Origin of the sequence: Amycolatopsis sp. CFH S0740 (assembly GCF_004522315.1) — a bacterium.
GTDB classification, from domain to species: domain Bacteria; phylum Actinomycetota; class Actinomycetes; order Mycobacteriales; family Pseudonocardiaceae; genus Amycolatopsis; species Amycolatopsis nivea.
In genome coordinates, this window is sequence record NZ_SDLS01000014.1 from 167,659 (window position 1) to 223,539 (window position 55,881).

General features: G+C 69.0%; 51 protein-coding genes (2 of these 51 cut by a window edge). 32 read left to right on the top strand and 19 right to left on the bottom strand.

Going from position 1 to position 55,881, the window contains the following annotated elements; translation table 11 throughout:
- Positions 1 to 179 carry the 3' portion of a pyridoxamine 5'-phosphate oxidase family protein gene (locus EIZ45_RS24000; protein ID WP_043828981.1) on the top strand. The gene continues 250 nt to the left of window position 1, outside the view, so 179 of the gene's 429 nt are visible here — the last part of the coding sequence; the start codon falls outside the window, past its left edge; the stop codon is at positions 177 to 179.
- On the opposite strand, the gene EIZ45_RS24005 is transcribed toward EIZ45_RS24000, so the two are convergent.
- The 4 genes from EIZ45_RS24005 to merB all read right to left on the bottom strand — a co-directional run bounded on the left by EIZ45_RS24005 (position 151) and on the right by merB (position 4,356).
- On the bottom strand, positions 151 to 1,077 hold the full coding sequence (locus EIZ45_RS24005; protein WP_043828984.1) for a phytoene/squalene synthase family protein: 927 nt from the start codon (positions 1,075 to 1,077) through the stop codon (positions 151 to 153). The genes EIZ45_RS24000 and EIZ45_RS24005 overlap by 29 nt on opposite strands.
- Positions 1,074 to 2,549 carry a phytoene desaturase family protein gene (crtI, locus tag EIZ45_RS24010; protein WP_134665861.1) on the bottom strand — a complete coding sequence of 492 codons (1,476 nt, stop codon included), beginning with the start codon at positions 2,547 to 2,549 and terminating at the stop codon, positions 1,074 to 1,076. The genes EIZ45_RS24005 and crtI overlap by 4 nt, the downstream gene beginning before the upstream one ends.
- On the bottom strand, positions 2,549 to 3,640 hold the full coding sequence (locus EIZ45_RS24015; RefSeq protein WP_134665863.1) for a polyprenyl synthetase family protein: 1,092 nt from the start codon (positions 3,638 to 3,640) through the stop codon (positions 2,549 to 2,551). Before EIZ45_RS24015 ends, crtI begins: the two co-directional genes overlap by 1 nt.
- A gap of 71 nt (positions 3,641 to 3,711) precedes the next feature.
- Positions 3,712 to 4,356, bottom strand: coding sequence for an organomercurial lyase (gene merB / locus EIZ45_RS24020; RefSeq protein WP_037809711.1), 645 nt, complete (start codon positions 4,354 to 4,356; stop codon positions 3,712 to 3,714).
- Positions 4,357 to 4,458: 102 nt separating this feature from the next.
- Here merB and EIZ45_RS24025 point away from each other — a divergent pair, with 102 nt between their 5' ends.
- From EIZ45_RS24025 to EIZ45_RS24045, 5 genes are all read left to right on the top strand, one after another.
- A complete protein-coding gene (locus EIZ45_RS24025; RefSeq protein WP_037809712.1) occupies positions 4,459 to 5,343 on the top strand; it encodes a methylenetetrahydrofolate reductase in 885 nt (294 codons plus the stop codon).
- A 42-nt stretch (positions 5,344 to 5,385) separates the two neighbouring features.
- Positions 5,386 to 7,065, top strand: a complete 1,680-nt coding sequence (locus EIZ45_RS24030; protein ID WP_205670083.1) for a DUF885 domain-containing protein — start codon at positions 5,386 to 5,388, stop codon at positions 7,063 to 7,065.
- Between the two features lie 52 nt (positions 7,066 to 7,117).
- The gene (locus EIZ45_RS24035) at positions 7,118 to 7,618 is read left to right on the top strand and encodes a GNAT family N-acetyltransferase (protein WP_134665868.1); all 501 of its coding nucleotides are present in this window, start codon (positions 7,118 to 7,120) and stop codon (positions 7,616 to 7,618) included.
- A 203-nt stretch (positions 7,619 to 7,821) separates the two neighbouring features.
- Positions 7,822 to 8,718, top strand: a complete 897-nt coding sequence (locus tag EIZ45_RS24040) for a DMT family transporter (RefSeq protein ID WP_134665870.1) — start codon at positions 7,822 to 7,824, stop codon at positions 8,716 to 8,718.
- Between the two features lie 99 nt (positions 8,719 to 8,817).
- The gene (locus EIZ45_RS24045; RefSeq protein WP_205670084.1) at positions 8,818 to 9,807 is read left to right on the top strand and encodes a DUF3558 family protein; all 990 of its coding nucleotides are present in this window, start codon (positions 8,818 to 8,820) and stop codon (positions 9,805 to 9,807) included.
- Between the two features lie 92 nt (positions 9,808 to 9,899).
- Here the strand turns inward: EIZ45_RS24045 and EIZ45_RS24050 are convergent, their stop codons facing one another.
- Together EIZ45_RS24050 and EIZ45_RS24055 are read right to left on the bottom strand one after the other, a co-directional pair.
- Positions 9,900 to 10,475: a GNAT family N-acetyltransferase gene (locus tag EIZ45_RS24050; RefSeq protein WP_134665872.1), complete on the bottom strand. Its 576-nt coding sequence runs from the start codon at positions 10,473 to 10,475 to the stop codon at positions 9,900 to 9,902.
- The gene (locus EIZ45_RS24055) at positions 10,472 to 10,996 is read right to left on the bottom strand and encodes a YbaK/EbsC family protein (protein WP_134665874.1); all 525 of its coding nucleotides are present in this window, start codon (positions 10,994 to 10,996) and stop codon (positions 10,472 to 10,474) included. The genes EIZ45_RS24050 and EIZ45_RS24055 overlap by 4 nt, the downstream gene beginning before the upstream one ends.
- Before the next feature lie 1,003 nt (positions 10,997 to 11,999).
- Here EIZ45_RS24055 and EIZ45_RS46905 point away from each other — a divergent pair.
- The 4 genes from EIZ45_RS46905 (at position 12,000) to EIZ45_RS47645 (ending at position 16,206) form a co-directional block, all read left to right on the top strand.
- Positions 12,000 to 12,551: an SAV_6107 family HEPN domain-containing protein gene (locus tag EIZ45_RS46905; RefSeq protein WP_134665876.1), complete on the top strand. Its 552-nt coding sequence runs from the start codon at positions 12,000 to 12,002 to the stop codon at positions 12,549 to 12,551.
- Entirely contained in the window at positions 12,541 to 13,305 is a 765-nt protein-coding gene (locus tag EIZ45_RS24065) for a maleylpyruvate isomerase N-terminal domain-containing protein (protein ID WP_134665878.1), read from the top strand. The genes EIZ45_RS46905 and EIZ45_RS24065 overlap by 11 nt, the downstream gene beginning before the upstream one ends.
- A gap of 169 nt (positions 13,306 to 13,474) precedes the next feature.
- Positions 13,475 to 14,191: a VOC family protein gene (locus EIZ45_RS24070; RefSeq protein ID WP_134665880.1), complete on the top strand. Its 717-nt coding sequence runs from the start codon at positions 13,475 to 13,477 to the stop codon at positions 14,189 to 14,191.
- Between the two features lie 104 nt (positions 14,192 to 14,295).
- Entirely contained in the window at positions 14,296 to 16,206 is a 1,911-nt protein-coding gene (locus EIZ45_RS47645; RefSeq protein WP_370318173.1) for a GNAT family N-acetyltransferase, read from the top strand.
- On the opposite strand, the gene def is transcribed toward EIZ45_RS47645, so the two are convergent.
- The 3 genes from def to EIZ45_RS24095 all read right to left on the bottom strand — a co-directional run bounded on the left by def (position 16,139) and on the right by EIZ45_RS24095 (position 22,745).
- Complete coding sequence (gene def, locus EIZ45_RS24085) at positions 16,139 to 16,639, bottom strand: peptide deformylase (protein ID WP_037809726.1); 501 nt, start codon at positions 16,637 to 16,639, stop codon at positions 16,139 to 16,141. The two genes, EIZ45_RS47645 and def, sit on opposite strands and share 68 nt — an antisense overlap.
- 160 nt (positions 16,640 to 16,799) lie before the next feature.
- A complete protein-coding gene (locus tag EIZ45_RS24090) occupies positions 16,800 to 21,458 on the bottom strand; it encodes an ATP-dependent helicase (RefSeq protein WP_240690752.1) in 4,659 nt (1,552 codons plus the stop codon).
- An 81-nt stretch (positions 21,459 to 21,539) separates the two neighbouring features.
- The gene (locus EIZ45_RS24095) at positions 21,540 to 22,745 is read right to left on the bottom strand and encodes a glycosyltransferase family 39 protein (protein ID WP_134665884.1); all 1,206 of its coding nucleotides are present in this window, start codon (positions 22,743 to 22,745) and stop codon (positions 21,540 to 21,542) included.
- A gap of 141 nt (positions 22,746 to 22,886) precedes the next feature.
- Here EIZ45_RS24095 and EIZ45_RS24100 point away from each other — a divergent pair, with 141 nt between their 5' ends.
- From EIZ45_RS24100 to EIZ45_RS24115, 4 genes are all read left to right on the top strand, one after another.
- The gene (locus EIZ45_RS24100) at positions 22,887 to 24,716 is read left to right on the top strand and encodes an Hsp70 family protein (RefSeq protein ID WP_134665886.1); all 1,830 of its coding nucleotides are present in this window, start codon (positions 22,887 to 22,889) and stop codon (positions 24,714 to 24,716) included.
- Positions 24,717 to 24,750: 34 nt separating this feature from the next.
- Positions 24,751 to 24,945, top strand: a complete 195-nt coding sequence (locus EIZ45_RS24105; protein ID WP_037809733.1) for a DUF3046 domain-containing protein — start codon at positions 24,751 to 24,753, stop codon at positions 24,943 to 24,945.
- 247 nt (positions 24,946 to 25,192) lie between these two features.
- Complete coding sequence (gene recA / locus EIZ45_RS24110) at positions 25,193 to 26,236, top strand: recombinase RecA (protein WP_037809735.1); 1,044 nt, start codon at positions 25,193 to 25,195, stop codon at positions 26,234 to 26,236.
- Between the two features lie 583 nt (positions 26,237 to 26,819).
- Complete coding sequence (locus EIZ45_RS24115; RefSeq protein WP_134665964.1) at positions 26,820 to 27,338, top strand: regulatory protein RecX; 519 nt, start codon at positions 26,820 to 26,822, stop codon at positions 27,336 to 27,338.
- Positions 27,339 to 27,401: 63 nt separating this feature from the next.
- On the opposite strand, the gene eda is transcribed toward EIZ45_RS24115, so the two are convergent.
- The gene (gene eda, locus EIZ45_RS24120; RefSeq protein WP_134665888.1) at positions 27,402 to 28,025 is read right to left on the bottom strand and encodes a bifunctional 4-hydroxy-2-oxoglutarate aldolase/2-dehydro-3-deoxy-phosphogluconate aldolase; all 624 of its coding nucleotides are present in this window, start codon (positions 28,023 to 28,025) and stop codon (positions 27,402 to 27,404) included.
- The gene (edd, locus tag EIZ45_RS24125; RefSeq protein ID WP_134665890.1) at positions 28,022 to 29,962 is read right to left on the bottom strand and encodes a phosphogluconate dehydratase; all 1,941 of its coding nucleotides are present in this window, start codon (positions 29,960 to 29,962) and stop codon (positions 28,022 to 28,024) included. Before edd ends, eda begins: the two co-directional genes overlap by 4 nt.
- Positions 29,963 to 30,250: 288 nt before the next feature.
- Between edd and EIZ45_RS24130 the strand changes: the two genes are divergently transcribed.
- Positions 30,251 to 31,150 (top strand): helix-turn-helix transcriptional regulator, encoded by a 900-nt coding sequence (locus tag EIZ45_RS24130; protein ID WP_134665892.1) that lies wholly within the window; start codon positions 30,251 to 30,253, stop codon positions 31,148 to 31,150.
- An 813-nt stretch (positions 31,151 to 31,963) separates the two neighbouring features.
- Here the strand turns inward: EIZ45_RS24130 and EIZ45_RS24135 are convergent.
- On the bottom strand, positions 31,964 to 33,187 hold the full coding sequence (locus EIZ45_RS24135) for a DUF4325 domain-containing protein (RefSeq protein WP_134665894.1): 1,224 nt from the start codon (positions 33,185 to 33,187) through the stop codon (positions 31,964 to 31,966).
- Positions 33,188 to 33,617: 430 nt separating this feature from the next.
- Here EIZ45_RS24135 and EIZ45_RS24140 point away from each other — a divergent pair, with 430 nt between their 5' ends.
- On the top strand, positions 33,618 to 34,856 hold the full coding sequence (locus EIZ45_RS24140; protein ID WP_134665896.1) for a helix-turn-helix domain-containing protein: 1,239 nt from the start codon (positions 33,618 to 33,620) through the stop codon (positions 34,854 to 34,856).
- 4 nt (positions 34,857 to 34,860) lie between these two features.
- Positions 34,861 to 35,421 carry a flavoprotein gene (locus EIZ45_RS24145; RefSeq protein ID WP_134665898.1) on the top strand — a complete coding sequence of 187 codons (561 nt, stop codon included), beginning with the start codon at positions 34,861 to 34,863 and terminating at the stop codon, positions 35,419 to 35,421.
- Positions 35,422 to 35,427: 6 nt separating this feature from the next.
- Here EIZ45_RS24145 and EIZ45_RS24150 read toward each other — a convergent pair whose 3' ends face one another.
- The gene (locus EIZ45_RS24150; RefSeq protein WP_167756537.1) at positions 35,428 to 35,727 is read right to left on the bottom strand and encodes a MafI family immunity protein; all 300 of its coding nucleotides are present in this window, start codon (positions 35,725 to 35,727) and stop codon (positions 35,428 to 35,430) included.
- Between the two features lie 158 nt (positions 35,728 to 35,885).
- Here EIZ45_RS24150 and EIZ45_RS24155 point away from each other — a divergent pair, with 158 nt between their 5' ends.
- From EIZ45_RS24155 to EIZ45_RS47650, 13 genes are all read left to right on the top strand, one after another.
- On the top strand, positions 35,886 to 36,158 hold the full coding sequence (locus tag EIZ45_RS24155; RefSeq protein WP_240690748.1) for a hypothetical protein: 273 nt from the start codon (positions 35,886 to 35,888) through the stop codon (positions 36,156 to 36,158).
- A gap of 35 nt (positions 36,159 to 36,193) precedes the next feature.
- A complete protein-coding gene (locus tag EIZ45_RS24160; RefSeq protein ID WP_134665902.1) occupies positions 36,194 to 36,640 on the top strand; it encodes a hypothetical protein in 447 nt (148 codons plus the stop codon).
- Entirely contained in the window at positions 36,641 to 37,552 is a 912-nt protein-coding gene (locus EIZ45_RS24165; RefSeq protein WP_134736073.1) for a Scr1 family TA system antitoxin-like transcriptional regulator, read from the top strand. It abuts the gene before it with no gap.
- 321 nt (positions 37,553 to 37,873) lie between these two features.
- Positions 37,874 to 39,451 carry an FtsK/SpoIIIE domain-containing protein gene (locus tag EIZ45_RS24170; RefSeq protein ID WP_134665906.1) on the top strand — a complete coding sequence of 526 codons (1,578 nt, stop codon included), beginning with the start codon at positions 37,874 to 37,876 and terminating at the stop codon, positions 39,449 to 39,451.
- Positions 39,448 to 39,834 carry a hypothetical protein gene (locus EIZ45_RS24175; RefSeq protein ID WP_134665908.1) on the top strand — a complete coding sequence of 129 codons (387 nt, stop codon included), beginning with the start codon at positions 39,448 to 39,450 and terminating at the stop codon, positions 39,832 to 39,834. Before EIZ45_RS24170 ends, EIZ45_RS24175 begins: the two co-directional genes overlap by 4 nt.
- 104 nt (positions 39,835 to 39,938) lie before the next feature.
- Complete coding sequence (locus EIZ45_RS24180; RefSeq protein WP_134665910.1) at positions 39,939 to 41,558, top strand: replication initiator; 1,620 nt, start codon at positions 39,939 to 39,941, stop codon at positions 41,556 to 41,558.
- A gap of 17 nt (positions 41,559 to 41,575) precedes the next feature.
- Positions 41,576 to 41,791, top strand: a complete 216-nt coding sequence (locus EIZ45_RS24185; protein WP_134665912.1) for a helix-turn-helix domain-containing protein — start codon at positions 41,576 to 41,578, stop codon at positions 41,789 to 41,791.
- 15 nt (positions 41,792 to 41,806) lie between these two features.
- Positions 41,807 to 43,066: a site-specific integrase gene (locus tag EIZ45_RS24190; RefSeq protein ID WP_134665914.1), complete on the top strand. Its 1,260-nt coding sequence runs from the start codon at positions 41,807 to 41,809 to the stop codon at positions 43,064 to 43,066.
- 199 nt (positions 43,067 to 43,265) lie between these two features.
- Positions 43,266 to 43,553: a hypothetical protein gene (locus EIZ45_RS24195; protein ID WP_037809740.1), complete on the top strand. Its 288-nt coding sequence runs from the start codon at positions 43,266 to 43,268 to the stop codon at positions 43,551 to 43,553.
- Positions 43,550 to 44,380, top strand: coding sequence for a hypothetical protein (locus tag EIZ45_RS24200; RefSeq protein WP_134665917.1), 831 nt, complete (start codon positions 43,550 to 43,552; stop codon positions 44,378 to 44,380). The genes EIZ45_RS24195 and EIZ45_RS24200 overlap by 4 nt, the downstream gene beginning before the upstream one ends.
- Before the next feature lie 58 nt (positions 44,381 to 44,438).
- Positions 44,439 to 46,355, top strand: coding sequence for a fumarate reductase/succinate dehydrogenase flavoprotein subunit (locus EIZ45_RS24205; RefSeq protein WP_134665919.1), 1,917 nt, complete (start codon positions 44,439 to 44,441; stop codon positions 46,353 to 46,355).
- Positions 46,352 to 47,104 carry a succinate dehydrogenase/fumarate reductase iron-sulfur subunit gene (locus tag EIZ45_RS24210; RefSeq protein WP_037809745.1) on the top strand — a complete coding sequence of 251 codons (753 nt, stop codon included), beginning with the start codon at positions 46,352 to 46,354 and terminating at the stop codon, positions 47,102 to 47,104. The genes EIZ45_RS24205 and EIZ45_RS24210 overlap by 4 nt, the downstream gene beginning before the upstream one ends.
- An 848-nt stretch (positions 47,105 to 47,952) precedes the next feature.
- Entirely contained in the window at positions 47,953 to 48,300 is a 348-nt protein-coding gene (locus tag EIZ45_RS47650; protein WP_134665921.1) for a VOC family protein, read from the top strand.
- Positions 48,301 to 48,366: 66 nt separating this feature from the next.
- Here the strand turns inward: EIZ45_RS47650 and EIZ45_RS24220 are convergent, their stop codons facing one another.
- The 4 genes from EIZ45_RS24220 to EIZ45_RS24235 all read right to left on the bottom strand — a co-directional run bounded on the left by EIZ45_RS24220 (position 48,367) and on the right by EIZ45_RS24235 (position 51,740).
- Entirely contained in the window at positions 48,367 to 49,260 is an 894-nt protein-coding gene (locus tag EIZ45_RS24220; protein ID WP_037809750.1) for an amino acid ABC transporter permease, read from the bottom strand.
- Positions 49,257 to 49,904, bottom strand: coding sequence for an amino acid ABC transporter permease (locus EIZ45_RS24225; protein ID WP_134665923.1), 648 nt, complete (start codon positions 49,902 to 49,904; stop codon positions 49,257 to 49,259). Before EIZ45_RS24225 ends, EIZ45_RS24220 begins: the two co-directional genes overlap by 4 nt.
- Positions 49,905 to 49,988: 84 nt before the next feature.
- Positions 49,989 to 50,894, bottom strand: coding sequence for a glutamate ABC transporter substrate-binding protein (locus EIZ45_RS24230; RefSeq protein ID WP_134665925.1), 906 nt, complete (start codon positions 50,892 to 50,894; stop codon positions 49,989 to 49,991).
- A gap of 117 nt (positions 50,895 to 51,011) precedes the next feature.
- Entirely contained in the window at positions 51,012 to 51,740 is a 729-nt protein-coding gene (locus EIZ45_RS24235; RefSeq protein ID WP_200864229.1) for an amino acid ABC transporter ATP-binding protein, read from the bottom strand.
- A gap of 280 nt (positions 51,741 to 52,020) precedes the next feature.
- Between EIZ45_RS24235 and EIZ45_RS24240 the strand changes: the two genes are divergently transcribed.
- Both EIZ45_RS24240 and EIZ45_RS24245 read left to right on the top strand, forming a co-directional pair.
- The gene (locus EIZ45_RS24240) at positions 52,021 to 52,689 is read left to right on the top strand and encodes a response regulator transcription factor (protein WP_037809755.1); all 669 of its coding nucleotides are present in this window, start codon (positions 52,021 to 52,023) and stop codon (positions 52,687 to 52,689) included.
- Between the two features lie 3 nt (positions 52,690 to 52,692).
- Entirely contained in the window at positions 52,693 to 54,081 is a 1,389-nt protein-coding gene (locus EIZ45_RS24245; protein ID WP_134665927.1) for a HAMP domain-containing sensor histidine kinase, read from the top strand.
- A 231-nt stretch (positions 54,082 to 54,312) separates the two neighbouring features.
- On the opposite strand, the gene EIZ45_RS24250 is transcribed toward EIZ45_RS24245, so the two are convergent.
- A complete protein-coding gene (locus EIZ45_RS24250) occupies positions 54,313 to 55,230 on the bottom strand; it encodes a TAXI family TRAP transporter solute-binding subunit (RefSeq protein ID WP_037809759.1) in 918 nt (305 codons plus the stop codon).
- Positions 55,231 to 55,249: 19 nt separating this feature from the next.
- A protein-coding gene (locus EIZ45_RS24255) for a heparin lyase I family protein (protein ID WP_134665929.1) crosses the window boundary here: on the bottom strand, positions 55,250 to 55,881 show its 3' portion. 70 nt of this gene lie beyond the right edge of the window; the window shows 632 of its 702 coding nt (coding positions 71–702); the start codon falls outside the window, past its right edge; its stop codon occupies positions 55,250 to 55,252.

Consider the following 55,881-nt stretch of genomic DNA (forward strand, 5'->3'; position numbering starts at 1 on the left):
TTATCGAATCCGGCGCTTCCCGTCGCGACGCCGGCGAGATGTACCTGGAACAGTTCCCTGGCTCCCGCGCCCTCGACGATTCATTCGCCCTCATCCGCCTGACCCCGGATTGGCTGCGCTCCTACGACGCCAGCACCGAACCGGCCCAAGTCAGCGAAGGCGCCCCGGCCTGGCACTGAGCGCACGCTGCACCAGCGCAGGCACCGCGACCGCGACCCGTCGCCCCTTGCCCACCACCGCGCGTCGGTTCAGCACGGCGTAGTCCATGGCTTCGATCTCGTCCAGAATGCCTTCGTACAAGGTGATCGACGTCCGCACGCACGGCCGAGACTCCGGCCGCAGCAACGAAATCCCTGCCTCCGCCCGCCGATAAACCGCCCGCGTCCGGGAAACCGCCACCGCGAGCGCGGCCCGCACCCGTGGATCGGCTCGGCCTTGGCGACGCGCGACGACCAGCCTCTCCCGGTCCACCCCGAACGCCGCCAATTCCTCGGTAGGCAGGTACAACCGCCCGCGATCGAGGTCCTCGCCGACATCCCGCAGGAAATTGGTCAGCTGAAACGCTTCCCCCAACGCCGCAGCACTCGGCGCGGCTTCCTCCAGCGGCGCGACAGTCCCGAACACCGGCAGCATCTGCAGCCCGATCACGCAAGCCGAACCGTAGATGTACTCCCCGAGATCGGCGTAAGTCGCGTATTCCGCGACCGTCAGGTCCATCCGCATGGAATGCAGGAACGCATCGATGAGCGGACGACCGATGTCGTACCGGCGCACCGTATCCGCAAGGGCGGCCAGCACCGGATCGGCCGGCGCCCGCCCGTCGTAAACCTCGTCCACCAGCCCGGCGACCTTGTCCAGCGCGACCGCCGGATCGGTGCCGGGCTCGGGGTTGTCGACCAGTTCGTCGGCCATCCGCGCGAAGCCGTACAGCGCGTGCGCGGCTGGCCGGGCTCGCGCCGGAAGCAGCCGGGTGGCAAGGAAAAACGTGCGGCCGTGGTGGGCGTTGATGCGCCGGCACGTCGTGTAGGCAGCACGCAGCGCGGGCTCGGCGATACCGGCCGCGTCGAGCTCGCTCACCGGCCGGTGATCCTTTGCGCGGCGAGCCGTCCGGAGATCAGCACCGGCGGAATGCCGACCCCCGGCGTCGTCCCGCACCCGGCGAGCACCACGTTTTCCGCCGCCCGCACCAGGTTCGCGGGCCGGAACGGACCAGTCTGGCGGAAGGTGTGCGCGAGCGAGAACGGCGTCCCGGCGGCCAACCCGCGCGCCGCCCAGTCCGCCGGAGTCAGCTGTTCGTCCACAATGTACTCGTCGCGGAACCCGGTGAGCCCGCGCGCTTCCAGCGTACGCAGCAGTTCTTCGCGATAAGCCGGGCCGACGCGCGCCCAGTCGATCGGGCCGGTGTTCAGGTTCGGGGTCGGAGCGAGCACGGAGACGATTTCGCCGCCGTCGCCGGCGAGCGTCGGCTCCGTCGCGGTCGGACGCGTGACCAGCAGCGACGGATCGCTCATCAGCTTGCCCTCGCGGACGATCTCGGCAAAGGTCCGTTCCCACGCCTGGCCGAAGAAGATCGTGTGGTGGTCGAGTTCCGGCCACGAACGGTCCGCGTGCCCGTGCAGCACGAACGCGGACGGCGAGTACTTCAACGGCAGCACCCGCCGCGGACGCGCGCCAATCAGCCGGTACGCCGCCGAAAGCTCTGTCGCGAGCACTACGGCGTCACACTCAATACGCTCGCCCGAGCGCGTGCGTACAGCGCGTACGCGGGACGACACTCGCTCAAGCCACGCAGCTTCCGTACCGAACCGCAGTTCGGCACCGGCGCGCGTCGCAGCGTCAGACATCGCGCGGGCGATCGCGCCCATGCCGCCGCGCGGGTAGTACACGCCGCCGACAGTGTCCATGTATGCGATGACGCCGTACGCGCCGAGCGCACGCGTCGGATCGAGACCTGCGTACAGCGCCTGAAAGGAGAAGAGCCGCCGTACGCGCTCGTCGCGCAAGAAGCTGGAGACGCGCGGTCCTAACCGGCCGAAGCCGCCCAACGCCGCGAGCTTCACGAGTTCCGGCCGGACGAGATCGAGCGGCGAATCGAAGTTCGCGCCGATGAAGTGGTCCTTCTGCGCCGCGTACAGGTCAGTGAGCCACCGGCGCAGCCGCCGGTAACCGTCCGCCTCGGCCGGACCGGCGAACGACCGGATCTCGGCCTCCATCGCCTCGCCGTCGGTGTGCACGGCGAGCGTGCTGCCGTCCGCGAACCGAGCCCGGTACGCCGGGTCGAGCCTGGTCAGCGGCACCGTGTCGGCCAACGATTCGCCGACCGCGTGCAGTGCTTCGTCCACCAGTTCCGGCATGGTGAGCACGCTGGCCCCGGTGTCGACCGCGTTCGCGCCGAAGTCCTGCTGACCGGCCCGTCCGCCGGGCATCTTCTGCTGCTCCAGCAGCGTCACCCGCCGTCCCGCGCCGAGCAGGTGCAGCGTCGCCGAGAGCCCGGCCAGCCCGGCGCCGACGACCACGACGTGGTCGGCGGGCCCGTTCACCGTGCGCATCAGAACTTCCGCTGGGTAGCCAGACGGATCAGCTCGGCGAGCGCCGACGGAGCGGGCTCGGCCAGGTGCGCGCGGTCGAGCGCGGCGTTCGCGGACGCGGTCAGCTCGTCGATCTGACGCTCCACCGCGGCGACCGCGCCGACCGAGGTCAGCGCCTCGCGCACCTGGTCCACGGTGCCGCTGGTCAGGTCGGCGGCCCCGATCGCGCCGGCGATCGCCTTGGCCGCGGCGTGGTCGCCCTTCTCCGCGGCGAGCTGCAGACCGAGCGCCACGAGCAGGGTGCGCTTGCCCTCGCGCAGGTCGTCCCCGGCGGGCTTGCCGGTGACCGACGGGTCGCCGAACACGCCGAGCAGGTCGTCGCGCAGCTGGAACGCCACGCCGACGTCGCCGCCGAACTCCAGCAGCGTGGAAATCAGCCGGTCGTCCGCCCCGGCGAGCGAGGCGCCGAGGTGCAGCGGCCGCTGGACGGTGTACGCGGCGGTCTTGAGCCGGTCGATCCGCAGCGCGGCCTCGGGCGAAGCGTCGCCGACCGCCTGTGTGCGGACGTCGAGGTACTGCCCGGCGAGCACCTCGGTGCGCATCGCGCGCCAGGCCGGGCGGGCCGCCGCGATCGTCTCCGCGGGCAGCGGGGCGTCGGCGAACATGTCGTCGGCCCAGGCCAGCGCCAGGTCTCCCACCAGCACCGCGCTGGCCAGCCCGAACACCGACGGAGTGCCGAGCCAGCCGCGGTCGGCGTGCAGTTTCTCGGCGGCCACGTGCACGGTGGGCTTGCCGCGGCGCGAGTCGGAGGAGTCGATGAGGTCGTCGTGGATCAGCGCGCACGCCTGGATCAGCTCCAGGCTCGCGACCGCCTGCAGCGTGCCCTCGGCGAGCGGACCGGACGCCGCGCCGCCCGCGCCGCGCCAGCCCCACCAGGCGAACGTCGGCCGGATCCGCTTGCCGCCGCCCAGCACGAAACCGGACAGCGCCTCGATCCCGGCCGCGACGCTCGGCTCGGTGCGCAGGATCTCGCTCCCCGCCCGGCCGAGGAAATCGGCCAGCGCACGCTCCACGTGCGCGGGGAGGTCGGCGTCGAATCCGGGCGCGTCCATGCCCTCATCCTCCGGGACGAGGGCGGCCGGGGTCACGCCGGGCGCCCCCGGATGTGGCGCACCAGACGCGGTCAGCCGCTCCGGAACGCGTCAGGACGGCCGCTCGCCGCGAAGTACTCCGCCGCCTCGGCCGGTCCGCGCGGCCGGTAGCCGGGTTCGAGGCAGCCCTCGTACCAGTCCTTCGCGAGGTGCCACAGCGCGTCGAGCCCGAGCAGCTCGCCCGGACTGTCCACACAGGATTCGGCGCAGTACAGCCGCTGCTTCGCCCGGTCGCCCGCGAGCTGGTCGGGCGGGGCCGGGAAGTACGCGACCTGCGCGCCGCCCGGCGGCCGGTCCCGCCGCACGACCAGCGCGGACGGCTCGCCGCAGCCGGGACAGCGCGTCGCCACCAGCACCTCGGGCTCGCCGGACACGAGGTGCGGGATCGCGAACGAATCCCAGGCGCACCCGCCCCACCACATGGTGTGCTCGCCCATCACCGCGAACCCGAGCGGGACCGCCGCGAACGGCGCGGCCAGCGCCACGTGCTCGCATTCGTCGAGCCACAGCCATCTCGGGTCGGCCATCCGGTGCAGGGCCTGTTTCGCCACCGCGAGCGACCCGTGCGCGGCGTCCGCCAGCTCGGGCGCGGTGGGCGGGCGGCCGCGGGTGGAGAACGCGCGGTAGACCGCCACGCGCACGTCGTCGTCCCAGGCCAGGTCGTCTTCACTGCTCATGGCTCGCCTCCCCGCAGGGTTCGCCCCTGACGGTACGCGCCGTGGCCAAGCCCACCCGTCAACTCTGCCGCGGGCCGAAGCGAGCCACTACCATTTCCCTCCATGACGTCGGTGATCGAAAGGCTGCGGGGGGACGGGCCCGCGTTCTCCGTCGAGTTCTTCCCGCCCCGCGACGAGGCCGACGAGGCCGTCCTGTGGAAGGCCATCCGCGAGCTGGAACCGCTGGACCCGGCGTACATGTCGATCACCTACGGCGCGGGCGGTTCGAGCCGTGACGGCACCATCCGCAGCATCGCCCGCGTCGCCACCGAAACCACGCTCTGCCCGATGGCCCACCTCACGGCGGTCGACCATTCGGTGTCCGAACTGCGGAACGTGATCGGCTGGTACGCGGCGGTCGGCGTGCGCAACATCCTCGCGCTGCGCGGCGACCCGCCCGGCGACGTCTACGGCGACTGGGTGCCGCACCCCGAGGGCCTCACCTACGCCGAGGAACTGGTCGAGCTGGTCCGCTCGCTCGGCGACTTCTGCGTCGGCGTCTCGGCCTTCCCGTACGGCCACCCGCGTTCGGCGGACCTGGAATCGGACACGAAGCATCTGGTCCGCAAGTTCCGCGCGGGAGCCGATTTCGCGATCGCGCAGCTGTTTTTCGAGGCAGAGGACTTCCTGCGACTGCGCGACCGGGTCGCCGCCGCGGGCTGCGACGCGCTCGTGCTGCCGGGCATCATGCCGCTGACCACCCTGCGCACGCTGCACACCACGATCAAGCTCTCCGGCGCTCCCGCGTCGCAGCGCCTGCTGGACCGGCTCGAACCGTTCTCCGACGACCCCAAGGCGTTCCGCGCGGCCGGTCTGGACTGGGTCACCGAACTGTGCGAGAAACTGATCGCCGAAGGCGTGCCCGACCTGCACTTCTACACCTTCAACCGGTCCAAGGCGACGCGCGAGGTCGTCACCCGGCTCGGACTGGTGCCCGCCCGCGCGTAACTCCGTGGGCTGGGGGCGCCTCCGGCCGGTAGCGTGCCGGACATGGCTTCCACCGAACAGAGCGTTCCGGAGATCTGCGACCGGTACGTCGACGATTACGTGGCCGTGGACCCGGTCGCGGCCACCATGCTCGGCGTCGCGGGCTACGACGACCAGCTGACCGACTATTCGCCCGCGGGCCACGACGCCCGCGCGGACCTGGCGCGGCGCGCGCTGGCCGCGGTGAACGCCGCGGAACCGGCGGACGCGGGGGAGCGGGTCGCGAAGGCCGTGTTCACCGAGCGGATCGGCCTCGAGCTGGAGATCCACGACGCGGGTCTCGACGCGGCCTCGCTCAACGTGATCGAGAGCCCGGTGCAGGGCCTGCGGATGGTCTTCGACCTGATGCCGACCGACACCCCGGACGACTGGGCGAACGTCGCGGCCCGGCTGCCGAAGGTGCCCGAGGCGCTGGCCGGGGTCCGCGCGGCGCTGCTGGCCTCGGCCGACAAGGGGCGGGTTTCCGCGCTGCGGCAGGTCTCGAAGGTCGCCGAGCAGTGCGAGACGTGGGCCGGGCTCAAGGACGGCCCCGGTTTCTTCGCCAGCATGGTCGCCGACGCGGGCGTCGATTCCCTGAAGTCCGACCTGGCCGCGGGCGCGCGGGCCGCGGACGAGGCGTTCGCGGAGTTCGCCGGATTCCTGCGCGCCGAACTGGCCCCGAAGGCCCCGGTCAAGGACGCCGTCGGCGAGGACACCTACCGGCTGTGGTCGCGCTACTTCATCGGCGCGGAGCTGGACCTGCGCGAGGCCTACGAGTGGGGCTGGCACGAATTCTCGCGGCTGGAAACGGAAATGCGCGCGGTCGCGAACCGCATCAAGCCCGGCTCGACGCCCGCGGAAGCCGCGGCGGTGCTCGACGCCGACGCGCGCTACCGCATCCAGGGCCGCCCGCAGTTCGAGGCGTGGATGCAGCAGCTGTCCGACGACGCGCTGAAGTCGTTGCGCGGCAAGCACTTCGACATCCCGGACCGGCTGATGGCGCTGGAGTGCAAGATCGCCCCGCCCGGCGGCGGCGTCGGCGCGTACTACACCGGGCCGAGCGAGGACTTCAGCCGTCCCGGCCGGATGTGGTGGTCGCTTCCCGCCGACCGCAACGACTTCACGACCTGGCGCGAGGTGTCGACGGTCTACCACGAGGGCGTCCCCGGGCACCACCTGCAGATCGCGACGGCGGTCAACCAGGCCGAGACGCTCACGAAGTACCAGCGGCTGATGACGTTCATCTCGGCGCACGGCGAGGGCTGGGCGCTGTACGCGGAACGCCTCATGGAGGAACTGGGCTACCTCTCCGACGACGGCAACCTGCTCGGCATGCTGTCCGAGCAGCTGTTCCGCGCCGCCCGCGTCGTGGTCGACCTCGGCATGCACCTGGAGCTGGAAATCCCGGCGGGCACCGGATTCCACGAGGGCTCGCGCTGGACGCCGGACCTGGGCCTGGAGTTCATGCTCACCCGCACGATCACCGACCAGGCGCACATCCGCGACGAGATCGACCGCTACCTCGGCTGGCCGGGCCAGGCCCCCTCGTACAAGCTCGGCGAACGCCTGTGGCTCGCCGCGCGCGACGACGCCCGGGCGCGGCAGGGTTCGGCGTTCGACATCAAGCAGTTCCACACCAAGGCCCTGCAGATGGGCGGCATGGGACTGGACACCCTGCGCGAGCAGCTGGCGCAGCTGGACTGAGACTGCTTTCCCGGGCCGGTGTTTCCCGCACCGGCCCGGGTGTCTTTCCCGCATGGTTACCGCTCAGCTCATCGAAACGGCCCGGCTGGACCTGCTGCCGCTGTCCGTCTCGCACGCCGAGGAGATGGCCGTCGTGCTGTCGGATCCGGCCCTGCACACCTACATCGGCGGCGCTCCGGATTCCTTGGCCGCCCTCCGCTCGCGCTACCAGCGGATGACCGCGGGCTCGCCCGATCCGGCGGTGTCCTGGCTGAACTGGGTGATCCGGCCGCGCGATTCCGGCCTGGCGGGCACTGTCCAGGCGACGGTCAGCGGCTCGGTCGCCGAAATCGCCTGGGTGGTCGGCACTCCGTGGCAGGGCCGGGGCATCGCCACCGAAGCCGCGCGCGGGCTTGTCGCGTGGCTCGACCGGCAGCCGGTGGACGCGATCGTCGCCCACATCCACCCGGAGAACCGGGCCTCCGCCGCGGTCGCCGCCGCCGTCGGGCTCACGGCCACCGACGAGCGGCAGGACGGCGAGATCCGCTGGCGTCGCACGCCACAAACCCGTTGATCGGCTCCCCGGCCTCTGGTTAAGCTCCCGCCCGTGCAGTGGCTCCTCGTCGTCATCCCACCACCAGCCTCCTGAGCGGGGCAGTTTTCGCCGCGTGCGCCCGAACCGGGCCCGCGGCCACCGGATGATGTCCTGAACCGGCCGGCACACGCTGCCCCGCGTCGTCGATTTCCGATTCCTTCGACGCAGGAGCCCACTTCCGAATGTCTATTGCCGTACCTTCGCGCGCCCGCTCGTCGGCCGCCCTAGTCGTCGCCGGCGTGCTCTGGGGAACCGGCGGCCTGTCCGGGTCGCTTCTCGGCCAGCAAGCCGGCCTGCACCCGCTTGCCGTCGCCGCCTACCGCCTGCTCATCGGCGGCGCCGCGAGCGCCGCCTTCGTCGCTCTCACCGGCGGACTTCGCCTTCCCGCCAAGGAAACCTGGCGTCGTCTCCTCCTTGTCGGCGCCCTCTTCGCACTTTTCCAAACCAGCTACTTCGCTGCCGTCGCGCTCAGTTCGGTCAGCGTCGCGACCATGACCACGATCGGTGCCGCACCCGTTGTGCTCACGGTGGTCTCCGCGGTACAGCACCGCCGCGCGCCGCGGTTGTGGACGCTGGTGTCCGTCGGCGGTTCCGTCGCGGGGCTGGTGCTGTTGCGGTGGTCGCCGGAGACCGCGACGTCACCCGCACGATTGGTCGGCGGCCTAGCCTTCGCGCTGCTCGCGGCGACCGGTTTCGCCGTGCTGACGCTCGTCACAGCGGAGCCCGTCGCCGGCCTGGAACCGTTGGCTACCACGGCATTTGGCTGCCTGACCGGCGGTTTGCTGCTGACCCCCGCCGCGCTGTGGTTCGGCATGAGCCTGCCCGCCCACGCCGACGTGCTGCTGCTGGCCGGGTACTTCGGCGTTGTCCCGACAGCTGTCGCGTATGCCGCGTACTTCCGCGGCCTCGGCGGTGCCCACCCAGTGCTGGGCGCGCTGTCCGCGCTGCTGGAACCGCTTACCGGGACCGTGCTTTCGGTCATTTTCCTGCACGAACGGCTGAGTGCGTTCGCGTGGGGCGGTGCGGTGCTGCTCGTCGCGGCGCTCGCGGTCGGCTACTGGCGGCCGGAGCCCCGATGACGACGCCCGCGCGCTGCTGGTTGCGCAACTTTCACGGACTGTCCGCATTCTTGGAGATTTCGCCACGAACGGGTGACGGATTCCGCTACGGTGCCGCCTATGTTCACCGAAAACCGAATATTCCGAACATCGGCGCTGGTCACGGGGGCGGCGCTGCTGGCCTTGCTCGCGGGCTGCGGCGGTGGCTCGGCCGCAGGCACCGCACCGCCTGCCAGTGCGAAACCCCCGATCACCGACCCCGCGGTCCAGGCGGCGGCCCTGCGGACCGTGGATCCGTGCGCGCTGCTGGACGCCAAGACTCTCGGCGGCCTCGGCACTCCGGACCAGTCGAGCCTTTCGTCGTCCGAATGGGGCGAGTGCAGCGTCAACGTCAAGGACTCCGGCGGCAAGACCGTCGAACTGGTGCTGCGCGTCGGCGACCAGCTGATCATGTCGAAGGACCCGGTCGAGAAGCTCGAAGGCCTGCCGCTGGTCGTCGACGACGACAAGCCCGGGTCGTGCTGGGTCTCGGTCGTGACGTCGTTCGAACAGTCGCTGGGGATCACCTTCCAGACCAAGGCCCCGGGCGGCGACGCCTGCGCGCCCGGCCGCGCGGCGCTGACGAAGGTCGTGCAGGCCCTGCACAGCGCTCCTCCGCAGTACAAGCAGGCAACCGGTTCCGTGCTGACCACCGACCCGTGCGCGGTGGCCGGCAAGCAGGCCGTGGAGACCGCGTTGGGGCAGAAGTCCTTTGTGGAGCCCAAGAGCCTGCACGAATGCGACTTCTGGTCCGGCGACGACACCCACTACCCGCAGGTCTCGGTGCACCTCTACCAGGGCCTGCCCGCCGATGCCGAGGACGGCCCGCCCGCCGACCTTGGCAACGGCGTCACGGCCATCCAGAAAAAGGACGAGGACAGCAGCGTAGTGAGCTGCGACGCGACCTGGCGCAAGATCGAAACCCCGAAGGACGACGAAGCGCACGGGTACGGCGAGATCGTCTCCGTGGAGTTCAGCGGCGAGCCCACCAGCGGACTCGACTCCGCCACCGCCTGCACGAAGGCGGTCGCCGTGGCCAAGACAGTGGCACCGTCGCTGGGCCACGCCTGATCACTCGCGAATCGCGCAGGCCTTCTGGGGGCCGGTTAACGCGGTAGGCGGGCGCGCCGTGCGCCCGGTCCGGCATCGGGCGCGCGGCGGTCCTACTGCGTTTCGAGCGGCAGCGCCCGCCCGAGAATCGCGAACGGCCGCGGGTCGCCGGTGAACTGGTAGTCGCGCAGAACGTCGACGAACCCCGTGCGCCGGTACAGCTTCCACGCCCGGCTGGTGCCCTCCGGAGTGGAGAGCAGGACGTTCGCGCTGGGCACGCCGTCGAGCAGCCGGCGCAGCAGGTCCTCGCCGATCTGCTTGCCCTGGTTCTCCGGGCGCACGTGGATCTCGGTGAGCTCGAAGTAGTCCGTCAGCCAGCGTTCGGCTTCCGCTGTTCCGGAGCGGCGGGTGAGACCGTGCCGGACCTGCTCGTGCCACCACTGCCCGGCGCGGCCCTTGTAGCCGTACGCGATGCCGAGCAGGACGCCGTTGTCGTCGAGGGCGGCCATGCAGCGCCAGCCCTCGCGCAGCGCGTGCGTGAGCCACATCGGCGCGCGCTGCTCGGCCGTGCCCTCGGGGTAGCGCATGGCGTTCACGTAGATCGCCAGCGCTTCCGGCAGCCGGGACCGGAACTCGTCGGCGGAGAGCTGCACGTACCGGGAGCACCCGGAGGAGGACATCGCGGTCACAGTCGACCATCCTCCCCTTCGCCCGCGAGATCGCCGGGGGTGCCCCCGGTGAGGGTGACGAGTTCGTCGAACGTCGTCGGGAAGACCGATTTCGGATGCCCCGCCGCGGCCCACACCTCGGAGTACCCGCGCAACGCCGTGTCCACGAGCGTCACGAGCCTCTCCGGATGCCCGACCGGCGCGACGCCCCCGATCGGCTGCCCCGTGTGCTCCCGGACGAACGCCGCGTCCGCCTTGCCGGCTTCGGCGACCCCGGCGAGTTCCGCCAGCCGGGACTCTTCGGCCCGATGCGCCCCCGAGGTAAGGGCGAGCACCGCGACCTCGCCCCCGTCAGCCGTGCGGCCCCGGAAGACCAAACTGTTCGCGATAGCGCCTACCGGCACCCCGAGCGCCTCCGCGGCCTGCGCGGCAGTGCGCACTTCAGCGGGCAACACCCGCACTCCGGCAGCGGCAGCGTGCAGCCCGGCCTCGCCCAGCGCGGCGGTGACCTTGGCGACAGCGGGATGGTCGTGGGTGCTCACCCGGTTATGAGACCACGCCAGTGCAGCCGTGTCCCGCACCACGTGCCCGGATTCCACCGGCGGGGTTGAGCGGACTCGCCGGCGCGGCTACTCTGGAAACAGATCGAACAGACGTTCGATACCCGGTGGGAACGCACCGGCCGGTCCCGGGGTGGGGGAAGCACCTCGGGCCCCCGGTCGGCCCCACCCGAGCAGGAGGAGGGTCGCCATGTCCGTCTCGGTCGTGTCCCCCGCGGACCGTGCCCCCGAGGCACACCGACCTGGCGCGGTGGGCGAACAGCTGACGTTCGGCGCGCCGGTGGAACGGCCAGGTGCTGCTGGTGCTGCCGCGGAGGGTGCTGCTGGCGTCTCCGAGGGCAGCGCTGCTCAGGCGTCGCGTTCGGGCGCTGGTTCCGCTGGTTCGGTTCCGTCGCCTGCTTCGGTGACTGGCTCTGCTCAGCCCGGGCTCGATCTTTGGCTCGCGTCGGAGAACGAGCCTGCTCCTTCGGCGGCTGGCCCCGCCCGGTCCGCTGCTTCGGAAACTGGCCCGGGCCTGACCCCCGCGCCGGGAAGCGACTCTGCGGCGTCGTCCGTTTCGGCGAGCGACTCTGGCCAGTCTGGTGTTCCAGGGGCCGAGTCTGGCTTGCCGTCCGCGTCGTCTCTTTCGTCGTCCGATTTCGACGAGCCTGCTGCTCTGGCGGCTGGCACTGGCTTGACGCCCGCGTTGGAAAACGACTCTGCGGCGTCGTCCGCTTCGGTGACCGACTCTGGCCAGCGTGGTGTTCGAGCGAGCGAGGCCGGTCTGCCGCCCGCCTCGTCCCCTTCGCCGTCCGGTTCCGACGAACCTGCTTCGGCGGCTGGTCCCGCTCAGCCCGCTTCCGCAGAGCCGAGCCTCGACTCGTCGTCCGAACCAGCGTCCCCCGCAGCCAACCCCGCCGCTCCGGCAACCACCCCCGCGCTGCCCTTTGCGTCGGAAAACACCCCGGCCCCCCATCCCGAACGCCCCTCAACCCTCAAGCCCACCGTGCACCACGTCCCCGAAAACACCGTGCCCAGCGCCCCGCCCCCGAGGCAGGTCGTCCACCGCACCCGGGCCGCGGTCCGGCCCTCCGCCGAGCCGTCCGCCCGCCGCTCCGGCGGCAAGGTCCAGCCGCAACTTCCGCTGTCCCTGCGCCCGCCGGCCCCGCCCGAGGCGGTCACCCTCCTCGCCCAGGCCAACCGCGGACTCGACCACGCGGACAACGAACGCGACCCAGCCGAACGCTTCATCGGTGCCTACCTGGCCGCCCTGCGCGGTGCGGGTGCGGTGCTCGCCGTCCGGGGCCGTCCGCGCCGGGGTCGGGGTCGTCCGGCCAGCGGCTGGGTGCTGCTCGACGCCGTCGCCCCCGAGTTGCGCGAATGGTCAGCGTTCTTCGCCGACCATTCGGAAACCCGGGCCGCCGCCGAAGCCGGCATCGGCGGTCGCGTCACCGCCGAGCTGGCTGAGAGTCTGCTGCAGGCAACCGCCCAGTTCCTCGAACTGGTCCGCCGGGTCGTGCACGGCCTGCCGATGTCCGGGGAAGCCCATGTCGCGTGAACTCGGCACGGTCGACCACGGCCGGCTGCTCGAGGCGTTCTCCGCGGAGGCGCACCTGCTGGGGGAGGTGGCGCACTCGGCGTCACCCGATTCGCCGGTGCCCACCGCCCCCGGCTGGACGTTGAACGAGCTGCTCAAACACGTTGGCTCCGTCTACTGGCAGGTCCTCGGCTGGATCCGCGAAGGCCGCCGCCCCGAACCGTGGCGCGAGCCCCTGCCCGGACAGCCGGTGGCCGACTTCTACTCCGTCGCCCGCACCGAACTCGAAGTCGAACTGGCCAACCACGACCCGGCCACCCGGACCGCCACCTGGTGGTCCGCCGATCCGACCCACGGTTTCTGGCGCCGCCGCATGCTCCACGAAACCCTCGTGCACCGAGTGGACGCCGAGAACGCAGCCGGAATCGGCGATTCGACCGTGCCCGACGACCTGGCCGCCGACGGCGTCGACGAGGCCCTCACCCTCTACTTTGGACACAAGCTCACCACCATGGGCATCTCGGGAACCCGAAACGGCACCGTGGGTTTCCACACCGGCGGCCACAGCTGGATCGCGAGAGCAGGCCCCGGCGAAACGGAGGCCTGGCGCTGCTCTCCCCGAGAAGCCGACGCCGCGGACGCGATCGTCACCGGCTCGCCCGCGAACGTGTACCTCTGGCTGTGGGGGAGAGTCCCGGTGACCATGGTCCACACCGACGGAGACCACGAGCTGTCCGCCCAAACCTGGGCCCTGCTGCGACTGGCCACCAGATAGCGTTCGAGAACCGAAAGCGGGGAAGCTTCCCGGTTCTGCGCTGTTTCCTCGACCACCGTGGCGATCCGGCTGTGCCGGCAAGCGTGATACCCCCGCGCTTGCCGGCACAGTTCTTTTACCGACCCCGCGAGCGGCCGTTTTTGTCGGCCCTGCCCGCTACCGTGGCGACATGGCAACACGTCTGGCCAACCTGGTCACCGCCGCCGAAGAACCAGCACGCCTGGCCCGCTTCTGGTCCGACCTCCTAGGCTGGCAACTCACCGCGAAATCCCCAGCCGAGGCAGCAATCCAGCCCCCACCCGACGACGGCTGCGACCTCACCCTGGTCTTCGCCGCGACCTCCCGCCCGAAGACCACCAAAAACCGGCTCCACCTGGACCTTTCCAGCACCTCCGGCGAGAACCAGCGCGAAACAGTCTCCCGAGCCGTGTCTTCAGGAGCACGCCCGATCGACATCGGCCAGCGCAACGTCCCGTGGATCGTTCTGGCCGACCCCGAAGACAACGAGTTCTGCGTACTCGAACCCCGCGAGGAATACGCCGATTCCGGTGCCATCGCAGCGATCGTCGTCGACGCACAAGACCCCGCGCGTCTGGCCCGCTTCTGGTCCCCGCTCACCGCGTGGCCGATCACCGCCGACGAGCCCGCCATCACCACCCTGCGCAACCCCACCGGCCGCGGCCCCACTCTCGAATTCCTGCGCGTGAACACCCCAAAACACGGCAAAAACCGCCTCCACCTAGACCTGTCCGGCGACGACCCAGCTGAAACCGACCGCATCCAAGCCGCCGGAGCTCGCCTAATCGGTACCACTCAGCCCGACGCTGCTCAGGCCGACTTCACCGACCCGGAAGACAACGAATTCCGCCTCCTACGCCCAAACTGACCCGCGCCATTGTTTCCCGCAGATCACACATTCCCGGCCACCCTCTGACAGACCCGAAACACCACAAGACGCCCCCGGTTACCTACGTCGGCGACCGTACGTCCATGGACACGCCCTCGACACCCCGCACCCTTCTCGCGAACACAATCCCCGCGCACCCGCCAAACCACCGCCACCCCAACGAAAACCTCGCGCCAGCACAAGCCTGGCGAGTACGCGTCCGCTCCGACGCCCACCCCGGCACCCTGGCCCGCTTCGCAATCCGCCTGGCCGACCTCGAATGCAGCATCCTCGGCCTGACCAGACACCCAGCCCCCGGCGGCGTCCTGGACGAATTCGTCCTGCGCCCAGCAGCAGGCTTGCCCCAGCACCTCCTGATAGACGCCCTCCGCGACGAAGGCGGCGATTGCCTGGGGATGACCGAAACCACCATCCCGGACGTCCGCGCCTCATCTGCCACCACGCTCGCCGCCGAGGATCCGATCGCCGACGCCGCCCGGGAACTCCTCACCCCCATCGCGGAATCACTAGCCCCCGAACTGCAGACAACCGCAGACATCCGGAAGCTCCCTGCCTCGGCGACACGCCTCAGGCCTTCTTCGCCGCCATTCGATGCCCCAGCAGCTGTTGATACGGAGACGACCTCTGGCACCAATACCGGACGCCGCAACGCTTCGGCGGCCCGCGCCGCGAACGGGCCACTCGACGCTCCGGCAGCGACTGATCAACAGGCAACTTCTCGAGCTGATGTCGGAAGATTCGATGCTCCGGTGGCACGCGTTGAGCCGTCTTCAGGGCCACGCGACGCACCGGCAGCTGCTGATCGGGAGGCAACCTCCGACACCGGGCAACGCGATGCTCAGGCGGCATCTGCGTCCCGCACCGGCAGGAAGCTGCCCACCGAGGCTTCCGCGCGCGAACTCCGCGCTCCTTCAACCGCGACGGCCATTGATCATAAAACTGCTTCTGGACTCGATACCGGAGCACGCCGTGTTCCGGCGGCCACTGCGCTTCCCGTCGCGGGCGAGCTGTGCATCGGGGCCGACGCTCGGGAATTGTCCACTCCGGCAGCAACTTCCAGCACCGCCGACGACACGCCGGTCACCGAAGCAATTGCCGATGCCGCCAGGCGAGAGGCGATTGCCGAAACTACCGTTCGCGGACTTCCCGATTCAGCCGCGACAGCGCTCGTCGCCGCTCGGCGGGCGATTGTTGATCCGGATTGCCGCGCTCCGATGTTGCGAATGGTGCTGTCCGCGGACCTCGTGACGCTCGTACCGATGAGCGAGGCCAACCCAGGGCGCACCGAAGGCGGGCACCGCGCCGTTTTCGCCTTTGGGGAAGGGCAGGCGTTTGTCGCCCGGCGGCGATGGGTGGCATTCGCTGAACCCGAACTTGCCCAGGCCGCAGCCTTCCTGGAACTGCTCGCCGCGGCGGCGCAGAATCTGGCCGGTCCGGCGGTGCTCGACCGTCCGGACGGGGCGGCGGTCGTTCTGCGCCTCGGTACTCCGCGGGACACCGACGCGATCGGTGCGGTGCATCTTCGCTGCTCGGCGAAGACGTTGTTCAACCGCTACCACACAGGGCTGCGCACGGTCCCCCGGAAATGGCTGCACCGCTTGCTCATGCCTCCGCGCGGAACCAGCTTGCTCGCGGTGTGCGGCCGGGACGTGATCGGGTTCGGGCAGCTGATTTCCCAGCGCGACGGTACGGCCGAGGTATCGCTTCTCGTCGAGGATGCTTGGCAGCGCCAGGGAATCGGCACGGCGTTGCTCGCTCGGCTGGTTGCCCTCGCCGGAGCCGACGGGATCACGGAACTGACTGCGTTCCGTCTACCGGGCAACGACGCGATGGCCCGGACCGCTGTTCGCGCCGGACTGCGGGTCGAAACCGGTCCGGACGACGGCACGGTGCTCCGGCTTGTCGCCGGCCGGACGCCGCGGACGGTCAGCGGTTCCAGAACCAGTCTTTGCCCCGCGCCTCGCGCAGCGCCTGCTTCTTCCGGTCGGGAGTGAGCCGGTCGAGGTAGAGCTTGCCGTCGAGGTGGTCGGTTTCGTGCTGGAGACACTGGGCCAGCACGTCGACGCCCTCGACCTCGATCGGCTCGTTGCGCAGGTCGACGCCGCGCACCACGGCGTGCTTCGCGCGGACCGTCGGGAACCACAGTTCCGGCACCGACAGGCAGCCCTCGCCGATTTCGTGCGTTTCCTCGGACAGGTGGGCGATCTCCGGGTTGATGACGTACCCGGTCAGCCCGCCGACGTCGTAGCTGAACACCCGCAGCCCGACCCCGATCTGCGGCGCGGCGAGCCCTGCCCGGCCCTCCGGCTGCACGCTGTCGAGGAGGTCCTTCACCAGCGCCTCGATCTTGCTGTCGAACGTGGTCACCGGGTCGCACACGGACTTGAGCACCGGGTCACCGAAGTAGCGCAACTCGCGCATCGCCATGATCGAACGTCCTTTTGTCCACCGAGGGGCCACGAGAAGTCTAGTGACACCACCTGCTTCGCCGACGCGGGTCCACCAGGCAAGCCCGACGGCACCGCCCATACGGCGGAACCACAGGCCGCATCCGCTCGCGTCTCGGCCGAGCAGCACGGGGCAAGGATCAAGCTCTCAAACGGAGTCCCTTCGGCGTCGCGCGGAAGCCGGCTTCCTGCAGGATCTCGGCTAGCTCCGAGGTCAGCGCGTGTTCTCCGTCCGCGCGCTGGACGGCCAACTGGCCCAGCCAGCCTTCCCGAACCGCGGTCGACAACGCGGCCGCGGCGGCTTGCAGCGAGCTGCGTTCCTCGGTGAAGCTCAGCAACGAGCGGCCGCCGCGTTCGACGTACAGGGCTGGGATTCCGTCGACCAGCACCGCCAGCGCTCCGGCTTTGCGCGCCGGGCGGTGTTTCGTGTCGCCTGTCGCGGCAGGCCAGGACAGAGCCGCGCCGTACGGCTGTGCTGGATCCGCGGCGGCGAGCACCACGGCACGCGCGTTGTCGTTTCGGGCCGCCGAGGCGGGCGCGGTGCTGGAGAGCGCCCGCAGCCGGTCGACCGCGCCCTTCGCGGCGAACTGTGCGGCACCGAGACCTTCGACGACATAGCCGCGGATGACCTGCCCGGTGTCCTCCATGCCGCGCAACACTTTGTAGATCCCGGAAAACCCGCCGGTGACCCGTTCGGTGTCGAGCGCGCCTCGGGTGAGGACGCCGTGCCGTTCCAGGAATGCCTCGGTGCGGGCATGTGCTCGTCGCGTCGGGTCGGCTTCGCGAGGCGGGGTCAGCGCCCAACGGCCGGCTGCGGTCGGCGGCCCGGTGCGCGACGGCATCGCCAGACGGCCGGCGCGCATGCGGGCGTAGCGGCCGCGTGGCGCTTGCCGCCGGGGTTTGTGCGCGCCGTGCCCGGCGACCTGCGCGCGCAGCGGCGCGAGCGTGTCGCCGGTGACCAGCCCGGCCCACACCAGATCCCACAGCGCGGCCACCACGGCACCGTCGTCCGGCGGCTGTTCCAGACCCGGCGTGACCCGGTCGACAAGCTGGCGGAAGAACAACGCTCCGCCTTCCAGCGCCGTCACGATGGCGTCGTGCAGCGGGCTCGTCGGCGGATTCTCCTCGACCTCGGGCAGCAGCAGATCCGCGACGTCCGACGGAGCGAGCGCCAGCCACCCGTCCCCGCCGGAGAGCGAACCGCAGCCTGCCCACGTGACCTCGCCCGCGGTGGTGAGTTCGTCGAGCAGCGCGGGGGAGTAGCCCGGCAACCGGCTCGGCAGGATCAGCGACTCGACCGCGCTCGCCGGCAACGGCGCACCGGCAAGCTGTTCGACCACCGACAGCACGTCGTCGGCCGTCGGCGCCGACCGCAGCCGCGCGCCGATTCCGTGCCACGAGGGCAAGAACCGGCCCAGCGCGGCCGGCTCCACGGGCTCGACCTCTGCCCGCAGCCGGGCGAGCGACGCGCGCCGCAACCGCCGCAGCACGGCCGCGTCGCAGTATTCGACGCCCACGCCATGGGTTTCCGGATGTCCGACCGGACTCAGCTCGCCGCGGACCAGCCTGCCTTCACCGGTGAGCCGGTCGAGCACGCCGGTGACGACGGCTGAACCCAACCCGAACCGATCCGCCGCGGCCGTCGCGGAGAACGGGCCGCGGGTCCGCGCGTAGCGGCCGAGCAGGTCGCCCAGCGGATCCGCCACCGGCTCGGTGAACGCCTCGGGCACACCGACCGGAAGCGCGACGCCCAGCGCGTCCCGCACCCGCCCGGCGTCCTCGATGGCCAGATACCGCTCCTCGCCGCCGATGCGCACCTGGATCGCCCGCCGTGCCGAGGCGAGTTCTTCCAGCCACTCCGGCTGAATCCCGCGTTCCGCGGCTTCGGCGACGGACAGATCGCCGAGGAACCGCAGCAGGTCGGCCGCGTCCTCCGCCGACCGGGCGTGCCTATCTGGTTCGAGCCGCTGCAACGACCGTTCGACCTCGGCCACGGCCTCCGGATCGAGCAACTCGCGAATCGCTTCCGTGCCCAGCAATTCGGCCAGCAGCGCGGAATCCAGCGACAGCGCCGCCGCACGCCGTTCAGCCAGCGGAGCATCCGTCTCGTACAGGAACATCCCGACGTAACCGAACAACAGGCTTCGGGCGAACGGCGACGCGGCAGGCGTCTCCACCTCGACCAGCCGCACCTTGCGCGCCCGGACGTCCGACATCAGCTCGCGCAGCCCGCCGACGTCGTAGACGTCCTGCAGAACCTCGCGCATGGCCTCCAGCACGACCGGGAACCGCTCGTACTTCGCCGCCACCGACAACAGTTGCGACGCCCGTTGCCGTTGCTGCCACAACGGTGTGCGCCGCCGCGGGTCTCGGCGCGGCAGCAAGAGCGAGCGGGCCGCGCACTCCCGGAACCGCGCCGCGAAGACCGCCGAGCCGCCGACCTCCGCCACGATCAGCTGCTCGACCTCCTCCGGATCCAGCAGGACGTCGTCGGCGGTGATGGTGACCTCGCCGCCGTCGGCGTCGAGCGCGTCGGGCAGCCGCAGCACGATGCCGTCGTCGGAGTGCGCCACCTGGGCGTCGACGCCGCGATTTTCCCGCAGCCGGGCGGCGATCGCGAGCGCCCATGGAGCGTTCACCTGCGCGCCGAACGGCGAGTGCAGCACGATCCGCCAGTCGCCCAGTTCGTCGCGGTAGCGCTCGAGCAGGATGACGCGGTCGTTGGGCACGTGCCGGGTCGCCGACTTCTGTTCTTCCAGATACGCCAGCAGGTTGTCGCAGGCGCGCTGGTCGAGCCCGGCCGCGGCGGCCCGGTCCCGCGCCGTCGCGGTGTCCGAAGTGGACAGTTCGCGGACGAACGCGCCGAGCGCCCGCCCCAGTTCCAGCGGGCGTCCGGCGGCGTCGCCCTTCCAGAACGGCATCCGGGCGGGCTGGCCCGGAGCGGGCACGACGATCACCCGGTCATGGGTGATGTCGGTGATCCGCCACGACGAGGTGCCGAGCAGGATCGTGTCGCCGACCCGCGATTCGTACACCATCTCCTCGTCGAACTCGCCCACGCGCGAGCCGGGTTTGCCCTCGTCGCCCGGCGTCATCACGGTGAACAGCCCGCGGTCGGGGATCGTGCCACCAGACGTGACCGCCAGCCGCTGCGAACCCGGCCGTCTGCGCAGTTCGCCGCCGACCCGGTCCCACGTGATGCGCGCCCGCAGCTCGCCGAACTCCTCGCTCGGGTAGCGGCCGGCGAGCATGTCGAGCACCGCGTGCAGCGCGTCGTCCGGCAGCGAGCTGAACGGAGCCGCCCGCCGGACGAGCGCCGCCAGCTCCGGCACCGTCCACGGCTCGAGCGCCACCATCGCGACGACGTGCTGGGCCAGCACGTCGAGCGGGTTGCGCGGGTACCGCACCGCCTCGATCGCCCCGGTCGCCATCCGTTCCGCGACGACGGCGCACGACACCAGATCGCCGCGGAACTTCGGGAACATCACGCCGGACGACACCGCGCCGACCTGGTGCCCGGCCCGGCCGACGCGCTGCAGCCCGGACGCCACCGTGGGCGGAGCCTCGATCTGCACGACCAGGTCCACCGCGCCCATGTCGATGCCGAGTTCGAGCGACGACGTGGCCACCACGCACGGCAGCCGCCCGGACTTCAGTTCTTCTTCGACATGGGTGCGCTGCTCGCGGGACATCGACCCGTGGTGCGCCCGCGCGATGACCGGCTCCGCCCCCGTCGTGACGCCGGACTGCCCGACCGCCTCCGCCGGGAACGCGTCGCTCCGGGACAGACCGGTCTGCTCGGACGCGAGTTCGTTGAGCCGTGCGGTGAGCCGTTCGGTAAGCCGCCGCGAGTTGCCGAACACGATGGTGGAGCGGTGCGCGCGGATCAGCTCCAGCACCCGTTCCTCGACCGCGGGCCAGATCGACGGCCGCTGCACCGCCGCGCCGGCCACCTCTTCCTGGGTGCCGATCCCGCCCTCCGAAGGCAACTGCGACAGCGACGTGAGGTCGTCGAGCCGCTCCAGCGGCGAAGGCACCGGGCCGTCGAGGTTCGCCATGTCCTCGACGGGCACCTCCACCCGCACCTGGATCGTCTTCGCGAGCTTCGGCTGCACGACCGTGACCGGACGGCCGCCGGCGAGGAACGCGCTGACCTCGTCGACCGGCCGCACGGTGGCCGACAATCCGATGCGCTGAGCCGGTTTGGGCAGCAGCGCGTCGAGCCGTTCCAGCGACAACGCCAGGTGCGCGCCGCGTTTGCCGCCCGCGACGGCGTGCACCTCGTCGACGATGACCGTCTCGACGCCCTTCAGCGATTCCCGTGCCGAGGACGTGAGGATGAGAAACAGCGACTCCGGCGTGGTGACCAGCACGTCCGGCGGGGTTTTCCCGAACGACCGGCGCTCCGCCGCCGTGGTGTCGCCGGTGCGCATGCCGACCTCGATCTCCGGCACGGGCAGGCCGAGCCGGTGCGCGGCCTGGGAGATGCCCGCCAGCGGCGCGCGCAGGTTGCGCTGCACGTCGACCGCCAGCGCCTTCAGCGGCGAGACGTACAGGATCCGGCACCGCTCGCGCGGGTTCGCCGGCGGCGGTTCCGCCGCCAGCCGGTCGAGTGCCCACAGGAACGCGGACAGCGTCTTGCCGGACCCGGTGGGCGCCACGACCAGGGCGTGCTGCCCGGCGTGTGCGGCCCGCCAGGCCCCTTCCTGCGCGGCCGTCGGGGCGGCGAAGGCTCCGGCGAACCAGGTGCTGGTCGCCGGGGAGAAGAGGTCGAGGACGTCGTTTGCCACGGGATCCATCATGCGCGGCGCCCCCGACAATTTCCGGGGCCCCGGCAGCGAACCCTGTGCCGGATCCGCTCGTGTGGGTGACCGATCGGCTTAGATCGCGTACTTCCACACGGTCAGCGAATAAGCCGAATACCAGGCCCCGACCAGCACGAACACGGTCGCCGCGGCGATCATCGTGGACTTCTTGCGACCGGCCAGCCCCATCGCGACGGGCAGCAGGAGAGCGAAGTCGGGGAGGACGAACCTCGACTTCAGGGCAGGCAGCCCGGCACTGCACAGGACCAGCACCAGGACACCCACCGCGTACGCGGCCAGCGGCCACGGCATCCGGCGGCCGGTGACGCAGACGACCGCGAGCGCGATCGCCGCGACCATCACCAGCACGACGAGCGTTTCCCACGCGTTGCCCGAGGTGAAAAGCGTCTGCGTGATCCACTGCCAGGCTTCGGCCCCGGCGTCGAAACGCGTGTTCCAGCCGCGCAGCTCCACGTCCTGCCAGCCGGTCGCACTGCCGGTCTGCACCGCGACGAACAGCCAGTACCCGAGCAGGCCGAGCGGCGCGACGAAGACGCACACGAGCGCGTTCCACCGCTGTCTGTTCCGCCACACGTCGACAGCCGCGGCGATCACCACGACGGCGACCAGCACGCACGCGGTGGAGCGGGTGAGCCCGGCGAACAGCGTCGCGGTCGCGGCGAGATACCACCTGCGTTCGAGCACACCGACCAGCGCCCACGCGGCGAGCGCGGTGAAGAGCGCCTCGGTCATCACCATGCTCTCGGCGATCGCCATCGGCGCGGCGCCCCACAACACCGCGAGCAGCAACCCCGCCCGCTGGCTGTGGACGAGCCGGCCGATCCGGTACATCGCCGCCGCCGCCGCGATTCCGGCGAGCGCCGACACCAGGAGGCCCGCTCCGTAGTACGTCACCCCGGGCAGCTTCTCGAACAGCCCGGTCAGGGCTGGATACAACGGGAAGTAGCCGTACGACGCGTCGGGATACGGCAGCCCGGCGGCGTCGAGCGGATTGCTCACGCCGGTGTAGCTGTGCTCCGCGATCTGCAGGTACCACCAGCCGTCCCAGGCCTTCAGCCGCTCGCCGAACGGCAGGTCCCGGGGCGCGGCCATCGCCGCGAGCGCGCCGAGACCGACCAGCCGCACCACGAGGTACAGCACCGCGGCGTGCAGGTAGCCGGAGCGGCTCCATCTGCCCGCCGCGACCCGCAGCGAGCGCGCCGGACCGTCCGATGCCCGTTCGAACTGCTCCCGGCGGGTTTTGTCCACTAGCTCTGTCATTGCCTCCCCGTCCTCGGAAGACGAGACGTTCCGTTGTTCCCCGGGGTTGCGCGCGTCGCGAGTTTCGCGGGTCCGCACGCACGGTGACCGGGCACGTGGCAGCATCTCCGCCAGCGCTGCTTGAGTCGAGGGGAAATTACTGTGCGGATCCTGTCGGTGGACCTCGGGACGTCCAACACCGTTGCCGTCCTTTCCGCGCACGGCAGGCCGCCACGCGTCGTCGAGGTCGACGGGTCGGCCAACATGCCCTCCGCGGTGTTCGCCGGGGAAGACGGCACGCTCATGGTCGGCCGGGACGCCGAACGTCGTGCGCGGCTCGACCCGACACGGTTCGAGCCCAACCCTAAACGGCGCATCGACGAGCAGACGCTGCTGCTCGGCACAGACGTCGTGCCGGTCAACGAAGCGCTCGCCGCGATCCTGCGCCGGGTGCTCGACGAGACCACGCGCCAGCTCGGCGGCGAACAGCCGGACGAGGTCCGGCTCACCCACCCCGCGCAGTGGGGTCCGGTGCGCCGCAACGTGCTGCTGAGCGCGGCGCGGCTCGCGGGCGTCCGCGGAAACGTCATCCTCGTGCCGGAGCCCGTCGCGGCCGCGGCGCACTTCGCGTCGTTCCCTGAGCGCGCGTTGGCTCCAGGGCAGGCTCTCGCGGTGTACGACCTCGGCGCGGGCACGTTCGACGTCGCAGTCGTCGGCGCGAACCAGAACGGTTACACAGTGCTCGCCGAGGACGGTCTGCCCGACCTCGGCGGCCTCGACGTCGACCAGGCGCTGATGGTCCACGTAGGACGTGAGGTGTCCCACTCGGACCCGCAGCGCTGGCAGCGTCTGCTTCGCCCCGAGTCCACTGCGGACCGGCGTACGCGACGCGCGCTGCAAGAAGACGTGAAGGCCGCGAAGGAGGCACTGTCTCGGCATCCGCAGACAGAGGTGCCGATGCCGGAGCCGTTCAAGGACGTGCTCGTCACGCGCGGAGAGCTCGAAGGCTTGGTGCGTCCGGCGATGCTGCGCAGCGTGGAGCTGCTTTCGCGGACACTGCGTTCGGCTGGGCTGACCTCGGAGCGTCTCGTCGGCATCTACCTCGTCGGCGGTTCGAGCCGGTTGCCGCTGGTCGGATCGATGATCGCGGAGAAGCTCGGCGTCGTCCCCACGAGCCTCGACCAGCCTGAGACGGCCGTCGCCCTGGGTGCGCAGCACGTCGCTAAAGACGGACTGTCGATGCGTACGCAGAACGTCGAGGGCCAGGTGGCGTCAGGTGCGCCGTACGCGCCGCCTGCTGCGCCGCAGGGCGGCTACCCGGCGTACTCACCGACGCAGCCACAGCAGATGCCACCGTTCCAGCCTTCGCCGGCACCGTCCAACTTCCCGACGTACACGCCCGCTAAGCCGGAGAAGAAGAGCCGCACCAAGCTGTTGATCGGTATCGCGGCAGCTGTGGTGGTCGTGCTCGCCGCGGGGTTGACCGTGTTCCTGACAACACAGGGTTCGTCAGTGAAGACGTACACCGCCGACGAGTGCCGTACGCCGGGGCAAGCCGACTCTTCCGGGCTGACCGGCTGCATGCGTCAGCTCGCCGGCAAGGTCGCTGACAACGGCGGCTGTGCTCCCGGCATGGGCAACGGCCCCGCCGCGCCGGCGAAGAGCCTCGGTACCGCGTCGACGTGCGCCGCGCCGGGGCGCGCGGGCACTCAGGTGACGTACGTGCAGGGACAGTCGGCAGCGGAGCTGAAGCAGTACACCGACGGACTGCTCTCCTCCGCGGGCGGCGACCGCACCGAAGCGGACTGGAAGGGCAACGCGCTCGAAGGGCACTACGCGGCGGCGGCCGGGCAGTCGTCGGCGGTCCTCGTGTTCACCGTGAAGGACCGGCCCCTCGTCGGGTTCCTCTACCAGGTGAATTCCGGCGGGCAGGCGGCCACGCCGGGCGCGCTGGCCGACTACTTCGAGCAGAACGTCCAGCCGGGGGAGTGATCCCCGCCGGAGCGGGAAAGCTAGCATTCGCCCGATGCGTATCACGGTGTTCCGACGGCTGATGGCCGACGAGTTCGGGTCCGGACGCGCCGAGATGCTCGCCAAGGACCACGTGTTCAGCGGGCTCGGCGGGCGCACGGTCGAAGAGGCGCTGAGCGCGGGAACGCCGGCCAAAGAGATCTGGCGAGCGGTCTGCGTCGAGTTCGAGGTGCCGCCGGAGCGGCGCTGACCTGCGAGTTCCGGGTCCGGACGCGGGGGAGGGCGAAAACCTCGGCGGATGGGCGTGTCGCTGTAAACCTCGAACACCTGTTCGTCTATGGTGTTGTGCACAACGGGGCCAGCGATCCACAGATCAGTCGCCGCGCCTGGAATTGTCGGTCCCTCCCCGTAGCGTCGGACCGGACAGAGCTTGGACCCCGGACAAGCTTGATCTGGACAACCGAACACACAGGCCCCAACCAGCGAGGTGGACTTCCATGCCAGCAGCACCCGACAAGGACAAGGCGCTCGAGCTCGCCCTTGCGCAGATCGACAAGCAGTACGGCAAGGGCTCGGTGATGCGCCTCGGCGAGGACAACCGCCCGCCCGTCTCCGTGATCCCCACCGGCGCGATCGCCCTCGACGTCGCGCTCGGCATCGGCGGCCTGCCGCGCGGCCGGGTCATCGAGGTCTACGGCCCGGAGTCCTCCGGCAAGACCACGGTCGCCCTGCACGCGGTGGCCAACGCGCAGCGCAACGGCGGCATCGCGGCGTTCATCGACGCGGAGCACGCGCTGGACCCGGAGTACGCCAGGAAGCTCGGCGTGGACACCGACGCGCTGCTCGTCTCCCAGCCGGACACCGGCGAGCAGGCGCTGGAGATCGCGGACATGCTGATCCGCTCCGGCGCGCTCGACATCCTGGTCATCGACTCCGTGGCCGCGCTCGTGCCGCGCGCCGAGATCGAGGGCGAGATGGGCGACTCGCACGTCGGCCTCCAGGCTCGCCTGATGAGCCAGGCGCTGCGCAAGATGACCGGTGCGATGAACAACTCCGGCACCACGGCGATCTTCATCAACCAGTTGCGCGAGAAGATCGGCGTCATGTTCGGCTCGCCGGAGACCACCACGGGCGGCAAGGCGCTGAAGTTCTACGCCTCGGTCCGCCTCGACGTCCGCCGCATCGAAACGCTCAAGGACGGCGGCGAGCCGGTCGGCAACCGCACCCGCGTCAAGGTCGTCAAGAACAAGATGGCCCCGCCCTTCAAGCAGGCCGAGTTCGACATCCTCTACGGCGTGGGCGTTTCCCGCGAGGGCTCGCTCATCGACATGGGCGTCGACCAGGGGATCCTGCGCAAGTCGGGTGCCTGGTACACGTACGAGGGCGACCAGCTCGGCCAGGGCAAGGAGAACGCGCGGAAGTTCCTGCGCGACAACCCGGACATCGCCAACGAGATCGAGAAGCGCATCAAGGAGAAGCTCAACATCGGTCCGCAGGTCGATGCCGAAGCCGAGGCAGCGCCCGCGCCGGTCGACTTCTGATCCGGGGAGGGGAGGGGATCGGCAGGTTCCCTCCCCGGTGCTCGGGCCGCGCACCGGTCCGCCGCTGAAACCGGGGACCAGCGCGGTTTCGCCGCGACGGGATCTTCGGGTACGACGGTGTTCCGGATGCGCAGGTGTGCCCTTGCCCGGCGGTTCTCCGGCTGGGTGTGCGGCAGCGGCTGGGTGCGCGGCGGCTGGGTGCGGCTATCTCCGGCTGGGTGCGCGGTGGCTGGGCGTGGCCATCTCCGGCTGGGTGCGGCCAGCGGGTCGTGCGGGGATTGCGGCCGGGATCTCTGCCGGTGCGGTGGGGATCTCCCGGGTACGACGTGCTCGGCCGGTCTGAAGCGGTGCGCGCGGGCAAGCTCCGCGGGTGCGCGCTGGGCGGTGGTGACGAGCATCGGTGCGGGCTGTCGCCTGAGCCGGTGCGAGTTCCGGCGGCTGCGCTTCGGTCGGCGGGTGGCGAACCGTACGAATCGCGGTGTTCGGCACCAGGAAATCGGCGTTGAGGTGGAGGTGCCGTCGTCCGAGGGCGGCACCGTGAACAAGGAGTGTGGTCGTGGCCAGGGCGCCGAAGGTCGAGCCGATGGAGTTGCCTCCGGAGGAGCGGGCGAAGAAGGCCAAGGAGATCTGCTTCGACCTCCTCGCCGCTCGGCCGAGGGCGGTCGAGGAGCTGCGACAGACGTTGCAGCGCAAGGGCTTCGACAGCGACACCGTGGAAACCTTGCTCGGCAAGCTCGACCGCGCCGGTCTCGTCAACGACGCCGAGTTCGCCGAAGCCTGGGTCCGCGACCGGCACGCCAACCAAGGGCTGTCGCGTACCGCGCTCGTCGCGGAGTTGCGGCGCAAGGGCGTCGACGACGAGATCGCGACGCAAGCGGCGGAGGAAGTCGACCGGGAAGCCGAGGAACAGCGTGCCCGCGAACTGGTGCGCAAACGGCTCAGGTCGCTCGGGAACGTCGACGAGCAGACCGCGATCCGCCGGCTGCTCGGGTTCCTCGCGCGCAAGGGCTATCCGCAAGGGCTGGCGTACACGGTGATCCGCGACGAACTTCGCGAGTTCGGGGCTGAATCCAGCATGCTGGACGACGTGCCGGTCGACTGATCGCCTCGCGGCACCGAGAAACCCGCCGCCTCCGGTACGAAGACGACGGGTTTCCGGAAGGGCTCAGCGCAGCGCGGCGGCTTCGGCGGCCAGCTTCTCGACGGCGGCGAAATCCTTGGCCGCCAACAGCTTCGCGGGCGTCAGCCACGATCCGCCGATGCAGCCGACGTTCGGCAGCGCCAGGTACGACGGGGCCGACGACAGCGAGATCCCGCCGGTCGGGCAGAACTGCAGCTCCGGCAGCGGTCCGGCGATCGACTTCAGGAACGCCGCGCCCCCGCTGGCCTCCGCCGGGAAGAACTTCAGCGCGCTCAGCCCGCGTTCGGCCAGCCGCATCGCCTCCGACACCGTGGCCGCGCCCGGCAGGAACGGCAGCCCGGTGGCGAACGCGGCGTCCAGCACCGAATCCGTGCAGCCCGGCGTCACCAGGAACTTCGCGCCCGCGTCGGCGGCCTGCCTCGCCTGCTCCGGCGACGTCACCGTGCCGGCGCCCACGACGATGTCCGGCACCTCCGCGGCCACCCGCTCGATCGCGGTCAGCGCGACCGGCGTGCGCAGCGTCAGCTCGATCACCCCGATCCCGCCGGCGAGCAGGGCGCGGGCCGTGGGCACCGCGTCGTCGACGTCGTCGATCACCACGACGGGCATCACGGGGGACAGGGCGAGCAGGTCCGTGCCGGTGGTCACTGACCGACCTCCTGGGTCTGGAGAGCATACGAGGACTCGCCCATTGTCCCGCTTCCGAATGGCGGAACGCCCCGGGCGAGGTCCAGCTCCGGAGTGAGCGCCCCGAACACGCTCGCGCCCTGGTCAGCCGGGCCGATCGCACGCCGCAACGCCCCGAACAGCTCCCGCCCGGTCCCGCTCCACGCGGCCTCCGACGGCGGGGCGTCCGCCAGATCGCGGCGCGCCAGTTCGTCGTCCGCGACCAGCACGTCCAGGCTTCCGGACCGCGCGTCGAACCGGACCACGTCGCCGTCGGCGATCCGGGCGATCGGCCCGCCCACCGCGGCCTCCGGCGTCACCTGAATCGCGGCCGGCACCTTGCCCGACGCACCCGACATCCGCCCGTCGGTGAGCAGCGCGACCCGGAAACCCCGGTCCATCAACACTCCCAACGCCGGCGTCAGACCGTGCAGCTCCGGCATGCCGTTCGCCTGCGGACCCTGCTGACGCAGCACCACGACCACGTCCCGGTCCAGTTCCCCGGCCTCGAACGCGACCCGGAACGCCTCCTGCGAAGTGAACACCCGCGCCGGTGCCTCCACGACGTGGTGCTCCGGCGCGACCGCCGACACCTTCGTGACCGCTCGGCCCAAGTTTCCTTCCACCATCCGCAGTCCACCGTCCGGCGCGAACGGCCGCCACACCGGACGCAGCACCTCTTCGTCGAGACTGCGCGTCGGCACGTCACGCCACACCAGCTCGCCGTCCGACAAGATCGGCTCCTGCGTGTACCGGCGCAGCCCGGGACCCGCGACGGTGAGCACGTCCTCGTGCAGCAGGCCCGCGTCGAGCAGCGTGCCGACGAGGAATTGGATGCCGCCCGCGGCGTGGAAGTGGTTGATGTCCGCGCTGCCGTTCGGATACACGCGCGCCAGCAGCGGCACGACCGCGGACAGGTCCGAGAAATCGTCCCAGCTCAGCTGAATCCCGGCCGCCGCGGCGATCGCCACCAGGTGCATCGTGTGGTTCGTCGACCCGCCGGTGGCCAGCAGCGCCACGATGCCGTTCACGAACGCTTTTTCGTCCAGCACCTGCGAAATCGGCGTGTACGCCTCGCCCCGGGACAGTTCGACGACGCGTCGGCCGGCCTCTTCGGTGAGCGCCTGGCGCAACGGCGTGTTCGGCGGCACGAAGCTGGCACCCGGAAGGTGCAGGCCCATCACCTCGACCACCATCTGGTTCGAGTTGGCGGTGCCGTAGAACGTGCAGGTGCCGGCTGAGTGGTACGACGCGGCTTCCGCGTCGAGCAGGTCTTCCCGCGTCGCGAGCCCCTCCGCGTACAGCTGCCGAACCCGGGCCTTTTCCTTGTTGGGCAAGCCTGAATTCATCGGACCGGCCGGCACGAGCACCGCGGGCAGGTGCCCGAACGACAGCGCGCCGATCAACAGCCCCGGGACGATCTTGTCGCACACGCCCAGCAGCAACGCCGCGTCGAACATGTCGTGGGACAGCGCGATCGCCGTCGCCATCGCGATCACTTCGCGGCTGAACAGCGACAACTCCATGCCGGGACGCCCTTGCGTGATGCCATCGCACATCGCGGGCACGCCACCGGCGAACTGGGCCACGCCCCCGGCCTCGCGGACCGATTTCTTCAGCCACGCCGGGTATTCCTGCATTGGCTGGTGGGCGGAGAGCATGTCGTTGTAGGAGGACACGATGGCCACACCGGGCGCGCGCAGCTGGCGCAGCGCCTGCTTGTCGACGCCGTCCATGGCGGCGAATCCGTGTGCGAGGTTGCTGCAAGCGAGGCCGCGGCGGACCGGCCCCTCCTCGAAAGCGGCCGCACTGCGGGCGAGGTACGCCGCCCGCGTGTCCGCACTGCGCTCGGCGATCCGGTCGGTGACGTCGGCAAGCACGCGGTGCACCGCGGCGGTCGGGTTCGGGCTGCTGCTCATCTCAAGCTCCCGGCTCGTGACGGGTTCGCGAGACGGCGGCGCTGGCGTCGCGGGAACGTGACGGTGCACACGGTAACCCGAGAACCCTCCGGAAACAAAATCGATTCAGAAACCCCCTGTGGGGTCGCCGGGAGCGCTGGGCGGGGTGTCCCGCTGTCGACGGGTTCGCTGGCTACTGCCGCTGAGCTGGGGATATGCCGCAGCGGAAGGCGGTGTCTGCGGCTGATGACGATCGATAGGTGTCATCAGCGCGAAACAGGCACTATCCGCGGCTGGAGGTGACGGTGGATGCGAGATTCGGAGATGCCCGACCCGAGCGAGCACGCTTTGGGCATGGCATTGCGGGATGCCCGGCTCGAGGCGTGCTTCGGTTTGCGCGAACTGGGTCGGTGGGTCGGGGTGGAGCCGGACCAGCTGTCGAGCTGGGAGCTGGGCCAGGAAGTTCCGACGTTGGAGGACGTGGCCGGGGTGCTGGGCGCGCTCGGAGTGGTCGGCGAGAAGAAGTCGCGGATCATGGAACTGGCGCGCGAGGTCGCCGGGGCGAGCTGGATCATGTACGGGTCGCAGGCGGACACGGCGCACTACACGATGGTCGCCGGGCACGAGCGGAACGCCGAGTCGATGACCGTGTGGGCTCCGCTGCAGATCCCGGAGCTGCTGCAAATCCCCGATTACGCGCGGCTGGTGTTCGGCCCGGCCTTGTGGGACAACGAAATCCTGGAACATGTCGTCGAGAATCGCCTGAGCCGCAAGGAGATTCTGTTCGACGCGGAGCCCGCTGAGGTGCAGATTTTCGTCGGGACCGAGGCGCTGCGGCAGCACTTCGGAGATGCCGAGGTGATGCTGCGACAGGTGCGGTACCTCATCGAGATTTCGCCGACTGTGAAGATCCGGCTCGTCTCGAGCGAGGCCGTGACGGAGGGCGCGTTCAGCTGGTACCGGCTGTGGGACGCGACGGAAGTCGTGTACTGCCCGCACCAACACGCGGGTGTGTTCCTGTCCGGTCGGGAGGCCGCTCCGTACGCGGACGTCATCGAGAGCCTGGCCGAGTCCGCGTTGTCCCCGGAGGATTCACTGCACCATCTGTCGGCCGCGGCTGCCGGTTTCGAGGACGAGGTGAGGGCCCAGCGGCTCGCGAACGAGACCGGACTGACGAAGCTCCTGACGGGCGAGGATCCGGCTGAATAGCGACTGTTGCTTGGGGCGATCGCCGGATGACTCTCTGTCCTGCTACTGGGCTTGAGCCGGGCGTCTGTCGTCCTGGTGCCGTCCTGGACCCCACTTTCGGCCCCTATCTGGCGATAAACCCCCAGGTCAACCGATACAACATGCCCCGCTCTGGTAAATGTGCTACTTCTGCCGAGCGGGTTTCCTGACCTGGGAACCTTCGCCCGTCCAGCGCTCTGACCTGCATTTTCGGGTCGGTCGGGTCTGGTTGAGTCTGGTCCGGTTTGGACCTCTGACGGCCCACAGACGGCCCAAGGCCGGTCTGCCTGAGTCCTTTGTGGATGGGGCGGACCGGCCCCTAGCTGTGTCTGCCGACTGGCTACGCGGAGTGGCGGCTGCGGGAGGCGTCGGGCGGTCTGATCCGTCGTTCTCGCCCTTGCCAGCTTGAGTGCGGCGGTGCCGGGGTCAAGGGTGAGCGAAGCTCATCGCGAAGCGACGCCGAAGGCGCTCTTGATGCCGGTGGCGCGGCGTTCGATGATCGGGCGCGAGGATGACGGCCCGACGCCGGAGGTGGACGGCTGCGCTAAGGCTGTGGCTGCCCTGTCGTGCCTCTGGGGGCCCTCCGCGCCGCCTGCGGCGGTGTGCGCACCCGGGCGAGTCTGCGGCGGGCTCGCCGGGCGGGCCGGCCGGAGCGCCAGCGGAGGCCCGCCCAGCCAACCGGCGAGTCTCGCCGTACGCGAGGTGACCGGTTGCGCGCCGCCCCAGGCGGCGCGCCTTGATCCCATAGAGCCAAATTCGGCAGCTGGACAATGGCACTGGTGTCCGAAGCTAGATCTAGTCAGCTATTCGTCGCGCGAGCATTGTTCTGATCAGTGCTGCGTTGTCGGCATCGATGCCCGTTAGGGCGACGTTTTTGAAGAATTCTTTGTATCCAAGTGTCTCGCCAAGTTTCCCGATGAACTCGTCAATAAAGCTTGCGCTGGCAATACTAGTTCCGGTGAAGTCTATCGTCAGGGGTCGGGCCCCTTCTCTGATTAGGTTGATGGCGCGAATGCGCAGCCTGTCACCACCCTCTCGAGTTGCAACTTCGTTAGCGTACTCGTGTACTGATAGGGTGTATCCACCGTCATCGTTTTCCATGTTCTGTATTCGAAGGTCGAATTCTTGGGGGAAAATACTTTGCAAACTTATCGGGTGGCTCGTGTCTAGTTGGAAGTCTACTACGGTGCAGTGATGGTTATCATCAAGAAGTAATGTCCCATAATCTGGGTCAAGCTCTGACTCTTCGTGGCCGGAACTCAATCTGAGGAACCCTCGGCCGCTGGAAATTTCAAGCTGACCGCCATTTTGCCTAATTACTTCAGCGAGTCCGTACAGCCCGTTTCCTCTGCGGTCATCGGTAGACGTTGTCTGTCGCTGAATTGCAAGACTTATCGCATCAGTTGCAGTTCTTGGCTTGTGGTGGCCTCGGCCCGTTGCGAAGGATCTATGTATGCCGATGCCAGCATCTGCGATGCAGAATGCTAGTCTTTTTGAAGCTGACAAGTGTTGCATGCAGAAGAAGCCGCGACGAGTCTGTGCGTGTTCGAGCACGTTATCCAGGACTTCGTAAAGTGACCAGCGGAGCGCGGTGAGGACGCCGCTTTCAAAATATATCCTACTTTCAAGGTGGAGAATAATCTCAGATGTGAGAGTGAATGCTTCATCGCTGGATGAGTAGTACCAAACCTTGTTCCAATGGTAGTCACTCTTGTCGAATGCTTCCGGAGTTGCCCTGACCGGGAGGATGACATGAGTCTTCGAAATGTAACTCGACTGGCGCACTGCGTCGACTTTGTATCCCATTCGCCTGTAATGGTCAAGAATCGCTGCCATTGGCGCTAGTCCGTTTGCGTAAGCGTCTTTTGTTTTGCTCAAGTCTAGTTGTATTCGTGAGCCTGGATCAGGAAAGTTGCCCTTAATGTGCTTCTTTATTTTTGCTACGGACTCTATTCCTGACAGTCGTCGCACGTCGAATGCGATGTTGCCGACAGTTTCAGGTGATAGGTTTTGTTCCATCGGCTACCTTGAGTGAGTTCAATGGAGTAGTGCTAATTCCAAGGGTTGCGGTGTCTTCGGGCGAGAAAGTGTGCAGCCTGATTTCTGATTTATTTATAGGCGTACTTGTCTTGTAGTGTTGTTTCTGGACTTGTCGTTCGACTCTTCTTGCTTGTTACCGATGTTGTAGAATTGCCGGATAGGTCGAATGTTTGTGTTCAAGCAACGGAAGTAGCGGCGATGGTTTCGTTGAGAGTGGCGCGTTCGGGTCATTCAAGTAGTCCTTGCGGGACACGGTTTCGCTTACTGACCTCGGCTTCTTCGGATAGGCACCTTTACTGATCTGAAGTCTTCTGAATAGCGGTTGAAGAGGTGAATAGATGACGAGATCTCGGAGGCTTGGCTCTTCGTGGTCTCTGTGACGGCTAAGTTCTGCTGCTAGCCTGATGGCATGCGTGGCGCGGGTGATCAGCTCAGCATTGGGGAGCGGATTGCCTTTTATCGGCGGCGGCGTGGGCTGTCGCAGGCGGTGCTTGCTGACTTGGTGGGCCGCACCGAGGACTGGCTGAGCAAGATCGAGCGCGGCGAGCGGGACATCCGCAGGCTGGACGTGCTGGCGGAGGTCGCGCAGGCCCTGCGGGTGACGCTGGGCGACCTGCTGGGTGAGCCGGTCCTGCTGGAGGACCAGGAGAAGAACGACGACGTCCCGGCGATCCGGGATGCGCTGATGGCTCCGCGTCGGCTCTCCCGGACCTTGTTTTCTTCGGCGATGTCGCCCGAGTACATCGACCCCGCGCCGGTCGCGCAGCTGGTGGAAGGTGCCTGGTCCAGCTACCAGAACGGCGAACTCGGCCGGGTCGTCGCGGCGCTGCCCGGTCTGATCAAGACCAGCCAGGCGATGGAGGCCGCCTCGTCGGACGACGCGACGTACAAGCGGGCGTGCGCTGCGGTGTCGGCCAGGGTTCACCACCTGGCCGCGACGACGCTGAGCAAGATCGGTGAGGCTGACCTCGCGTGGATCGCGGCGGAGCGGGCGATGCAGGCCGCTGATGACGCGGATGATCCGCTGGTGCTGGCGTCGGCCGCGCGGTCGGGGACGCACGCGCTGCTGGCGGTGGGTCGCTTCGATGACGCGCTGGAGCTGGGGGACGTCGCGGCCAAGTGGCTGCTGCCGCGCATGGCCGAAGGCGATCCGGCGGCGTTGAGTCTCTACGGGATGCTCTACCTCCGGACTGCGGTGGCCGCGGCTCGGCATCAGGACCGGTCGACGGCGAATGACCTTCTCGGCCATGCGGGCCGGGCGGCTGATCAGCTCGGGGTGGACGCGAACTACTGGCAGACGGGGTTCGGCCCGGCCAACGTCGAGCTGCACCGGCTGTCGGCGGCGCTGGATCTCGGCGACGTCGGGCAAGTGATCGAGTCCGCGCCGCGCGTCAACGTCGAGCATCTGCCGGTGGAGCGGCAGGTCACGCACCTGATCGACTTCGCGCGGGCGTTGAGCTTGGTCGCGAAGGACGACGAAGCGCTTGACGCGTTGCTGGAGGCTGAGACGAAGGCACCGACTGTCGTTCGGCACAACACGATGGTGCGTGAGGTGGTGCGGTCGATGTATCGGCGTGCTCCTGCGTCGGCGGGAAAGAAGTCTTCGGCGCTGCTGGCGCTGGCTGAGCGCTGCGGCGCGGTGAGGTAGGCGGATGACGTCGCGTGTTCTCGGCCTGGTCGGTTCCGGTGCGGGCGGGGTTGAAGATCTTCTTCCGAAGCTGATCCGTCCTGCGCAGGCTGCGGGGTGGACGGTCGCGGTGACGCTGACGCCGACGGCTGGGCGCTGGTTGGCCGAGTCGGGTGCGCTGGCGGAGATCGAGGAGGCTACGGGCTACCCGGTGCGGGTCGGGCCGCGGTCGCCGTCGGAGCGCAGTCCGCATCCTGCTCCGGACTGCTACCTGGTCGCGCCGGCCTCGGCGAACGTGGTCGCGAAGATGTCGCTCGGCATCGCGGACAATCAGGCGTTGACGCAGGTCAATGAGGCCATCGGCACGCGCAACCTGCCGGTCGTGGTCTTCCCGCGCGTGAACGCGGCGCATGCGCGTCAGCCGTTCTGGGAGATGCACATCGAGAACCTGCGGCGCGTCGGCGTCGACCTGCTTTACAGTGACGATGTCTGGCCGCTGCACGAACCGCGCAGCGCTCCCGGCCGGGAACTGCCCTGGTCGGCGATGCTCGACGCGATCGAGAAGGCCGTTCCGGTCAAGAGCTGAGGCAGGTCACTCCGCTGCGGCCAACCGTTCTCGACAGAGCCTGGCCGAACCTGATTGCGGATCCTCGTACAGCCCCATTTCACGCGCTGCCTCGTCCAGCGCTCGCCAGAACGTCACACGCACGTTCACCTCGTCGCCGATCTCGACCAGGCAGTCGAACGCCAAGCCGAGTTCGTTGTGCTTGATGAAGTCGTCTGCGATCGAGAGGTCCACGTCCGGCTGGTCGCTGATGTCGGCCCGTGCCGCAGTCAGGTGTCGGCGAGTGCGGTCCCAGCTGGCGTAGAGGGTCGAGCGGTCTTCGGTCACGGGGTCATTCTGCTTGCTCCGGCGGTGCTGAGCACGCACTTATGACCTGCGCGAACCTACCCGGACAGTTTGTCCGGGTGATCTGCCTTACCTGGGTGTCTCCTGATCCCAGCGCGCCAAATCGGGCGTGCGGAAGCCGAGACATCGGGAGAGCACACATGGGCATTCACGTGGTGATTCAGCCCCTCGTCGGATACGGCGCTGCCGTCGTGTCGCCTTCCCCTGGGGTTCGCCAGCTGGTGGCCGGGGGCGATGAGACCGCGATCGTGATCCAGGTACCGGCTCGGATCGGCGGCTTGATGGACACTGCGCGGTTTGCGCGGAGCCTCGCTGTGGCCGCTGGCGAGTTCGGCGAGTGGTGCGAGACGCAGAACCGTACCCGCACTTACTCCTCTCCTCTCGGCGACCAGTGGCCGGAAGAGCGCGACTGAGCGCACAAAAACCAGAGCAGCAAAGGGAATTCAGCATGGCTATCGAAAAGGGACACCGGTTTGCGATCGACTTCGACGACGCGTTCCCGCAGGGGCTTGTGATGGTGGGCGAAGTGATTCCGGACAACGAGTATCAGTCTCGGGAGGATCGCGCGGCGGGTCGGCCGGTGCGGCAGCGCATTGACGAGGTGACCGGCAAGCGGCAGTGGAGGGCTGCGGTGACGGACCCGGGTGAGACGAAGGCGAAGCGGGCGTCGTTCGAGGTGACGTTCTTGGCGGACGTGCAGCCCGTGCCGACTACTGCGGAGGCGTTGCCGGGGATGCGGCCGATCGAGTTGGACGGGCTCACGGCTGAGCCGCGTGTCGGCGGTCAGGGCGAGTTCAAGTACCAGACGTACGTGTTCCGGGCGACCGGCTTCAAGGCTGCTGCGGCGAAGCCGTCGCGGTCTGCGTCTGCAACTGGTGACAGCAAGGCGGCGTAGATGCGTGGGACGGATATGGCGAGCCCGCGAGCCCGCGGCCTGGGCGCTGCGTTGCGGGATGCCCGGATCGAGGCGCGGTTCGGGTTGCGGGAGCTGGGACGGCGGATCGGGGTGAACCCGTCGTTGTTGTCGAACTGGGAACTCGGGCAGCGGGTCCCGACCCCGGAAGAGGTGTCGAACGTGCTGGGCGCGCTCGGCGTGACCGGGGAGCGGAAAGCTTGGATCATGCTGCTGGCGCATGGCGTGACAGGGCCGAGTTGGTCGTCGGTGGGGTCGCAGGCTGACCCGGCGCACTACACGACGTTGATCGCGCACGAGCGGGTGGCGACGGCGGTGACAGTGTGGGCTCCGCTGTTGATCCCGGATTTGTTGCAGGTACCGGATTACGCGCGGCTTGTGTTTGGCCCGGACCTGCGGGACAAGCAGAAGCTGGACCAGGTCGTGGAGAGCCGGATGGATCGCAACCGGATTCTGTTCGGCGCGGGCGCGGTGAAGGCGGAGATGTTCATCGGGTCGGAGGCGCTGCGGAACCACTTCGGGGATGCCGAGGTGATGCTGCGGCAGACGCGGTTCCTCAAGGACCTGATCGGGCTGTCGCGGACGATGACGATCCGGCTGGCTCCGAGTCAGGCGGTGACGGAGGAGGCGTTCAGCCGGTACGCGCTGAAGGACACCTCGGATGTCGTGTACTGCCCCCATCGCGCGATGGGCGTGTTCCTGGTGGGGAAGGAAGCGGCCTCGTACACGGTGACGATCGAGCGGCTGAGGGCGGCGGCGTTGTCTCCAGCGGAATCGCTGGCCCGGCTGTCGGTGGTGGTTGACCAGCTCCTGAAAGAGGCGAAGGCACAGCGGCGGGCGACTGACGCCGGGCTGAACCGGCTCCTGACCGGCGAGGAACCGACCGACGACTAGCCGGAAAACCTAAGCGAGTACTCAAAAAAGCGCACGGCGACGTGTGCTGTGTTCAACGTGCCCTGATGCGCTTGGAATTGTTCCGTATAAACGCAGAACCGGCCTCTGGCTACCAACCTTCACCGGTTCTGCGCTGTCCACTGGGAAGTGAACAATGACGAACATAACCGGTTCTGGACGGCGTGCGTCAACGGGGGTCACCCGGATGCGTTGCGCCGCATGCAAGAAGTTCGCCCGTCTCGTGCGGGGCGAGAAGAAGTGCGCGGCATGTCAAGGAATGTTGCCGCTCGACCTCACCGCGGTTGAGGGCGGTGAGCGTCGATGAACGCGGCGACGGTGTTGATCGGCGGTGCGGGCCTGGCGGTGGTGGTGTGGGTGCTGGCCAAACTCGGCCGCGCCTTCGCCGCGATAGCGGAAACCCTGGCCGCATTGGCGTTCCTCGGTCTGGCCCTGTGGGGCCTCGTGCGGGTAGGTGGCTGGATTGTTCGGCAACTGGCCACGCACTGGCGCACCTGCCTCGCCGTGCTCGCTCTCGGCGTGTGGTGGCACTGGCTCGGCTGGCCTTCGCTGGCGATCACGGCAGGCTCGGTCGGCCTGGTAGCGCTCGTGTGGCGGCTGGGCTGGCCGGTGGGATTCGAGCAGTGGTGCGGTCGCTGGGTGCGTGGCTGGTGGCTGCGCTGGGCTGTCTACGGGCGCAAGCTCCCGGGCTGGCTGCATGCCTGCGGCCTGACGGTGCGAGACGAAGCGATCCCGGTGGACGTGACCGTGAACCTCGTCTCGCGGCGACGCAAGCGCGAAGTGACGGCCCAATCTCGGCGCGACGCGGGTGTGGCCTTCCCGCGCGTGCTGGAGGTTCGTTCCGGCCCCTCGTGGGACGAGGTGCGGGTGCGGCTCGTGCCGGGCCAGACCCCGGAGGACGTCGGCGAGGCCACCCGGGCGCTGGCGACGGCTCGGCGGGTCACGCGGGTGCAGGTGCGGGAGATCTCGCCGGATGTCGTCTCCGTGGACTTCATGCGCCGGGACCTGCTGGCCTCCGCTGTGTCCTGCCTGCCGCTGCCGGACGTGGCCGAGGCGTCGGCGGTGGACTTGCGGCGGGTGTTCGCCGGTTCCACGGAATACGGGACGGCCTGGCGGCTGCCGTTGCTCGGCGGAGGTGCGCACACCCTCGTGGCGGGTGCGTCGGGTGCGGGGAAGAACTCGGTGATGTGGTCGCCGCTGGTGTCGGCTGCTCCGGCGATTCGCTCGGGGCTGGTGCGGGTGTCCGGCGTGGACCCCAAGGGCATGGAACTCGCGTACGGGCGCGGGATCTTCTGCCGGTACGCAGTCTCGGGCAAAGAGGCGTTGGAAGTGCTGGAGGCGCTGCGGGACGAGTTGGAGCGCCGCAAGCGAGCGTTCGCCGGACAGACCCGGGAAGTGCCGCTCTCACAAGAGTTTCCGCTTGAGCTGCTGGAGTTCGACGAGTTGGCGGCGCTGACCCGCTACACCGACCGCAAGACCCGCGACGCGATCACCGAACACGTCTCGGTGCTCAACACCCAGGGACGGGCGGCGCTGATCTCGGTGCGCGGCTACGTGCAGGACCCGACGAAGGAAACCGTTCCGGTGCGGGAGCTGTTCACCCGCCGCGTCTGCCTGCGCGTGACCTCGAAATCTCAGGTGTCCATGGTGCTCGGCGACGGCGCGTACGAGCGCGGGGCATGGGCCAACCGCATCCCCGAATCCACCCCGGGTGTCGGCTACGTGTGGGGCGAGGGCATCCGCGAACCCCTGCGCGTCCGCGCCGGGTGGGTCTCTGACGCGACGGTCAAGGCGCTGGAGAACTACGTCACTAACGGCGGGGCACAGGTGATCGACCTCGCCCAGAACCGCTGTGACAGCAACGGGAAGGGGGCTGCATGAACCGGCTGATGGTCTTCCTCGACGCGATCCGCGACCACCTCGACTCGTTTGCGCTGCCCCCGGCCTGTTCGGTGGAAGTGACCGCCTGGTCCTCGCCGGTCAATGTCGCCCTGGACACCGACACCCTGCCCGGTGTCGTCTCCGGGCTGGCCACCTGGTCGGCCACCCTCGACGGGCCGCGAGTCGGTTTGTGGCGGACTCCGGGCGGGACGCGGGTGCGCCTGGCGCTCACTGGTCGCACCCCGTACGGCATCCCGGTCTACGTCTGGGGCTACGTGCCGTTCGACCCGGCGACGTTCCCTGACCTGCCTGTGCAGACGGATCAGGAGATGCCGGTCTGGCTGCTACGGCAGTGGGCGCGGGCCGGAGAGGAGGCGGCCTGATGACCCCCTCCGAACAGAAACATGCTGGTCAGGGAATGCCGGCCAAGCTTGCGGGGCCTGCATGGTCCAGCTCCGCGGCTAGCGGCGAAACCGCTGGTCAGCCCATGCCGGCAAGCGGATCGCGGCAGAAAATCCGCGGTGCCCTCGCGGCCGACGTGGTGAAGGCGACCGCCGAACAGCACGGGGTGTGCGTGCGGCCCTTCACGATGGAGGTCGCCGACACCGACACCGGGGAGCTGCGCTACGTCCCGGTGCCGTGCGGCTCCACGGTGGAATCGGTGTGCCTGCCCTGTGCCCGCAAGGCCAAGGCCCTGCGGCAGGCCCAGTGCCGGGAAGGCTGGCACCTGACCGAAGAACCCGTGATCACCCGCGCGGAACCGACCGAGACGCAACGGGAGCTGCTGACCTGCCGGGCAGATCTGGCCGCGCACTACCGGGAAGCCATCGAGGCCGGGAACGAACCGGAGGCCGAGGAACTGCGCGCCGAAGTGTCCACCGTGGACGCGGAGCTGCGGGAATCGGGCATGACGGGGCGGCTTCCATCCCCCGACGCATCCACCAAGAAGCCGGTGAAGCGGTCCACGCGTCGGCGGCAGGACGCACCGAACCTGCCCCGCAAGAAGGTCGCCAAAACCACCGTGGGGCGGGAGTTCGCCGGGCGGTTCCGGCCCTCGATGTTCGTCACGCTCACCTGCGACACCTACGGCCGCGTGCGTCCGGACGGTTCCCCGGTCGACCCCGCGTCGTACGACTACCGGCGGGCGGCTCGGGACGCGGTGCACTTCGCCGCGCTGGTGGACCGGTGGTGGCAGAACCTCCGCCGGGTCGTCGGGTTCGACGTGCAGTACTTCGCGACCGTGGAACCTCAGAAACGCGCCGCACCACACCTGCATACCGCGTTGCGGGGAGCGATCTCGCACGAGGTCATCCGGCTCGTGACCGAAGCGACCTACCACCAGGTGTGGTGGCCCAACCACGACGAGATGGTCTACGGCGGGGACCGCAAACCCTTGTGGGACCCCGATGTTCGTTCCTTTGTGGACCCCGACACCCGGGAGCCGCTGACGGCGTGGGACGACGCGGTGGAAGCGGTGGAGGAACCGGCGCACGTCGTGCGGTTCGGGCGACAGGTGCACTCGAAGGGAATCCTCGGCGGCACCGAGGAAGCCGGGCGGCACATCGGCTACCTGACCAAATACCTCACCAAATCCACCGGCGAAGTGGTCGACGCCGAGACGGCCGCCCAGCGTGACCACCACGACCGGTCGCACGCGGAGCTGGCGGTCACCCCGTGTTCGCCGCGCTGCCCGGTGTGGCTGCTCTACGGCATCAACCCCAAGGGGGCCAACGGAAAAACGACTCCGGGGCACTGCCGGGGGCGTGCGCATCGACGGACCACGCTCGGACTGCCCGGCCGTCGAGTGCTGGTGTCGCGCAAGTGGTCCGGCAAGACCGTGGCCGACCACAAGGCCGACCGCGTGGGGTTCGTGCTGTCTGCCCTGGCGGCGGTCGGGATCGAGAAATCGCGCCCTGATCCGGAAAAGCAGGTGTGGCGCAAGGTTGAGCCCGGCGACCCGCACTGTCCACCCCGGGACCAGCTCGTCATGCGCGCCATCGCCGAGCGCCGTGCCTGGAAGGCCGAGTACGAAGCGGCCCGGCTCGCTGCGTCCGGATCACCGCCCGAGCCGCCGGAAACTTCGGCAACTCCGGCGCTGGCGGCCTGACCAGGGGAGGGGGAGACATGAACAACAACCCGCGTGTGCGGCTGGTCAGCGTCGAGGGCTTGTGGAGCCCCGAAGACCTTTCCGCCTACCTCGGCATTCCGGAGGACACGCTCAAGGACTGGCGGCACAAGAACTATGGCCCGCCGTGGCGGCGGATGGGAAAACACGTCCGCTACGACCCGGCCGCTGTCCGGGGCTGGCTCGACGGCCCCGAGACCATGCCTGCTGCATAGGGGGGAGGAAATCTGATGGCGCACATTCAAGATCGTTGGTTTAGCGACAAGATCGACCCCGAAACCGGTGAGGTCGTCCTCGATGCCAAGAACAAGCCGGTTCAGGAGCGCACCAAACGTTACGGCCAAGGCGCGCGGTACCGGGTGCGTTGGACCCAACCGGACAAGTCGGAGGCGTCCCGGTCGTTCCCGGACAAGAAGCTCGGTGCGGCGAAAGAGTTCAAGACCAAGATTGAGAACGAGCTTTACGCGGGGGTGTACCGGGATCCGAACGCGGGCAAGGAAGCATTCCGGTCCTATGCCATGCAAGTACTGAAGAGTCGTCCGCTCGGCGAATCATCGTTGAACACGATGACCTCCCAGCTCGACAAGTACGTGTTCCCGTTCTTCGGGGACGACCGCAGTCTCGATGCGTGCGAGAGTTCTGACCTTGCGCGCAAGTGGCTGGCTTGGCTCAACGACAGCGAACGGAACCTCTCGGGGACTTACCAGCGCCAGGTGTTCGACCTCGTGCTGTCCATTTGGGACGCAGCGGTGGTTGACGAGAAGATGCGGCTCAACCCGCTCAAGAAGGCGACCATTCCCCGGCCGAAGGCGACGACCAAGGAGGTTCAGGTCTGGCCGGAGAAGAGGGTCCATGCCGTCGAAAAGGCCATCGAGGACCGGTTCAGGCCAGCGGTCGTCATCGGTGCGGGTCTCGGGTTGCGTCCGGGCGAGGTGCTGGCGTTCAGTCCGGACAACATCGACCGGGAGAAGATGGTCTACCGGTGCACTCGGCAGCTCGTGGTGATCAAGGGCGTGCAGAAGTTCAAGCTTCCGAAAGGGCGGAAGGTGCGGGAGATCCCGCTCGGCTACGGGCTGCTGGAGAAGATCGACGCCTACATCGAGAAGTACCCGCCCGTCGCGGTCACGCTCCCGTGGGGCGAGCGGGACGGGCAGGCGTACGAGACGGTCAATCTGCTCATGACCAAGCCGAGCGGCGTGCCGTACAAGAACCAGTCGTTTCACATGGGCGTGTGGTTGCCCGCGTTCGTCGCGGCTGGGCTTGCCTATGTCGCTGACCGGGACGGCATGCACGCGCTCCGGCATCTGTTCGCATCGTTGATGCTGTCACGTGGGGTGAGCATCAAAGAACTCTCTGCCTATCTCGGGCATTCGAGTGAGGCGTTCACGCTCCGTGTCTATACCCATCTGATGGAGACAAGTTACGACCGGGCTCGTGCGGCGATCGACAGTGTGTTCCGTCCAGCGGCCGACCTCGCGTCGGCGGCCTGAGTGTGCGGCTGACGGCCCAGAGACGGCCCAGACCCCACTTTCGGCCCCTATCTAGTCATAAATCCCCAGGTCAACCGGTACAGGATGCTTCCTTCTGGTAAATGTGCTACTTGTCACAGTGCACCGCGCGAGGCAGAGTCGTACTTGGCGACGTTGATCGTCACCCGAACTGCCGGCCCCACCATCAGGGAGGCTTCCGATGTCCACCACAGAGATCGCCGAACTCCGGCGCACCATCGGCCAGTTGCGGCAGTGCGTGGGCGCATTGCGATCGCGCTACGGCGACGCGTCCGCGGTGCGCCGGCTGGCCAACGACGTCGAGCGGCTCGACATCGACACCGCCGATCTGGACGGGCACCCGCCCGCTGTGCCCGCGCAGGCGAAGCCTGTCGAACGCGTGCCTGTCCCCGATACTCCCTACGATCCGGCGCTGTGGAGCGGCGCTGACGACGAAGGTGTCGGTGGCTACAAGCGCGACCAGCGGTGAGCGCCCCCGCTGACAACGACGTCAGCCGCGCCCGCACCGGTGTTCGAGCGCCGGGGCGGGCGCGCCTCGCCGCCCGGACACTGCGCACCGACCGGTGGTGGCTGTCGCCCCTGCTCACTGTGCTGGGGCTGGCCACTTTCGTCGTTTACGCGACAGTCCGGGCATTCGTGCGCACCGCCTACTGGGTGCCCGAATACCACTACCTGACGCCGTTCTACTCGCCCTGCGTGTCCACTTCCTGCGTCCCGGGCTCGAGCCACTTCGGGCACTGGTTCGGCGAGATGCCGTCCTGGCTGCCGCTCGGCGTGCTCGTGCTGCCGTTCCTGCTCGGGTTCCGGTTGACCTGCTACTACTACCGCAAGGCCTACTACCGCTCGGTGTGGTTTTCCCCGCCGGCCTGCGCGGTCGCCGAACCGCACGCGCGCTACACCGGAGAGACGCGGCTGCCGCTGATCGTGCAGAACGTGCACCGGTACTTCTTCTACGTCGCGTGCGTCGTTTCGCTCGTCAACACCTACGACGCCATCGTCGCCTTCCAGAGTCCCACCGGGTTCGGCTTCGGGCTCGGCAACGTGATTCTCGTGCTGAACGTCGTGCTGCTGTGGGCGTACACGCTGTCCTGCCACTCGTGCCGGCACGTCACCGGCGGGCGGCTCAAGCATTTCTCGAAACATCCCGTCCGGTACTGGATCTGGACGCAGGTCACGAAGCTCAACACCCGGCACATGGCCCTCGCGTGGACGACGCTCGGCACGCTCGTGCTGACCGACTTCTACGTGATGCTCGTGTCCAGCGGCGCGATCTCGGACCTGCGATTCGTGGGCTGACCCCCGGAAATCCAGCAGCGCAAGGCAGTTCTCCCCAGCTCGTGAGGTGGCTTATTCCATGACCGAGGTCGAACGGCACAGCTACGACGTGGTGGTGATCGGTGCCGGCGGCGCCGGTCTGCGCGCGGTGATCGAAGCGCGCGAACGCGGTTTCAGCGTCGCGGTGGTGTGCAAATCCCTTTTCGGCAAAGCGCACACGGTGATGGCCGAGGGCGGCTGCGCGGCGTCGATGGGCAACGCGAACTCGAACGACAACTGGCAGGTGCACTTCCGCGACACCATGCGCGGCGGGAAATTCCTCAACAACTGGCGGATGGCCGAGCTGCACGCCCGGGAAGCGCCGGACCGCGTCTGGGAACTCGAGACGTACGGCGCGCTGTTCGACCGCACCGCGGACGGGCGGATCAGCCAGCGCAACTTCGGCGGGCACACGTATCCGCGGCTCGCGCACGTCGGCGACCGGACCGGGCTCGAGCTGATCCGCACTATGCAGCAGAAGATCGTTTCGCTGCAACAGGAAGACTTCAAGAAGTACGGCGACTACGAGGCGCGGATCAAGGTCTTCGCCGAGTGCACGGTCACCGAACTGCTGCTGGACAACGGCGCGATCGCCGGTGCGTTCGGCTACTGGCGCGAGAGCGGCCGGTTCGTGCTGTTCGAGGCGCCCGCGGTGGTGCTCGCGACGGGCGGCATCGGCAAATCGTTCAAGGTGACGTCGAATTCGTGGGAGTACACCGGCGACGGGCACGCGCTGGCGCTGCGCGCCGGCGCGAAGCTGATCAACATGGAGTTCGTGCAGTTCCACCCGACCGGGATGGTCTGGCCGCCGAGCGTCAAGGGCATCCTCGTCACCGAGGGCGTGCGCGGCGACGGAGGGGTGCTCAAGAACTCCGAGGACAAGCGGTTCATGTTCGAGTACGTGCCCGAGGTGTTCAAGGGCCAGTACGCGGACAGCGAGGACGAGGCCGACCGCTGGTACACCGACCAGGAGAGCAACCGCCGCACGCCGGACCTGCTGCCGCGCGACGAGGTGGCGCGGGCGATCAACTCCGAGGTCAAGGAGGGGCGCGGATCCCCGCACGGCGGCGTGTTCCTCGACATCGCGAGCCGGTTGCCCGCCGAGGAGATCCAGCGGCGGCTGCCCTCGATGTACCACCAGTTCAAGGAACTCGCCGACGTCGACATCACCAAGGAGGCCATGGAGGTCGGCCCCACCTGCCACTACGTGATGGGCGGTGTGGAGGTCGACCCGGACACCGGCGCGGCGAGCGTCCCCGGCCTGTTCGCGGCGGGGGAGTGCTCCGGCGGCATGCACGGGTCGAACCGGCTCGGCGGCAACTCGCTGTCCGACCTGCTCGTGTTCGGCCGGCGGGCCGGACTGGGCGCGGCGTCCTATGTGGACGGACTCAAGGACCGGCCCGCGGTCTCGCAGTCCGATGTGGACGCGGCGGCCGTGATGGCGCTCGAGCCGTTCAACCCGCCTGCCGACGGTGCGCCGGAGAATCCGTACACGCTGCACACCGAGCTGCAGCAGTCGATGAACGATCTCGTCGGCATCATCCGCAAGGCCGGGGAAATCCGGCAGGCGCTGGACAAGCTCGCGGACATCCGCGGCCGGGTCGGTCAGGTGACGGTGGAGGGCCACCGGCAGTTCAACCCCGGCTGGCACCTCGCGCTCGACCTGCGGAACATGCTGCTGGTGAGCGAATGCGTCGCCCGCGCGGCGCTGACCCGCACCGAAAGCCGCGGCGGCCACACCCGCGACGACTATCCGTCCATGGACGCGGAATGGCGGCACCGGCTGCTCGTCTGCTCCGCGCGCCCGGGCGACAACCCGCTCGTGCCGGACGTCGACGTGTCGGTGGAGGAGCAGGTGCCGATGCGGCCGGACTTGCTCGAGCTGTTCGAACTCGACGAACTGGGCAAGTACTTCACCGACGGCGAGCTGGAGACCCACCCCGGGAGGACCGCGTGAGCTACCAGGCGAAGTTCCGCGTGTGGCGAGGCGACGCGACCGGCGGCGACCTGCAGGACTTCACCGTGGAGGTGAACGAGGGCGAGGTCGTGCTCGACATCATCCACCGGCTGCAGGCCACCCAGGCCGCCGACCTCGCGGTGCGCTGGAACTGCAAGGCAGGCAAATGCGGCTCCTGCTCGGCGGAGATCAACGGCAGGCCGCGGCTGATGTGCATGACGCGCATGTCGACGTTCACCGAGGCCGAGATCGTGACGGTCACGCCGATGCGCACCTTCCCGGTGATCCGCGACCTCGTGACCGACGTGTCGTTCAACTACACGAAGGCGCGCGAGATCCCGTCCTTCACCCCGCCGGAGGGGCTCAAGCCCGGCGAGTACCGGATGCAGCAGGTGGACGTCGAGCGCTCGCAGGAATTCCGCAAGTGCATCGAGTGTTACCTGTGCCAGAACACCTGCCACGTCGTGCGCGACCACGAGGAGAACAAGGAGAGCTTCGCCGGGCCGCGCTACCTCATGCGGATCGCCGAACTGGAGATGCATCCGCTGGACGTCGCCGACCGCCGCGACGCCGCCCAGGACGAGCACGGGCTCGGGTTCTGCAACATCACCAAATGCTGCACTGAGGTGTGCCCGGAAGGCATCCACATCACCGACAACGCACTGATCCCGATGAAGGAACGCGTCGCCGACCGCAAGTACGACCCGATTGTCTGGCTAGGGGACAAGCTGTTCCGCCGCAATCGGTGACGTCCGCTGCCGCGGTGGCTGGGTTCGCGGGTGCGGGCCGGGTGGCGTGACGGCTGCGGGCTTGTCCCGTTCGCGGGAGGCCAGGGCTGCTTTCGCGGGTGGCGGGCTTGCTTGGCCACGGCAGCGGCCTTGCCCTCTTGCGGACGGCGGTTCCGTGCCCTCGGCGACCGCGGGTGTCTGCAGTTGCCGACGGCAGGCTGGCTCGCAGGCGTCGAGCAGGGCGCGGGCGTCGACAGCGGGCTTGCTTTCTCGCGGGGGGTGAGCGGACGCTGTTGGCGACAGCGAGCATGCTCTCTCGCAGGCGGCGGGCCTGCGATGTTGCCGACAGGAGCCTTGCTCTCCCGCAGGCGGCGGGCATACACAGTGCCGACAGTGGCCTTGCCCGTTCGGAGACCGCTGGCCGGGGCTCTCGCAGACGCGGTCCACTACGCGCATGCGCTGCGGGCGTATTCAGGCGTATTCAGGCGTATTCAGTTGTGGGTGGGCAATAGGCAGTCCTCCTGGCAGCTGATGAGTCTGGTCGTGATGGTGGGTCACCGGGACGGTCCCAACGGCCTGCTCCTGGCAGCTGGCTCCCGAGCGGAACGTCGCGATTCCCGGGCAGCGTGATCTCACCGCGCGCAGGCAAGATCGCACTGACCAATGCGCTGGCCAACGCACTGGGAGAGAAAGGGAATCGCGACGGCCGCCACGAGAACGCTCGCGGGCTCACATCACATGCGATGTACTTACTTCAACAAAATCAACGTTAGCAGCACCCGCGACCGGACGGCATCACTCGATCGGTTCGACCACGACGGGGCCGATTTCCGTTGCGGTCAAAGGACTTCCCGGAAGGACAAGAAACAATGATCACCGGTGCCCACGTCATCCTCTACAGCAAAGACGCAGCAGCAGACCGAGAGTTCCTCAGGGACGTACTGGACCTAGGACACGTAGACGCAGGCGAAGGCTGGCTCATCTTCCGTTTGCCCCCAACAGAACTAGCCGTGCACCCAACCGAAGGAGCGCCGCACCAAGAGCTCTACCTGATGTGCGACGACCTAGACGAAACAGTCCGGCAGCTAACCGCAAAGGGAGCCGAAGTGGAGAGCGAGGCGACCACAGCATCCTGGGGCACACGAGCATCGATCCGCCTCCCCGGCGGCAGCGTGCTGCCCCTGTACCAGCCGCGGCACCCGACAGCGCACGGCTGAAACAAGAAACCCCCGGCGCCGCAAGGAAAGCAGCGCCAGGGGTTTCAAGAGAAACGGAACGAACCGTCAGCCAGGTCCAGCGCCACCGATCACGTTGCTGCCCGCGGCAGCGGTGAGCCCCGCCTGCTCGATGCCGGCGTCCGTGTCGATGTGCTTCTTGCTGCGCCGGTTGCGCCGCTCCAGGTACGTCGCGAGCGCGGTCAGCAGCAGGCACATCGCGATGTAGATCGCGGCGGCCACGAGGGTCGACGGGACGATCGGGCGGCCGAAGGCGCCCTGGCTGCCGATGTAGCGGGCGTAGTACAGCAGCTCCGGGTACGTCACGAGGAAGCCGAGCGCGGTGTCCTTGAGCAGCACGACCAGCTGGCTGATGATCGTCGGCAGCATCGCGCGCAGCGCCTGCGGCAGCAGAACCGTGAACATCACCTGGGTCTTGCGCATGCCGAGCGCGTACGCGGCTTCGCTCTGGCCCTTCGGCAGGGACAGGATGCCTGCGCGGAAGACCTCCGCCAGCACCGAGCCGTTGTACAGCGTCAGGCCGAGCACCACCGCGAACAGCGGCGACGTGTCCACGCCGAGGGTCGGGAGGCCGTAGTAGAACAGGAACATCAGGATCAGCAGCGGGATCGCGCGGAAGAACTCCACGACGAACGTGCAGATCCCGCGCACCCACGCGTGATCGGACAGCCGTCCGGCGGCGAAGACCGCGCCGAACACGATGGCCAGCACCGCGCCCAGTGCGAAGGCCTTCACGGTCGCCAGCACGGCGTTCGCGAGGTCGCTCTGCACCTGGGAGTACTGCAGCCACTCCCATTTGCGTCCGGCGAACTGTCCGCTGTCGACGAAGCGGTAGATGATGAACGCGATCAGCGCCGCGACCACGACGATGCCCAGCACCGCGTAGATCCGGTGCCGCACCCGCGCTTTCGGGCCCGGGGTGTCGAAAAGAACCGTGCTCATCGGGCCACGCTCCAGCGCTTCTCCAGGCTGCGCTGCACCAGCGACAGCACCGACACGAGGATGATGAAGCCGAGTGCCACCCACAGCAGCGCGATCATCTGGTTGTCGCCGCGCTCGGACACGTACTGCCGGATCGCGCCGGCCTCGGCGACCGAGAACCCGCTGGCGATCGTCGTGTTCTTCAGCAGCGCGATGAGCATGCTGACGAGCGGCGGGACGACCGACCGCAGCGCCTGCGGCAGGACGATGCCGCCGAGGATCTGCCCGGACGACAGGCCCAGCGCGCGGCCCGCCTCGGCCTGGCCGATCGGCACCGTGTTGATGCCCGAGCGCACGACCTCGCAGATGAACGCCGACGTGTAGATCGTCAGCGCCACCGCGGCGGTCGGGAAGTAGTCGATCTTGACGATGTCGAGCAGCGGGTAGGCGAACACGAGGAACGCGAACACCAGCGTCAGCGGCGTGTTGCGCAGGACGGTGACGTAGGTCGTGCCGATCGCGCGCAGCACCGGGACCGGGCTCACCCGCAGCATCGCGAGGAACGTGCCCAGCACCAGGCTGCACGCCCCCGCGATCAGGAACAGTTCGATCGTGGTGAGAAAGAACGGACCGAAGAGGTCCAGATTGTCGAGCAGGACGTCCATGGAGCCTTCCCCGCGTCCGTGTGCCGATAGTGGGTGTACCGCGGCCGGTGGGCGAAAGCTTCGCCCACCGGCCGCCGGGTCAGATCAGTACCGCTCGATGGCAGGCGGCGTCGCGGGCGCGCCGGACTTGCCGAGGGTCGCGTCGTAGATCTTCTTCCAGGTGCCGTTGGTCTCGGCGGCCTGCAGCAGGTCGTCGATCTTGTCGCGCAGCACCTTGTCGTCCTTGTTCAGGCCGATGCCGTAGGGCTCCTTCGAGAACGGCTTGCCGACGACCTTGAAGGTGTCCGGGTCCTGCGCCGCGTAGCCCTTGAGGATCGCGTCGTCGGTGGTGACCGCGTCGACGTCCTTCGTCTGCAGCTTCTCGACGCACTGCGAGTACTTCTGGAACTCGACGATCTGGTCGGTCAGCTTCTGCTCGCGCACGCGCTGGATCGGGGTCGACCCGGTGACCGAGCAGACCTTCTTGCCCTTCAGCGTCTCCGGGCCGGTGATCGAGTTGTCGTCCTTGCGCACCAGCAGGTCCTGCCCGGCCTGGAAGTACGGGCCGGCGAACGACACGAGCTTCTTGCGCTTGTCGCTGATGGTGTAGGTGCCGACGTAGAGGTCGACCTGGCCGTTGGAGATGGCCTGCTCGCGGGCGCCCGAGTCGACCGTCGTGTACTTGATCTTGTCCTCGCCGAAGCCGAGGCCCGCCGCGACCATCCGGGCGATCTCGATGTCGAAGCCCTGGAACTTGCCGGTCTTCGGGTCCTTCTGGCCCAGTTCGGGCTGGTCGTCCTTGACGCCGATGGTGATCGTGCCCGCGTTCTTGATCTTCGTGAAGGTCGGCGAGCCGTCGAGCTTGACGTCCTTGGCCACCTCGTAGGTGGGCAGCGGCGCGGCGCTCGCGTTGTTGTCCCCGCCGGGGCCGGCCGGGGTGCCTTCCTTGCCGCAGGCCGTGAGCAGCAGCCCGCCGGCGAGCAGAGCGGCCGCGAGGGTGCGGATCCTCATGTCAGTCTCTCCAATATCTGTCCGGGAAACATCTGTCCGGGAACGTCGGGACCGGTCCGGGTACGGCCGATTACAGCCATCCCGGACGCGGAGCGCCGGGGGATTCCCCCGAACGGGTCAGTGGGTCAGGATCTTGCCGAGGAAGTCCTTCGCGCGGTCGGACTTCGGCTTGGTGAAGAACTCCTCCGGCGTCGTGTCCTCGACGATCTCGCCGTCGGCCATGAAGATGACCCGGTCGGCGGCGCGGCGGGCGAAGCCCATCTCGTGGGTGACCACGAGCATGGTCATGCCGTCCTTCGCCAGGCCGGTCATCACGTCCAGCACCTCCTGGACCATTTCCGGGTCCAGCGCCGAGGTCGGCTCGTCGAACAGCATCACCTTGGGCTTCATCGCGAGCGCGCGGGCGATCGCGACGCGCTGCTGCTGGCCGCCGGACAGCTGGGCGGGGTACTTGTCGGCCTGGTTCGCGATGCCGACGCGCTCGAGCAGTTCCATCGCGCTCTTGCGGGCCTCGGCCTGCGCGGTCTTGCGCACCTTCACCGGCGCGAGCATGACGTTCTCGAGGATCGTCTTGTGCGCGAACAGGTTGAACTGCTGGAAGACCATCCCGACGTCGGCGCGCAGCGAGGCGAGCGCCTTGCCCTCCTCGGGCAGCGGCACGCCGTCGACGGCGATCTCGCCGGAGTTGATCGGCTCGAGCCGGTTGATCGCGCGGCACAGCGTCGACTTGCCCGACCCGGACGGCCCGAGCACGACGACGACCTGGCCGCGCGGCACCTCGAGCGTGATCTCGCGCAGCACGTGCAGCTCGCCGAAGTACTTGTTCACGGCGGCCGCCTTGATCATCGGCGTCGCCACCTCGGTGGTCATCGTGGCCTCCAGAGCTCCGTTGGTCGTCGGCGTCCGCGGAACCGGGGTTCCGCAACGCTTGCGGAAACCTACTACCGGGACATCTCTTGTAAAGACGGCTTGAGCAATACTTAGGGTTTCAACTACGTATCGGATGCGGCCGTCGGGGCGGCGTTCAGCCTAGTCCGGACTGTGGCGGCCGCCACGCACCGTGTCCGCGGGGCGTGGCGCCCTAGAGTCCGGCTACCGTGGTCTGGATCACCGGGGAGGAGCAAGCGTGCGCGTGCTGCTGGTGGAAGACGACGACCGGGTCGCCGGGGCGCTCGTGCCCGCGCTGGTCCGCCGCGGGCTCACCATGCAGCGGCTGCCGTCCGGGGCCGGGGTGCTCGACCGGGTCCACGACGTCGACGTGATCCTGCTCGACCTGGGGCTTCCCGACGTCGACGGCGTGGTGCTGTGCCGGCAGATCCGCGCGGTCAGCGACGTCGCGGTGATCGTCGTGTCCGCGCGCGGCGAGGTGAACGACCGCGTGCACGGCCTGCGCGCCGGCGCCGACGACTACCTGGTCAAGCCGTACGACGTGGAGGAGCTGCTCGCGCGCGTCGAAGCGGTGCGCCGGCGGCGGGTCGAACGGCCCGCGCCGTCCGTGCCGGTGGTGGAGGTCGGCGACGTCCGGATCGACCTCGCCCGGTACGAGGTGCTGGTGGCGGGCGAGCCGATCGCGTTGTCCCGCAAGGAGTTCCAGGTGCTCGCGCTGGTCGCGGCGGCGGGCGGCGCGGTGTGCTCGCGCGAACAGGTGCTGAACGAGGTGTGGGGGCACCGCGGCGCGGCCGAGAGCCGTTCGCTGGACGTCCATGTCGCCACCCTGCGCACCAAACTCGGCCGTCCGGCGCTGATCGAGACGGTGCGCGGCGTCGGCTACCGGCTGGGCAACGGACGGGACTGACCGGTGCGCGTCCGGCTGCAGGGCATCGTCGTCACGCTCGTCGCCCTGCTCGTGTTCGGGCTCGGCATCCCGCTCGCGCTCAGCATCGCGAGCAGCCTCCAGCAGAAGCTCTTCCTCGACCGGCTCACCGACACCTCGCGGTTCGCCTCGCTCGCCCAGCGTCCGCTGCTCGACAACGAGCTCGGGCTGCTTGAACCCAAACTGCGCCGGTACACCGAGGTGTACGGCGTGAAAGTGGTCGTGGTGAACCAGGACGGCGAGCCGGTGCTGAGCTCTGTGGGCGGCGCCGTCGACCGGACCGCGATCCGGGTGCCGGTGAACGAGGCGCTCGCCGCCCGTCCGCCCGAAGCCGGGCCGCTGCTGATGCCGTGGGCGAGCAAACCGCTGGTGCTGGCCGAGCCGATCCTCATCGACGGCGAGGTGCGCGGCGCGGTGGTGACGGAGTCCGCGACCGATCACGTCCGCACCCAGTTGCTGTGGCAGTGGCTGCTGCTGGCCGCGTGCGCGCTGGTCGCGTTCGGGCTCGCGCTGCTCGTGGCGCTGCCGGTGGTGCGCTGGACGCTGCGCCCGGTGCGGCGGCTGGACGAGGCCACCGGCGCGCTGGTCGCGTCCGTGGTCAGCGGCCGGGAAGCGGAGCCGGTGGGGGAGAGCGGCGGCCCGCCGGAGCTGCGGCAGCTGGGACGGTCGTTCGACCGGATGGCGGCGAGTGTCTCGGAAGCGCTGGCCGCGCAGCGCGCGTTCGTCGCCGACGCCTCGCATCAGCTGCGCAATCCGTTGACCGCGTTGAAGATCCGGCTGGGAAACCTCGACGGCCAGGTCACCGACGAAGCCGCGGCGGCCGATCTCGAAGCGGCGCAGGTGGACGCCAAGCGGCTGAACCAGATCCTCGACGAGCTGCTGTCCATGGCCCGCGCGGAATCCGCCGGCGGCGAGCTGGTTTCCGAAGACCTCGCCGAGGTGATCGCCGATCGCGTCGCCGACTGGTCGGTGGTCGGGGCGGCTCGCGAGGTCTCGCTGGAGAGCGCGGTGGACGTCGACGGCGCACGCGTGCTCGTGCCGCCGAGGGGGCTGGAGGTCGTGCTCGACGCATTGCTGGACAACGCGCTCAAGTTCAGCCCTTCCGGTACTTCCGTCGAGGTGGCCGCGAGCGTTGCCGAGGACCGGGTGACGGTTTCGGTGCGCGACCACGGGCCTGGGCTGCGCGAGGACGAGCTCGAGCGGGCGGTCGACCGGTTCTGGCGGAGCACGGCGCATCAGAACGTCCCCGGATCGGGGCTGGGGCTGGCGATCGTGACCGAGATCGTCCGGCATTCCGGCGGGGAGATCCAGCTGTCCCTGCCGGAAGGCGGCGGGTTGCGGATCGCGATGGACTTCCCGGTCGAGGAGCGCTGACGACGGTCGACGTCCTTGCGTCGGGGTCGTGACGGCGACGCGCGCGTGGAGCGGGCCGCGTTTGACGTCCGTGAGGGCCACCCTGAGGGAATCTGATTCCCTCAGGGTGGCCCTCACGACATCCGCGCCAGCCCAATCGCGCCCATCGACGGAGGGCGGCTTCCGCTGGCACACCAGCGGAACAACTGGAAGCGGTGACGGCGGCCGGGGCCTCGTCATCATGGTCGCGCGCTAGACCTTCTCCGCGCGGTAATACGCCAGCGCGCCGGGATGCAATGGCAGCGGTCCGGTCTCGATGCCCGGATGCACGTCGATCGACAGCGCCGCCCGGTTGACCGCCGCGAGCTGCGGGCGGGCGTCGTACAGGCCCTTGGTGAGCGCTTCGGCGACGTCGGCGGACATCGAGGTGGGCACGACCAGGAAGTTCGGCACCACGAGCGTCGTGACCGGGCCGGGCTGGTCGTAGGTGCTGCCGGGGATGGTCGCGGTGCCGTACACCGGGCTGAACCGCTGCATGCCCGGCATCAGGTTGGACATGTCGAGCAGCCGCAGCCCGACCTTGCGGTTGTACTCGGTGATCAGCGGCGTCGGCAGCCCGCCGGACCAGAACATCGCGTCGACCTTGCGGTTCTCCAGCGCGGTGAGCGAGTCCTCCAGGCTCAGCTGGTTGACCGAGACCGCGCCTTTCAGCCCGGCTACCTGCAGCACCCGGTCGGCGATGTATTCGACGCCCGACTCCGGGGAGCCGACCGCGATGTGGCGGCCGCGCAGCATGGAGACCGAGGTGTAGGGCGAGTCCTTGCGGACGACGATGTGCAGGTAGTCGTCGTGGATGCGGGCCAGCGCGGCGAGCTTGCCGGGGTGCGCGGCCGCCGCGTCCGCGGCCAGGTCCGCGGCGACGAACGCGACGTCCGCGCCCCCGGAAAGCACTCGGTTGAGGTTGTCGCGCGACCCCTGGGTGGCGAGCACCTCGGGCGTCTCGATGCCGAGTTCGCCCGCCCACGCCGACGCCAGCGGCCCGGCCAGATCGTGGTAGACGCCGCCCACCGACCCGGCCGCGACGCGCAGGTGCAGGTTCGCGAAGCTCGGCCCGCACCCGCTCAGCAGCACCGTGAGCACTGCCAGCGCCGCCGTCAGCCTCCATCGCATGCAGCGATGGTGCCAGAGGTCAGCCGGTGACGTCGGCCAGGCTGTCGCCCATCCGGATCTTGCTGAACCACTGCGTCGCCGTCTCGTCGGCCTGGTGGTAGACGCCCCACTTCAGGTAGTTCCGCGTTCCGTCGATCGTGGTTCCGGTGTAGGTGGTGGACCCGTCGGAGAACGTCTGCCGTTTGCCGTCGAACCAGAACTGGATGGTGCCCTGGGTGCGGTCGGTCGAGATCCGGAACGCGATGTCGTGCCACTCGTCGTTCGAGACCGGCGCGTTCCACAGCTTGACGCTGGTGTGGTCGGTCGTCCACTCCTCCAGCTGGAGTTTGCCGCCGGAAATCTTGAGGACGATCGGATGGTTCGCGGTGCCGGTGCTCGGGCTGCATTTCAGCTGGAACACGTACCGGCTGGTGGAGTCGGTGATCCGGTACTTCGACGACCAGCCGAGGTAGAACGTCTTGCCCGCGGCTAGATCCGGGCCGACCGCCTCGCAGCGCTCCTCCTGGGCGAGCTGCTCGGCGACCCACACCTTGCCCTTCGCGGCGTCGGTCGCGGTCTTGAAGTGGCCGTCGGCGCACTGGACCGAGTTGAACGCGCCGGGGCCGTCGGCGGGGTCGGCCTGCCAGGTGACCGAGAGGGGAGCCGGGGCTG

What these genes read in the sequence shown, in the direction of transcription:
- crtI (WP_134665861.1), bottom strand. Translation starts at nt 2,549, where the DNA reads ATGCGCACGGTGAACGGGCCCGCCGACCACGTCGTGGTCGTCGGCGCC.
- EIZ45_RS24015 (WP_134665863.1), bottom strand. Translation starts at nt 3,640, where the DNA reads ATGGACGCGCCCGGATTCGACGCCGACCTCCCCGCGCACGTGGAGCGT.
- merB (WP_037809711.1), bottom strand. Translation starts at nt 4,356, where the DNA reads ATGAGCAGTGAAGACGACCTGGCCTGGGACGACGACGTGCGCGTGGCG.
- EIZ45_RS24025 (WP_037809712.1), top strand. Translation starts at nt 4,459, where the DNA reads ATGACGTCGGTGATCGAAAGGCTGCGGGGGGACGGGCCCGCGTTCTCC.
- EIZ45_RS24030 (WP_205670083.1), top strand. Translation starts at nt 5,386, where the DNA reads ATGGCTTCCACCGAACAGAGCGTTCCGGAGATCTGCGACCGGTACGTC.
- EIZ45_RS24035 (WP_134665868.1), top strand. Translation starts at nt 7,118, where the DNA reads ATGGTTACCGCTCAGCTCATCGAAACGGCCCGGCTGGACCTGCTGCCG.
- EIZ45_RS24040 (WP_134665870.1), top strand. Translation starts at nt 7,822, where the DNA reads ATGTCTATTGCCGTACCTTCGCGCGCCCGCTCGTCGGCCGCCCTAGTC.
- EIZ45_RS24045 (WP_205670084.1), top strand. Translation starts at nt 8,818, where the DNA reads ATGTTCACCGAAAACCGAATATTCCGAACATCGGCGCTGGTCACGGGG.
- EIZ45_RS24065 (WP_134665878.1), top strand. Translation starts at nt 12,541, where the DNA reads ATGTCGCGTGAACTCGGCACGGTCGACCACGGCCGGCTGCTCGAGGCG.
- EIZ45_RS24070 (WP_134665880.1), top strand. Translation starts at nt 13,475, where the DNA reads ATGGCAACACGTCTGGCCAACCTGGTCACCGCCGCCGAAGAACCAGCA.
- EIZ45_RS47645 (WP_370318173.1), top strand. Translation starts at nt 14,296, where the DNA reads ATGGACACGCCCTCGACACCCCGCACCCTTCTCGCGAACACAATCCCC.
- def (WP_037809726.1), bottom strand. Translation starts at nt 16,639, where the DNA reads ATGGCGATGCGCGAGTTGCGCTACTTCGGTGACCCGGTGCTCAAGTCC.
- EIZ45_RS24090 (WP_240690752.1), bottom strand. Translation starts at nt 21,458, where the DNA reads ATGGATCCCGTGGCAAACGACGTCCTCGACCTCTTCTCCCCGGCGACC.
- EIZ45_RS24095 (WP_134665884.1), bottom strand. Translation starts at nt 22,745, where the DNA reads ATGACAGAGCTAGTGGACAAAACCCGCCGGGAGCAGTTCGAACGGGCA.
- EIZ45_RS24105 (WP_037809733.1), top strand. Translation starts at nt 24,751, where the DNA reads ATGCGTATCACGGTGTTCCGACGGCTGATGGCCGACGAGTTCGGGTCC.
- recA (WP_037809735.1), top strand. Translation starts at nt 25,193, where the DNA reads ATGCCAGCAGCACCCGACAAGGACAAGGCGCTCGAGCTCGCCCTTGCG.
- EIZ45_RS24115 (WP_134665964.1), top strand. Translation starts at nt 26,820, where the DNA reads ATGGAGTTGCCTCCGGAGGAGCGGGCGAAGAAGGCCAAGGAGATCTGC.
- edd (WP_134665890.1), bottom strand. Translation starts at nt 29,962, where the DNA reads ATGAGCAGCAGCCCGAACCCGACCGCCGCGGTGCACCGCGTGCTTGCC.
- EIZ45_RS24130 (WP_134665892.1), top strand. Translation starts at nt 30,251, where the DNA reads ATGCGAGATTCGGAGATGCCCGACCCGAGCGAGCACGCTTTGGGCATG.
- EIZ45_RS24135 (WP_134665894.1), bottom strand. Translation starts at nt 33,187, where the DNA reads ATGGAACAAAACCTATCACCTGAAACTGTCGGCAACATCGCATTCGAC.
- EIZ45_RS24140 (WP_134665896.1), top strand. Translation starts at nt 33,618, where the DNA reads ATGCGTGGCGCGGGTGATCAGCTCAGCATTGGGGAGCGGATTGCCTTT.
- EIZ45_RS24145 (WP_134665898.1), top strand. Translation starts at nt 34,861, where the DNA reads ATGACGTCGCGTGTTCTCGGCCTGGTCGGTTCCGGTGCGGGCGGGGTT.
- EIZ45_RS24155 (WP_240690748.1), top strand. Translation starts at nt 35,886, where the DNA reads ATGGGCATTCACGTGGTGATTCAGCCCCTCGTCGGATACGGCGCTGCC.
- EIZ45_RS24160 (WP_134665902.1), top strand. Translation starts at nt 36,194, where the DNA reads ATGGCTATCGAAAAGGGACACCGGTTTGCGATCGACTTCGACGACGCG.
- EIZ45_RS24165 (WP_134736073.1), top strand. Translation starts at nt 36,641, where the DNA reads ATGCGTGGGACGGATATGGCGAGCCCGCGAGCCCGCGGCCTGGGCGCT.
- EIZ45_RS24170 (WP_134665906.1), top strand. Translation starts at nt 37,874, where the DNA reads ATGAACGCGGCGACGGTGTTGATCGGCGGTGCGGGCCTGGCGGTGGTG.
- EIZ45_RS24175 (WP_134665908.1), top strand. Translation starts at nt 39,448, where the DNA reads ATGAACCGGCTGATGGTCTTCCTCGACGCGATCCGCGACCACCTCGAC.
- EIZ45_RS24180 (WP_134665910.1), top strand. Translation starts at nt 39,939, where the DNA reads ATGCCGGCAAGCGGATCGCGGCAGAAAATCCGCGGTGCCCTCGCGGCC.
- EIZ45_RS24185 (WP_134665912.1), top strand. Translation starts at nt 41,576, where the DNA reads ATGAACAACAACCCGCGTGTGCGGCTGGTCAGCGTCGAGGGCTTGTGG.
- EIZ45_RS24190 (WP_134665914.1), top strand. Translation starts at nt 41,807, where the DNA reads ATGGCGCACATTCAAGATCGTTGGTTTAGCGACAAGATCGACCCCGAA.
- EIZ45_RS24195 (WP_037809740.1), top strand. Translation starts at nt 43,266, where the DNA reads ATGTCCACCACAGAGATCGCCGAACTCCGGCGCACCATCGGCCAGTTG.
- EIZ45_RS24205 (WP_134665919.1), top strand. Translation starts at nt 44,439, where the DNA reads ATGACCGAGGTCGAACGGCACAGCTACGACGTGGTGGTGATCGGTGCC.
- EIZ45_RS47650 (WP_134665921.1), top strand. Translation starts at nt 47,953, where the DNA reads ATGATCACCGGTGCCCACGTCATCCTCTACAGCAAAGACGCAGCAGCA.
- EIZ45_RS24220 (WP_037809750.1), bottom strand. Translation starts at nt 49,260, where the DNA reads ATGAGCACGGTTCTTTTCGACACCCCGGGCCCGAAAGCGCGGGTGCGG.
- EIZ45_RS24225 (WP_134665923.1), bottom strand. Translation starts at nt 49,904, where the DNA reads ATGGACGTCCTGCTCGACAATCTGGACCTCTTCGGTCCGTTCTTTCTC.
- EIZ45_RS24230 (WP_134665925.1), bottom strand. Translation starts at nt 50,894, where the DNA reads ATGAGGATCCGCACCCTCGCGGCCGCTCTGCTCGCCGGCGGGCTGCTG.
- EIZ45_RS24235 (WP_200864229.1), bottom strand. Translation starts at nt 51,740, where the DNA reads ATGATCAAGGCGGCCGCCGTGAACAAGTACTTCGGCGAGCTGCACGTG.
- EIZ45_RS24250 (WP_037809759.1), bottom strand. Translation starts at nt 55,230, where the DNA reads ATGCGATGGAGGCTGACGGCGGCGCTGGCAGTGCTCACGGTGCTGCTG.